General features: G+C 53.0%; 40 protein-coding genes (2 of these 40 only partly in view). 18 read left to right on the forward strand and 22 right to left on the reverse strand.

The window, feature by feature from the left end:
• From tssH to A3OW_RS0105295, 15 genes are all read left to right on the forward strand, one after another.
• On the forward strand, positions 1 to 2,363 hold the 3' portion of the coding sequence (gene tssH, locus A3OW_RS0105230) for a type VI secretion system ATPase TssH (RefSeq protein ID WP_020562376.1). The gene continues 268 nt to the left of window position 1, outside the view; 2,363 of the gene's 2,631 nt are visible here — the last part of the coding sequence; the start codon falls outside the window, past its left edge; the stop codon is at positions 2,361 to 2,363.
• A 119-nt stretch (positions 2,364 to 2,482) separates the two neighbouring features.
• Positions 2,483 to 2,965 (forward strand): Hcp family type VI secretion system effector, encoded by a 483-nt coding sequence (locus A3OW_RS24120; protein ID WP_020562377.1) that lies wholly within the window; start codon positions 2,483 to 2,485, stop codon positions 2,963 to 2,965.
• Between the two features lie 160 nt (positions 2,966 to 3,125).
• Complete coding sequence (locus A3OW_RS24125) at positions 3,126 to 5,276, forward strand: type VI secretion system Vgr family protein (protein ID WP_020562378.1); 2,151 nt, start codon at positions 3,126 to 3,128, stop codon at positions 5,274 to 5,276.
• A 17-nt stretch (positions 5,277 to 5,293) separates the two neighbouring features.
• Positions 5,294 to 7,243 carry a pentapeptide repeat-containing protein gene (locus A3OW_RS26255; protein ID WP_020562379.1) on the forward strand — a complete coding sequence of 650 codons (1,950 nt, stop codon included), beginning with the start codon at positions 5,294 to 5,296 and terminating at the stop codon, positions 7,241 to 7,243.
• Positions 7,234 to 9,495, forward strand: coding sequence for a DUF2169 family type VI secretion system accessory protein (locus tag A3OW_RS0105250; protein WP_020562380.1), 2,262 nt, complete (start codon positions 7,234 to 7,236; stop codon positions 9,493 to 9,495). The genes A3OW_RS26255 and A3OW_RS0105250 overlap by 10 nt, the downstream gene beginning before the upstream one ends.
• Positions 9,420 to 10,049 (forward strand): DUF3540 domain-containing protein, encoded by a 630-nt coding sequence (locus tag A3OW_RS0105255; RefSeq protein WP_083918147.1) that lies wholly within the window; start codon positions 9,420 to 9,422, stop codon positions 10,047 to 10,049. The genes A3OW_RS0105250 and A3OW_RS0105255 overlap by 76 nt, the downstream gene beginning before the upstream one ends.
• A 6-nt stretch (positions 10,050 to 10,055) precedes the next feature.
• Positions 10,056 to 10,439: a DUF4150 domain-containing protein gene (locus tag A3OW_RS24135; protein ID WP_083918148.1), complete on the forward strand. Its 384-nt coding sequence runs from the start codon at positions 10,056 to 10,058 to the stop codon at positions 10,437 to 10,439.
• A gap of 50 nt (positions 10,440 to 10,489) precedes the next feature.
• On the forward strand, positions 10,490 to 11,071 hold the full coding sequence (locus A3OW_RS27615; RefSeq protein WP_157385794.1) for a hypothetical protein: 582 nt from the start codon (positions 10,490 to 10,492) through the stop codon (positions 11,069 to 11,071).
• Positions 11,072 to 11,258: 187 nt separating this feature from the next.
• The gene (locus A3OW_RS0105265; protein ID WP_020562383.1) at positions 11,259 to 11,933 is read left to right on the forward strand and encodes an SMI1/KNR4 family protein; all 675 of its coding nucleotides are present in this window, start codon (positions 11,259 to 11,261) and stop codon (positions 11,931 to 11,933) included.
• A gap of 46 nt (positions 11,934 to 11,979) precedes the next feature.
• The gene (locus tag A3OW_RS0105270) at positions 11,980 to 12,741 is read left to right on the forward strand and encodes a hypothetical protein (RefSeq protein ID WP_020562384.1); all 762 of its coding nucleotides are present in this window, start codon (positions 11,980 to 11,982) and stop codon (positions 12,739 to 12,741) included.
• A 338-nt stretch (positions 12,742 to 13,079) separates the two neighbouring features.
• Positions 13,080 to 13,802, forward strand: coding sequence for a PP2C family protein-serine/threonine phosphatase (locus A3OW_RS0105275; RefSeq protein WP_020562385.1), 723 nt, complete (start codon positions 13,080 to 13,082; stop codon positions 13,800 to 13,802).
• Positions 13,803 to 13,825: 23 nt separating this feature from the next.
• Complete coding sequence (locus tag A3OW_RS0105280; protein ID WP_020562386.1) at positions 13,826 to 16,228, forward strand: caspase family protein; 2,403 nt, start codon at positions 13,826 to 13,828, stop codon at positions 16,226 to 16,228.
• 17 nt (positions 16,229 to 16,245) lie between these two features.
• Positions 16,246 to 17,844, forward strand: a complete 1,599-nt coding sequence (locus tag A3OW_RS0105285; RefSeq protein WP_026223349.1) for a serine/threonine-protein kinase — start codon at positions 16,246 to 16,248, stop codon at positions 17,842 to 17,844.
• A gap of 103 nt (positions 17,845 to 17,947) precedes the next feature.
• Positions 17,948 to 18,760 carry an alpha/beta fold hydrolase gene (locus A3OW_RS0105290; RefSeq protein ID WP_020562387.1) on the forward strand — a complete coding sequence of 271 codons (813 nt, stop codon included), beginning with the start codon at positions 17,948 to 17,950 and terminating at the stop codon, positions 18,758 to 18,760.
• Between the two features lie 137 nt (positions 18,761 to 18,897).
• On the forward strand, positions 18,898 to 20,178 hold the full coding sequence (locus A3OW_RS0105295; RefSeq protein ID WP_020562388.1) for an autotransporter outer membrane beta-barrel domain-containing protein: 1,281 nt from the start codon (positions 18,898 to 18,900) through the stop codon (positions 20,176 to 20,178).
• A gap of 194 nt (positions 20,179 to 20,372) precedes the next feature.
• Here A3OW_RS0105295 and A3OW_RS26260 read toward each other — a convergent pair whose 3' ends face one another.
• The 4 genes from A3OW_RS26260 to A3OW_RS0105315 all read right to left on the reverse strand — a co-directional run bounded on the left by A3OW_RS26260 (position 20,373) and on the right by A3OW_RS0105315 (position 29,817).
• Positions 20,373 to 22,424: a PKD domain-containing protein gene (locus A3OW_RS26260; protein ID WP_157385795.1), complete on the reverse strand. Its 2,052-nt coding sequence runs from the start codon at positions 22,422 to 22,424 to the stop codon at positions 20,373 to 20,375.
• Positions 22,425 to 22,782: 358 nt separating this feature from the next.
• Positions 22,783 to 27,930, reverse strand: a complete 5,148-nt coding sequence (locus tag A3OW_RS24145) for a protein kinase domain-containing protein (RefSeq protein ID WP_033411570.1) — start codon at positions 27,928 to 27,930, stop codon at positions 22,783 to 22,785.
• Between the two features lie 187 nt (positions 27,931 to 28,117).
• Complete coding sequence (locus A3OW_RS0105310; protein WP_020562390.1) at positions 28,118 to 29,224, reverse strand: helix-turn-helix domain-containing protein; 1,107 nt, start codon at positions 29,222 to 29,224, stop codon at positions 28,118 to 28,120.
• The gene (locus tag A3OW_RS0105315; RefSeq protein WP_033412144.1) at positions 29,221 to 29,817 is read right to left on the reverse strand and encodes a hypothetical protein; all 597 of its coding nucleotides are present in this window, start codon (positions 29,815 to 29,817) and stop codon (positions 29,221 to 29,223) included. Before A3OW_RS0105315 ends, A3OW_RS0105310 begins: the two co-directional genes overlap by 4 nt.
• 637 nt (positions 29,818 to 30,454) lie before the next feature.
• On the opposite strand from A3OW_RS0105315, the gene A3OW_RS24150 reads away from it, so the two are divergent.
• Positions 30,455 to 31,798 carry a TolB family protein gene (locus tag A3OW_RS24150; RefSeq protein ID WP_020562392.1) on the forward strand — a complete coding sequence of 448 codons (1,344 nt, stop codon included), beginning with the start codon at positions 30,455 to 30,457 and terminating at the stop codon, positions 31,796 to 31,798.
• Between the two features lie 316 nt (positions 31,799 to 32,114).
• Positions 32,115 to 32,483, forward strand: coding sequence for a hypothetical protein (locus A3OW_RS0105330; protein WP_020562394.1), 369 nt, complete (start codon positions 32,115 to 32,117; stop codon positions 32,481 to 32,483).
• Positions 32,484 to 32,556: 73 nt separating this feature from the next.
• Here A3OW_RS0105330 and A3OW_RS27620 read toward each other — a convergent pair whose 3' ends face one another.
• The 4 genes from A3OW_RS27620 to A3OW_RS0105355 all read right to left on the reverse strand — a co-directional run bounded on the left by A3OW_RS27620 (position 32,557) and on the right by A3OW_RS0105355 (position 36,605).
• Positions 32,557 to 32,739, reverse strand: a complete 183-nt coding sequence (locus A3OW_RS27620; RefSeq protein WP_157385796.1) for a hypothetical protein — start codon at positions 32,737 to 32,739, stop codon at positions 32,557 to 32,559.
• Between the two features lie 366 nt (positions 32,740 to 33,105).
• Entirely contained in the window at positions 33,106 to 33,279 is a 174-nt protein-coding gene (locus tag A3OW_RS28200; RefSeq protein ID WP_020562396.1) for a hypothetical protein, read from the reverse strand.
• Positions 33,280 to 34,045: 766 nt separating this feature from the next.
• Entirely contained in the window at positions 34,046 to 35,389 is a 1,344-nt protein-coding gene (locus A3OW_RS0105345; RefSeq protein WP_020562397.1) for an InlB B-repeat-containing protein, read from the reverse strand.
• Positions 35,390 to 35,711: 322 nt separating this feature from the next.
• On the reverse strand, positions 35,712 to 36,605 hold the full coding sequence (locus A3OW_RS0105355; RefSeq protein WP_020562399.1) for a LysR substrate-binding domain-containing protein: 894 nt from the start codon (positions 36,603 to 36,605) through the stop codon (positions 35,712 to 35,714).
• 136 nt (positions 36,606 to 36,741) lie between these two features.
• Between A3OW_RS0105355 and A3OW_RS24155 the strand changes: the two genes are divergently transcribed.
• On the forward strand, positions 36,742 to 37,056 hold the full coding sequence (locus A3OW_RS24155) for a hypothetical protein (RefSeq protein ID WP_020562400.1): 315 nt from the start codon (positions 36,742 to 36,744) through the stop codon (positions 37,054 to 37,056).
• 120 nt (positions 37,057 to 37,176) lie between these two features.
• Here A3OW_RS24155 and A3OW_RS0105365 read toward each other — a convergent pair whose 3' ends face one another.
• The 14 genes from A3OW_RS0105365 to A3OW_RS0105440 all read right to left on the reverse strand — a co-directional run.
• Positions 37,177 to 38,385 carry a DUF3322 domain-containing protein gene (locus A3OW_RS0105365; RefSeq protein WP_020562401.1) on the reverse strand — a complete coding sequence of 403 codons (1,209 nt, stop codon included), beginning with the start codon at positions 38,383 to 38,385 and terminating at the stop codon, positions 37,177 to 37,179.
• Positions 38,382 to 41,759, reverse strand: a complete 3,378-nt coding sequence (locus A3OW_RS0105370) for an ATP-binding protein (protein WP_020562402.1) — start codon at positions 41,757 to 41,759, stop codon at positions 38,382 to 38,384. The genes A3OW_RS0105365 and A3OW_RS0105370 overlap by 4 nt, the downstream gene beginning before the upstream one ends.
• Complete coding sequence (locus A3OW_RS0105375; RefSeq protein WP_020562403.1) at positions 41,756 to 42,370, reverse strand: DUF4194 domain-containing protein; 615 nt, start codon at positions 42,368 to 42,370, stop codon at positions 41,756 to 41,758. The genes A3OW_RS0105370 and A3OW_RS0105375 overlap by 4 nt, the downstream gene beginning before the upstream one ends.
• Positions 42,370 to 43,827: a DUF3375 domain-containing protein gene (locus A3OW_RS0105380; RefSeq protein WP_020562404.1), complete on the reverse strand. Its 1,458-nt coding sequence runs from the start codon at positions 43,825 to 43,827 to the stop codon at positions 42,370 to 42,372. The genes A3OW_RS0105375 and A3OW_RS0105380 overlap by 1 nt, the downstream gene beginning before the upstream one ends.
• A gap of 231 nt (positions 43,828 to 44,058) precedes the next feature.
• Entirely contained in the window at positions 44,059 to 44,199 is a 141-nt protein-coding gene (locus A3OW_RS27625; protein ID WP_020562405.1) for a hypothetical protein, read from the reverse strand.
• Between the two features lie 477 nt (positions 44,200 to 44,676).
• Complete coding sequence (locus A3OW_RS0105395) at positions 44,677 to 45,459, reverse strand: HNH endonuclease (RefSeq protein ID WP_020562407.1); 783 nt, start codon at positions 45,457 to 45,459, stop codon at positions 44,677 to 44,679.
• Positions 45,460 to 45,509: 50 nt separating this feature from the next.
• Positions 45,510 to 45,827 carry a hypothetical protein gene (locus A3OW_RS0105400; protein ID WP_020562408.1) on the reverse strand — a complete coding sequence of 106 codons (318 nt, stop codon included), beginning with the start codon at positions 45,825 to 45,827 and terminating at the stop codon, positions 45,510 to 45,512.
• A gap of 76 nt (positions 45,828 to 45,903) precedes the next feature.
• Positions 45,904 to 46,314: a PIN domain-containing protein gene (locus A3OW_RS0105405; protein WP_020562409.1), complete on the reverse strand. Its 411-nt coding sequence runs from the start codon at positions 46,312 to 46,314 to the stop codon at positions 45,904 to 45,906.
• A 2-nt stretch (positions 46,315 to 46,316) separates the two neighbouring features.
• Complete coding sequence (locus A3OW_RS24160; RefSeq protein WP_020562410.1) at positions 46,317 to 46,547, reverse strand: DUF2281 domain-containing protein; 231 nt, start codon at positions 46,545 to 46,547, stop codon at positions 46,317 to 46,319.
• 196 nt (positions 46,548 to 46,743) lie between these two features.
• A complete protein-coding gene (locus tag A3OW_RS0105420; protein ID WP_020562412.1) occupies positions 46,744 to 47,157 on the reverse strand; it encodes a type II toxin-antitoxin system VapC family toxin in 414 nt (137 codons plus the stop codon).
• Positions 47,154 to 47,405 (reverse strand): hypothetical protein, encoded by a 252-nt coding sequence (locus A3OW_RS0105425; RefSeq protein WP_020562413.1) that lies wholly within the window; start codon positions 47,403 to 47,405, stop codon positions 47,154 to 47,156. The genes A3OW_RS0105420 and A3OW_RS0105425 overlap by 4 nt, the downstream gene beginning before the upstream one ends.
• 56 nt (positions 47,406 to 47,461) lie before the next feature.
• Positions 47,462 to 52,300, reverse strand: coding sequence for an Eco57I restriction-modification methylase domain-containing protein (locus A3OW_RS29215; RefSeq protein WP_020562414.1), 4,839 nt, complete (start codon positions 52,298 to 52,300; stop codon positions 47,462 to 47,464).
• 9 nt (positions 52,301 to 52,309) lie between these two features.
• The gene (locus A3OW_RS0105435) at positions 52,310 to 55,069 is read right to left on the reverse strand and encodes a helicase-related protein (protein ID WP_020562415.1); all 2,760 of its coding nucleotides are present in this window, start codon (positions 55,067 to 55,069) and stop codon (positions 52,310 to 52,312) included.
• Positions 55,066 to 57,671, reverse strand: partial view of a DEAD/DEAH box helicase gene (locus tag A3OW_RS0105440; RefSeq protein ID WP_020562416.1) — the end only. The gene runs 2,689 nt beyond the window's last position; only the last 2,606 of its 5,295 coding nucleotides appear in the window; the start codon falls outside the window, past its right edge; it ends in the stop codon at positions 55,066 to 55,068. Before A3OW_RS0105440 ends, A3OW_RS0105435 begins: the two co-directional genes overlap by 4 nt.

A 57,671-nucleotide genomic window follows, 5' to 3' on the forward strand; every position in this document is an offset into this window, starting at 1 on the left:
CCTGGCTGCTGGCTTCCGTGGAATTCGGCGCGCCGCACATTCGCTCGGGGCATTTGCTCTGCGCCCTGCTCGACGACGAGTCGATCGCAGGACAATTGAGCGAAACGTCAAAAGAATTCGCCAAATTGTCGCCTGAAGCTTTGCGTAGGGAATTCATTGCAATCACCCAACACAGCGCCGAGGAAGAATCTTCGATGCCCGCCGTCGGCCGGGGTGCTTCGGAATCCGGTAAGCTCCCGGGCTCTTCCCAAATGCCGGCGCTGAATCAATATACGATCGATCTGACGGCTCGTGCGCTGGCCGGAGAAATCGATCCGGTGTTGGGCCGCGATGCCGAAATTCGCCAGATGATCGATATTCTGATGCGCCGCCGACAAAACAACCCGATTCTTACCGGTGAAGCCGGAGTCGGCAAAACGGCTCTGGCCGAAGGTCTGGCCTTGCGCATCGCCGCCGGAGACGTTCCGCCCGCGTTGCAGAAAGTGGCCGTCCGCACGCTGGATTTAGCCTTGTTGCAGGCTGGCGCCGGCATCCGAGGAGAATTCGAAAACCGCCTGAAATCGGTCATCTCGGAAATCAAGGCCTCTCCGCAGCCGATCATTTTGTTCATCGACGAGGCGCACACGCTGGTCGGCGCGGGCGGCGCCTCGGGTCAGAGCGATGCCGCCAACATCCTCAAACCGGCTTTAGCCCGTGGGGAACTGCGCACCATCGCAGCGACGACTTGGGCCGAATACAAAAAATACTTCGAAGGCGATGCCGCTTTGGCGCGGCGGTTTCAAGTCATCAAGGTGGAAGAACCTTCCGAACCGGTTGCCGTGGCCATGCTGCAAGGCTCCCTCCAGGTACTGGAAACTCATCACGGCGTCCGCATTCTGGATGAAGCGATCGGAGAAGCGGTCCGTCTGTCGCATCGGTACATTTCGGGAAGACAACTTCCCGACAAAGCGGTCAGCCTGCTGGATACCGCCTGCGCCCGCGTCGGATTGAGCGACTCGGCCACGCCGGGGGTTATCGAGAATTGCCGCAGGCAAATCGAACAACTGAGCACGTCGATCAGGATTCTGCAGCGTGAAATGGCGGCAGGCGGCGAGCATGACGAGCGCCTGGCCGGCCTGATGCAGGACAAGGAACGCTGGGAAACCCGGCAGGCCGAGCTGGAGCAGCGCTGGCGACAAGAAGCGGAATTGGTTGCCGTCATCCGTTCGTTAAGGTCCCGACTGGAAACGTCGACGGCAACAATCGAAAGCTCAGGTCTCGACGAGAACAAGCTCCAGTCCCTTCGGAACGAATTGCAGGATCGAACGAAGGCGCTCAAGACCCTGCAAGGAGAAACGCCCTTGATGCAGGTTTGCGTGGACGGCCAGGCAGTCGCCGAGGTGGTTTCCGAATGGACCGGCATACCGGTAGGCCGCATGGTCAAGGACGAAATCCAGGCCGTACTGAATCTGAAGCAGCGGCTCGAAGAGCGGATCATCGGCCAGTCGCATGCACTGGAGGCGATTGCCCAGCAAATCAGCACCGCCCGCGCCAATCTCGCCGATCCCCGCCGCCCCATCGGCGTCTTTTTGCTGGTCGGCTCCAGCGGCGTCGGCAAGACGGAAACGGCGCTCGCCCTGACCGATCTGCTGTACGGCAGCGAGCAAAACATCACCGTCATCAACATGTCGGAATTCAAGGAAGAACACAAGGTCTCCCTGCTGATGGGCTCGCCGCCCGGCTATGTCGGCTATCGCGAAGGCGGCGTTCTGACCGAGGCTGTTAGGCGGCGCCCTTACAGCATCGTGCTGCTGGACGAAATGGAAAAGGCCCATCCGGGCGTCCAGGACATTTTTTATCAAGTGTTCGACAAAGGCATGCTGCGCGACGGCGAAGGCCGGGACATCGATTTCAAGAACAACATCATCATCATGACTTCGAACGCGGGTACGGAAACCATCATGAAATATTACGCCGATCCGGAAACCATGCCGGATGCGGCCGGACTCGCCGAAGCCTTGCGGCCCGAATTGCTGAAAACGTTCAAGCCGGCTTTTCTGGGCCGGGTCACCCTGGTGCCCTACTTTCCGCTCAACGACGACGTTCTGCAAACGATTGTGCGCTTGCAGCTTGGCCGCATCGGCCGACGTATCCAGGATCATTACCGGGCGCAATTCGACTATTCGCCCGATTTGCTCGCCGGCATTGCCGGGCGTTGCAAGGAAGTCGATACCGGCGCCCGCAACATCGACCACATTTTAAACCGGACGTTACTGCCGGAACTGGCAGCGCAATTGCTTTCCCATATGTCCGAGGGGAAAAAGGTGGGTTCCGTTAAAGTGGCACTGGATGAAAATCAGGGTTTCCGCTATGAAATTTTGTAGATCGGGAACCAGTGCCGATTCGTTGCAAAAACCGGACAACACAAGGCCGGGTTAAAAAACAGGACGCGCGTTAAGCGTACATATCATTAACAACTAACTGATCAAGTAAGGAGTTAACCATGATTGCGATGAAAATAGACGGTGTCGATGGCAATTGCAAAGTAACAGGCCATGACAAATGGATTCAATGTTCCGAATTTACCTGGGGCGCCGAACGGCCTATCGCTACCGAAACCGGCAAAACCTCGGACCGTACGGGTACTGTCGTGCAATGCAAGGACGTCACGATAAAAAAGGAAATGGATTCCAGTTCGGCCAAATTATTCGAATTGGTCTGCGGCACTCAAGGCAAAAAGATTGAAATACATTTTATTTCGGGATCGGGTAAGGAAGCCAAAACTTATTCGGAAATAACACTGGAAAATGCGCTCGTCAAAGATTATTCCGTTTTTGGCGGCATCAATGGCCAGGATGGCGCTTACGAGCAAATTACGTTGAATTTCGTGACAATCGAAATCAAATCCATCCCCAGAGGTCCGGATGAAGCGGGCTCCGGCCCTTATCCGGTCAAATTCAGCCGGGAAACGGGGGTCATCGGTTAAATATCGGTTAAATGATGAATCGGGCCGATTCGCAAAGTCGCTTTGGAACTTGCTGGACCGGGGTGATGGCACTCAGTTCATTCATCATGGAAATTTCAAAAATCGGCGCCCTCTGATCCAAGGTTATCGAATAACTAAAATGACTTGGTGAATCTCTCTTATGAACGCAGCATTTACCCAAAAAAATCGCAAGATTGCCATTGAAAATAATCCTTTAGGTAACGATGCTTTATTACTGACAGGATTTACGGGTATAGAAAAACTTTCCGGGCTTTTCAATTTTCAATTGGAAATGCTATCCGAAGAAAACGATATTGCAAGCAAGAATATCATCGGTAAAAAAATCACCTTCAGAATCAGCCAGAGCGAAGATAAAACCCGCTACTTCAACGGGTATGTCAGCCGTTTTGTAAGCAGCAGCATGACGGTCCAGGGCATGCGGCTCTATCGGGCCGAGATCGTGCCCTGGTTATGGTTTTTGACGTGCACCGCAGACTGTCGTATTTTTCAGAATCAAACGGTCCTTCAAATTATCGAGCAAGTGTTCTCGGAACATCCCGATATCAAAGACTACGAAATCAGCGAGGTCAAAGGCCTGCATCCGAAACGGGAATATTGTGTGCAATACCGGGAAACCGATTTTAATTTCGTATCCCGTTTGATGGAGGAAGAAGGGATTTTTTATTGGTTCCGACATGAAGAAAACCGACATGTTCTGGTCCTGGCGGATCACAGAGGAGCTTATAAGGATTTGCCGGACAAGGAAGTGGAATATGTTGGGGGCACTTCGGAAACCCTGGCGCAAGCACAGCTTCATTCATGGGAGCATCGCCATGAGTTCCGTCCCGGCAAATGGGTACAAACCGATTACAATTTCAAAACGCCGAGCACCAAACTACACACCTCGACCCAAACCATCGTTGATTTATCGGATATGAAAAAATACGAGATCTTCGATTATCCCGGCAGATACGGCGTTCGCGAAGACGGGGACCAATTGACTAAATTGCGCATGGAAGAAACCGAGGTCTCTTGTGATCAGGTGAATGCCGCAGGCACCTATTGCAGCTTTACGCCCGGCGGAAAATTCACTCTCAAGCGCCATGAATGTCCATCCGAAGAAGGCAAGTCTTATTTAGTGACTTCCGTTCAACACAGCGCGGAAGACCAGACCTATTTCGGAGGAGGAAACTCCAGCCAACGCTACAGTAATAATTTTACCTGTATTCCCGCGGAGGTGATCTTCCGTCCCTCGTGCGATACTCAAAAAACCTTCGTGCACGGACCTCAAACCGCCATGGTAGTCGGACCCGGCGGCGAGGAAATTCATACCGACGAATTCGGCCGCGTCAAGGTCCAGTTTCATTGGGATCGCTACGGGACAATGGATGAAAACAGTTCTTGTTTTATCCGGGTCTCGCATCCTTCGGCAGGCAAGGGCTGGGGTGCCGTTTCCATTCCACGGATCGGACAGGAAGTCATCGTCGATTTTATCGAAGGAGACCCTGATCAACCCATCATTACCGGTCGGGTTTACAATGCCGAATCCATGGCGCCTTACGCGGGCGGTGTCGTAAGCGGCATCAAGTCAAATACGCACAAAGGCAAAGGATACAACGAAATGTCGATGGACGATACGGCCGGTAAGGAAAAGATTACCATTCACGGCCAATACAACATGGGAACGACGGTTGGAAACGATCAGAGCAATAAAATTGGAAATAACCGTACGACAGAAGTTGCCGTCGACGACACCCAATCAGTTGGTAACAACAGAAAAGTTGATATCGGCAGTAATTTAAATGAGTCGATTACAAGTAATCTTACTTCGTTCGTGGGCAGTAACCAAAGTAAAACGATAGGTGGTAAACAATCCGAACTGATCGCTGCTTCCAGTACTATTTCAGTTGGAGGTAAGCGAATGGAAACCGTAGGAGGTGGCCATACGTTCAACAATCCCAAAATGGCCATGAATGTCGGCGGAAAATATAAGGTTAATGCAGGTGGAAGCATTACCGAAAGTTCTCCCAAAGTCAGTATGCAGGCAGGCAGCAAATTTTCTGCAACATCCGGCGGGCCAGTGAACGTCAAGGCTGGAAGTGTCATCAAGCAGCAATCGGGTGGCAATTTCAACGTCAAGTCGGGCGGAGCTATAAAAGAACAATCAAGCGGAGTATTTAACATAAAAGCAGGAGGCGCATTGAAACAGCAGGGAGCCAATATAAACCTGAAAGGGCCCACCAAGGTTGCCGGAAAAACCAAAATCACAAGTGAAACAAAGATTAAAGGCAATACCTTGGTCGTCTCCTGATACCCAAAAAATGTGCAATGCCGGAGAAACATTTCATAAAAAGCACGCGGGAAGAACTTCTGAAGAGAGTGAAGGAAAACGGCTCACTCTCAGGGATGGTTTTTTTCGGTCTTGATTTAAGAGGACTTGATTTAAGTGGTTCCGATTTAAGCGGGACAATTTGGGAAGAAGTAAATCTCAGCAATTGCAATCTATCGAAAACGACTTTAAAAAATGTAGTTTTTCGAAGTGCGGTAATGGATAACGTTAACTTCTCGGGCTCTACTCTCTCGGACTGCACATTTTTGGAAGTAAGCTGCCGTAAAGGGATTTTTCAAAAAACCGAGTTTGCCACTGGCCTTGTCTATGAAACGGATTTTTCGGGTATTCTGACTGAAGATTTTACAATTCAGGAGGTTATACTGCATGCGGTAAATTTTGAACAGGGAAGGTTTTCATCTTCCTTTTTTAATGCAGTCAACGCGGAATTCCTCAATCTCGATTCAACAGTCTTTCGCTCGGCGAAGCTATCTAATTGCCGTTTTGAGGATTGCTCTATTCAAAAAGCCCGCTTTTCTGAAAGCCGTATCGAACAATGTACTTTTATAGAATGTAATTTATCCGATATCCAAATCGAGCAATCAATACTATACAAAACCGCATTCCCTTTCTCCGATTTTACAGCCAGTCATTTTCTGCAATCTCAAATCGATGAAGTTTCCTTCGAGGGCGCAAATTTATCCGGAATCAAAATCTTGCCCGATGATTTGACGACTGCAAGTTTCGTGGAGGCTAATTTACGCGGACTCGATTTGTCGCAGCGAGATTTAAGCAGCCTCGATTTTACAGAGGCTGATCTTACCGATACAAAGTTGACCAAAGCGAATCTGGTAGAGGTCGATCTATCGAATGCCAGATTATGTGGTGCCGATCTCTCTCATGCAAATCTAAGTCGGGCTGATTTGACGGAGGCTGATCTTACCGAAGCCCTACTAGATTTTACTCAGTTTGAGGGAGCTAATTTGACAGGTTGCAGCATTACTGCTGCCAGCCTCCGCCAAATAAACTTCCGGCATGCGAATCTTGCGGAAATGAATTTGCCCGGAGTCGACCTCAGCGGTCAGGATTTGGATGACACCGATTTTTCCGGAGCAAAATTGATGGGAGCCAAATTTGCCGGAGCCAGGCTCATACATACTGATTTTTCGACTGCTGAACTGGAAAAAGCGGATTTCTCGGATGCTACCTTTATAGAAGCGGATCTGAGCGGTGCGAATCTTGCGTCATCGACATTCAGCAGAGCCGTTTTAAAAAATTGTTTTCTGGATGAAGCGAACGTTCAGGGTGCCGATTTTTCGGATGCTCAATTCATAGAATGCGCTATGGATGATGTCGATTTCAAGAAGACAAAATTGATGCGCACCACGCTCCAATCCTGCGGATTAATGCGGTCAAGCTTTTGCGGAGTGGACCTTTCCACCTGCAATCTCACAGACTCGGATTTATCAGAGGCCGATTTATCGAGAGCCAACATGAACGGTACAGTAGCAAATGGATGCAGTTTTACGAAAGCAATGCTCAATAGCACAAGCCTGGTTGGCATCATTGCATGGCATGCCCGTTTTAAGGAAGCGGTCATGGAAAAAGCGGATTTTTCTTATAGCCAATTACCCTCTACACATTTTGAATTTGCAAATGCTCGTGAAGTGAATTTTACAGGCTCCGATCTTCGAGAAGTAAACTTCTCCAGGACCGATGTTACGGCAGCAGATTTTACTCGTTGTGCCCTTCATTACGCTGATTATTCCTATGGAATCATCGAACAAACCGATTTTTCCGAAGCCGACCTTCTTTGGGCCAACGTACACGGTGTTTCAAGCCGGCCGGCTCGATGGACCAACGCGAATTTAAGCAATGTGCGGCGTACGGATAATGAAATGTATCTGGCCGAAATCTGGAAGCCGGGAGATCCTCCAAAATGGAGTTGATTAACGAAAGCTTATTTCCTGCGGCATGGATTGTAGGAAAACTCCAGCCTGCACAATGGTCCATGACTTGCCTTGTGAAAGGCACGTTTCAATTAAATCCCGATCAAGTAGCGACCCTTTCCGAAGAACAGCCGGATCTTACAGGTGACCGACATAATGAAAACGATATAAACAAACTGCTTCTTTATCCTTCTGATTTTGCTTATTACAAACCAAAAGTCGATGTGATACTGAAAGGAACCGGCTACGTACCGAATTCAGGTATCTCATCCGCATTGTCGGTATGCTTTCGAGTGGGTAATTACGAAAAGGTATTAATGGTGGTCGGCAATCGCACGATGGACGATCGCGGTCAAGTCTCTGAACCGCAACAATTCAAAAATGTGCCTTTAAGCTATCAATACGCCTACGGCGGAATTGGATATGCCGAGAATCCACTGGGGAAAGGGGTTCAACCAATCTCTCAAATCAATGGTTTAAATTTATATGACCTGCCTAATATCCTCTATCCCCAAAATTCAAAAGACTCTCTGACTCGTTCGGGACCCGCCGGCTACGGTCCTATTTCGCAGACCTGGCCTCAACGAGTTGCAAAGATGGGAACTTATGACGAGGTCTGGTTAAAACAATACTGGCCCTGGTTTCCTCCGGATTGCGATTGGGCCTGTTTTAATTCGGCGCCTGAAGATCAGCAATTGCCCGGTTATCTTAGAGGTGACGAAGGTCTTTATTTTGAAAACATGCACCCAAGTCATTCTAAATACCGGTCAAAATTACCGGGATGGCGAGTCCGCTGTTTTATTGAAGAGAGGGTAAGAGCAAGTATTCATTTTCGGGAAGTGCCAATGCATCTGGATACTCTTTTCGTCGACATGGATGAAGAACAAATGAATCTGATATGGCGCGGCGTAGCGCCGGTGCAAACCGAGAAATTAGAAGAAATTCTGTATTTGTTTGTCATGGTTGAACCGGCAGACGAACCGGATAAACCACTCGAGTATTACAATGATGCGCTAGTGGCTGCACTTATTAAACGCGAAGAAGAGGATGAAGAACTCGACGAAGAGGAAGAACTAGAAGATGAAGATACTGAAGAGGCTGAACTTGAAGAACCAGAAGAAGAGTTGGGGGCTGCACCTGAAGACCAAGCATTACCGCCAGCCCTTGTTGCAACAGCCAACCTAAACCCCATTCAGACTTCTTCTCAAACTTCAGAAGATACTCAACCGGCACAACCACCAGAGTCTGGCAAAAATAAAGGGCCGCAAGAAGAAACAGAAGACGAGTTGGGGGAAGAGCCCGAAGAACCTGAAGAAGAGGATGAAGACGAAGATCTCACCATCGATCAATTGAAGAAGCTTATCCGGCAAAAAGCCAGCCTGGAAGAGGCGGAATTAAGCAACTTGGACTTAAGCGAAGTTGATCTGAGCGGTATCAATCTACGCAATGCAATCTTTGATCAGGTTATTTTATACAAGGCCAATTTGTCCGATGCCGATTTGTCAGGCGCCATGCTGGCAGGCTTAAATCTTTCCGAAACCAATTGCCGGAATGCCAATTTTTCCGGAGCGGACTTATCCGAAGCGCGGCTTATCATGGCTGATTTAACGAATGCTATTGCGCAAGGCACAGACTTCATGAAGGCCGATATGCGTCATGCCAAACTGGCAATGATGGATGCCGAAGGCGCTGATTTTTCCGAAGCCGATCTCTCCGATGCGAATTTGACCGAAGCCAACCTTACCGGGGCTGATCTGACTGACTGCAAACTGCATCGCACCGATTTATCCCGCGCCAACCTGACTGAGGCGGCGCTGGAACGGGCTTGGGGACGAAATGCCCAGTTCGAGGATGCCACCGTCGATATCCTGAAAGCGGCCGGAGCGAATTTTTGTGAGGGCAATTTCAAACGAATTAAAGGCAAAGAAACCGTATGGGAGGAAGGTGAATATTATGGAGCGGATTTTTCCGGCGCGAATATACCGGGTGCAGAATTTTCAATGGCTTATTTGGGCTGGGCGAAGTTCAATGCCACCGACTTGACCGATGCAGTATTTGATGAAGCTTGTTTGGTGTCCGCAGAAATGGTGCGGACCAAGCTACTAAATGCTTCCATCCAGAAAGCCGACCTATCACAAGTAAACTTATTTGAATCCAACTTATACGAGGCTAATTTATGTTTCTCGAATTTGAGCCAAACCAATCTGGAGGGGGCGAATCTAAGGATGCTGAAACATACCATGGACCGATAAATAAAAACGAAGCCCCGGCGCCCTATCTTGGGCCGGCAACGGTTTGCAGTTTATTGCATCAGGACAAGGCAATCGACATCCGCCTGCCAGACGGGTTGTTTATGAAAGCCATCGTCGCGGTGGCGGGTTTCTACCGTCCGCAAATGGGCGATACTGTACTGGTTATCTGCCAGGAAAACACACGGGTGTATGTGATCGGCGTGTTAAGCGGGTCCGGCTTAAACACCTGGACTGTTCCGGGTGATTTGGTCATACATGCACCGGAAGGAAATATCCAAATAGAATGTGCAGGCGCGATGAAGCTTAAAAGTAAACAAAAGCTGGACATTATTTCCCCGCGCTTGGCCTTGCGGGCAACCCGGCTGGAACTGTCAGCAAGACGGATGGTGCAAAAACTGGATGATGCCTATTTGTGGGTTAAGGATTTATTCCAGCTTAAAAGCCGCAGTTGCCGTACCGTGACAGAGGAAAATTTTTTGGTAAAAGCAAAACGGGCACGGTTGAAGTCGGATGGGGATTTTAATATCAATGGTAAAAATATACATTTAGGATGATAAATTATGCCTTCTTCTTCGAGAAATAATGGTCAAGGTCAATGTATGACCACAGGCCCGATAGATTTCTGTAAAACCCCAACGCCGGGCGGACCACAACCCTTGCCCTATCCAAATATTGGCATGACAAGCGATGGGAGCGGTTCTTCAAAGGTTAAGGTTAAGGGCAAGGAAGTATTGCGTAAAAACGATGAATTGAGCAAATCCACAGGAGACGAACCTGGAAATGCGGGAGGCGGAGCGAAATCAAATCGCTTTAAAGGAATAGTCAAATTTAAACAGGGGTCGTCCAAAGTCAAGGTTCAAGGGAAATGCTGGGCTTACCATGGTGTGATGATGGAGCATAATAACGGTAATACTGTTGGGCTTCATAGCACTCCATGTGGGTAATGAAAAATGTAAATTACAAAAACTTAAATTAATTACCGTTAAAGATATTTATGGCTGGAGGAGATGTTACAGTTGCTGCTGGGAATGAAAATGGAAAAGGTGCTGACGACGCAAATAAAGCAGCTGCTGAACGCGATAAAGCTAAAAAAGAAAGACTTAAACAAAAAGCAAAAAATAACAAAGGTTGCCAGCAAAAAAAAGGAACCTCAAAGGCTAATCGACAAAAAGTAAATGAAAAAAAAGGAAATAATCTTCCAACGTGTGCAATATGTAATAAAACCGCGAGAGTGTCAGCAGGAGAACGTATAAGTGAATTGCAATCGCAACTTCCAGGCACAACTGGTAAGGCAAGAACAGAATTGAAAGACCGAATTAAAAGGTGGGAAAGGCGCAAATTGCGTAATAGATTGGAAGCTGACCATAAATACCCTTCATCGAAGATTAAAGAAGAACCAGGATTCAAAGAGTTAGAGGTTGCTAACCCTTCTGCAGCAAGAGCAATTATGCATGACCAAAGTAATATGCGTGGGCTTTGCCGTTCTTGTAATGGAAGCTTGGGTGCTCAGTCTAATTTTCAAGGTAACAAAATAAGGGAAAAAATTGCGCAAGCCCTTGAAGAAGCATATAAATGATCATTGATTATTAATAATTTGAAATCTTTTATTTTTACGGATTGAATGAATATATAAAGATAATAAAGAAATATATTTTTAACTTTTCATTATTTATAAATTAAATATTTTTTTAACAAAACAATATTTAATCAAGTAATAATTTTACTATTGTACATATGTTATAAAATATTTATAGGCATTAATTATGAACAAAAAAAAAATTAGAGATTATTTGATAGACTATCTCGAAAATGAAGAAGTTATTAAATTTGAATTAGCTCCGACAGACAAATATTCTAATGGTTTACCTGAGCTGTGGAAAGATATTATGACTTCGAAAAATCCAGTCGAAGAAACTTTTTCTAAGTTATGGTTGCCTTTTATTGATTTATTGCCGGAAACAATCAAGGGGTTAAGACATAAATTACGCGAAATAGGGTTGTTAGAAACAAAAGAATATCCTTTTTCGCTTATTTATGTGTATGAAGAAAATGGCGAACCGGTATTTTCACGCGGATATCCAGTTTGTTCTATCGATAGGGATGATGCGAAATTATTACCTTCAGATTTTCTTAAACTTTATAAAATTCACAACGGATGGACTGACTTAAATGGCTTCATGGGTTTTTTACCAGTTGAAGACTGGTTTGATTTAAATGATTATTACGATGGTGAATATTCGGATATTTTGCCGGGTATTCGCCTAAAAGATTTTTTGATTATATGCGAATCGGGCAGCAATGAATACCTGGGCTTTGACCTTTCCAAGAAACCACCCGTGGGACTATTTTGTGCAGTTGGTGATCCGGTAGAAGTTGTCCCAGATGTTGTGAGAGCACTCGACAAGTGGATGGCGATAGAATTCGATGATTTAAGTTAAATCCGCTTTTCAAGGGTAAGACTATGGCCTCTTGGGTTAGTATTCAATGAATAAATTCAAACTTGCATCGATTGAAAATGAAATTGTGAGAACTAATAAATTTATACGAGATTGTGAATTGGTCAGGAAAGAGGCTTTCATTTTTAAAGACAGTAAGTTTTATGCTACTTTGGCTTATGAAAAAGCACTTTTATGTCAAGCATGGTATTTACAGGGTACATCAAAAACGGAGGTTATTGCCTTGCTTAGGCAATCGGTATGTGATTTTATAATTGGACTCGAATTTGGTTATACAACAGAATCGGTTGAAATAAACAATTGGTTCTATCGTTCGTTGGTGGTAAATGATTTGTCTTTGGCGCATTTTTTGGCAGCCCTTCCTGCTGAAGTTTGGCCCTATGGTGAAATATTCCCACGTTTTCAGGCCTATTGGGGATTTGCTCAGTTTCGGAGGAAGTATGATGAAGCTTTAAAATGGATAGATTTTTTATTAGATTGGTGTTTTGAATCTGATTCTGACAAGGAACAATCGGAAATTGAAAAACAACTCAGTTTACTCGAACAAAATCAATATCATATCATGAATGCGATAACTATAAAAGACGAATATTTGCTAATCCAATATTTACATGAGCGTGCCCAGTTACGGACTATCATACCACCAGAAGGCACTCGTTATGAACGGTATCAACTTCTCGACTTTCTTACCCTTGGCTTATGCAGGATAGCATTATTAAATGGCTTGGATATCAAAATTAATGAGCCATCGCTACCATTAGAGTTGCTCTTTATTAATTCTAAAGCTTGAATTAATTAAATTTCATCGAATACGGAAATTGAATAAAATGTCTCTTATTTAAAATAAACATATTTTTTCCAAAGAATGAAATATTCAGAATTATGTTGAAAAATATTTATAACGACAATCATAAAATTATTATATTAGATCGAACTAATAAATACCATACTTTAGTAGTATTTTCTCGAATAGGAATTAACTCGCAATTGAATAATAATATAAATATTTCTTTATTTACTTTGTTTCCTTAGATGAATAATTTAGATATTTCTTCATCAGGATTTTTTTACTGATTAAGTGATTTTAATTATTTTTGAGAGGATTTCGGGCAAAGTCAACAGGCACTCATGAACAACATCACTTTCGCCCTCGGCACCCATACCGGTCTGGTTCGGGAGTTGAACGAGGACAGTTATCTTGCCGCGCCCGAGGTTGGCTTATGGGCGATAGCCGACGGCATGGGCGGACATGAAGCCGGAGAGGTAGCCAGCCGGATTGCCGTGCAGGAAATTTTGCATGGCGTTAAAAGCGGCATGTCCTTGAGCAAGGCGGTCGACTCGGCGCATTACGCGATCCAGCAAGCGGCGGCGCAAGGCGAAGGCGGCAGGAACATGGGCTCCACCATTGTCGCGGTACAGTTTCATGATTGCGATTACGAAATTGTCTGGGTGGGCGACAGCCGGGCTTATTTATGGAACGGCAATCTCACCCAGCTCACCAAGGATCATTCCTACGTGCAATCGCTGCTGGATGCGGGATTGATCGATAAGGATCAGATTCCGGGACATCCCTACCGAAACGTCATCTCCCAGGCTTTGGGCACCGGCGGCCCCGATGATGAAGACATCGAGCCCGAACTCGTGAGCGGCCGATTAGGCCCATCCGAGACCCTGCTGCTGTGTTCGGACGGGCTGACCGGCGCCGTCGCGGATCGGGAAATCGCCGCCATCCTGGCCGAAAGCGAAGACAATCAAATCAAAGTGAACCGTCTTATTCAGGCAGCTCTGACGGCCGGAGGCAGAGACAATATCACCGTCGTGGTCATCAGTCTTGATGCTCCAGCGGGTTAGCCAATCCAAAGGGGATAGAATCCATGAATCCATTCGACAAGCCAGGGACTTTCGGCAATCGGGCTGTTAAGCCTGGAAAAATCCGTCATTTTTGCCTGACGGCATCGCTCACGGTCGTGATCGGTTGCGCCGCCACGTCCGTTTCCGAACTCAACGATCCACACGCGATCGCCGGCTTCAACCCCAAAGAAACCGACAAATTGTTCGTGGTCGACTGCCTGTTGCCGGGACAGATCCGCAAACTGGGCGCGAAGGCGATGTATTTGACCGCGCGGAGGCCGATTCAGACCACCGCCGGCGACTGCGAAACGCGCGGCGGCGAATACGTGGCCTACGATCGGGCGAACGCGGCATCGTCCTTGCGCGTCTGGCTGGAGGAGGCACAGAAGGGCGACCCGGAAGCTCAGGTCAAAGTCGGCGAAATTTATCAAAAAGGACTCGGCGGTCTGGCCGATCCCAAACTGGCCGCGGAATGGTATTTGAAAGCCGCAGAGAAAGGCAATTCCGAGGCCCAAATCAATCTGGGCTATCTTTACGAAAAGGGCCTCGGCGTCAAACAGGACAAGGCGGCGGCCCTGAACTGGTACCGCAAGGCATCGGGTCTGGCCGGTTCCGATTTGCAATTCTCGACCGTGATCGAGGCCGGTTACCAACAGCAGTTGACTCAATTGCGCGAAGAATCGAAAACCTACCGGCAAGAAGCCGAAAGCTTGCGCGCGCAACTGGACGCCACCCGGCAACAGTTGGCCGAGCAGAAGTCGCAAACGCGAGTGCTCGAAAGACAGTTGGACGAGACCCGCCGGCGCCTGCAACACGAACAAGGCAAAACCGTTCGCAATACCGAGCGGATCGAATCTCTACGGCAGGAAGTCGAGACTAAACAATCGCATTTGAAGCAGCAACAACAGCAGGTCTCCCGGCTCGAAAAAAAACTGAAGGACGAAGAGAAACAAATCGCGAGCCGACCGGAACCTGAAGTCACTTTGAGGCAGAAACCGAAGGAAACGCCTATTGCAGAAGAATCTGAGCAGGAAGAACAAACGCAGATTATTCCTTCCGAAGACAGACTGGCCGAAATGGAAACGCGCCTGAAAAGGCTCGAAAGCGAATATCAGGCCGATTCCGCGCAAATCAACATGGACGTCAATACGATCGAGGAAAAAGCCGGACGAGCGAAGAGCACGCAGGAAAAACTGGCCGTCGAGACGTTGCGCAGTCAATTGGCCCGGTCCAAGGACGATCTCTTCGCTCAAGGCCGGCAAATCAAGGAACTCAAGCAGGCGATTACCATTGAAAAACGCAAACTGGCCGAGTCGACGGCGCTCGCTGCCGCGGGGCCGGTTATCGAAATTCTCGACCCACGGCTGAAATTGACCCGGGGCACCGAGCCGAGCTACCGCTTGCGCTCAGAGAGCAAAAGCAAGGCCATCGTCGGCAAAGTGTTGACCCCCGGCAATCTGGAAAGCCTGAAGATCAATGAGTTGCCGGTTCAACCCGACCAGGAAGGCATTTTCAAGTTCGAAATCGCTCTGGAGGAGGATTCGACTCCGGTTCATATCGTGGCGGTCGACAAGCAAAACCGCCTCCGGCGGATTTCCTTCAATCTGCTGGCGCCGGCGCAAGGAAAACAAATCTTTGCCGAAACGGCCGAAAATCACGGCACGAATACCTACCCCTCAATCCATTTCGGCAAATTTTACGCGCTGATCATCGGCAATAACCAGTACGCCCACCTGCCGACTTTGAAAACGTCGGCCAATGACGCCAGAGCGGTGGACGAGGTCTTGCGCTCGCGCTACGGTTTCAGGACGACACTGCTGATCGATGCGGACCGGCATCAAATCATGTCCGCCTTCAACGACTTGCGCCAGTCCCTGACCGACCGGGATAATTTGTTGATTTATTATGCCGGTCACGGCGAAATCGATATGAGCGACGAAAACGCCTATTGGCTGCCGACCGACGCCGAGCCGAACAATAACGCCAACTGGCTGTCCAGCTTCAACGTGACGAAATACCTGAACGTCATTCAGGCCAAACATATCCTGGTCATCGCCGACTCGTGCTATGCCGGCGCGATGACCCAGGGTTCGATCGTACGCCTGCCGGGGGACATGCCCGAGGACAAGCGTGAAAAATGGCTCAACTTCATGATGAAGCGCAAGGCGCGCACGGTCATGACCTCCGGCGGCGAAGAACCGGTGCTCGATTCCGGCGGCGGCAATCATTCGGTGTTTGCGAAAGCCCTGCTGAAAGCGCTGAATTCGAACCGGGGCCTGATGGTCGATTACGAGCTGTTCCGAATCGTGGCCACGCAGGTCAAAAAATCCGCGTCGACGATCGGTTTTCAGCAGACGCCCGAATATTCGGCGTTGCAGCATGCCGGGCACGAAGGCAGCCCGTTCTTTTTCGTCGTCAAAGGCTGAGCGGCCTATGCAAGTTTATGACCGGTAAAAACGACAATGATCATGCCGAGGACGCGACCCGAATCAGGCCTGCCGAAACCGAAGCCGACCTGAGCGACTCGTTCAGTGCGGACGGCAAGCAGGATACGGAAACGATCGCCAATATCCGGCCCCTTTCGCAGCAACCGATCGTACCGAACAGCGACGCGACCGTCGTCATTCCCCCTGAAACGGCTGCTTCATCCCGGGAATTTCCCGATGCATTCGTGCAAAGCCTGGAAACGATCGCCGATCAGAGCGCCCGTCTTGCCTCCGCAGCCGAAACATCCGGCGATCACTCAAGCTTGCCCTCCCCTATTCCGGCCGTCGGCTCGCTGATCAAGGATCGTTACCGGCTCAAGGAAGTGATCGGTCGCGGCGGCATGGGCACCGTGTTTCGGGCGACCGATCTGCTCCGGGAAGAAGCCGGGGATAAAGCCCCCGACGTGGCCATCAAGGTTTTGAATAAAGAGTTCCGCGACGATCCGGAACTTTTCGTCGCCTTACAAAGAGAAACCGTAAAAACCCAGCAACTGGCGCATCCGAATATCGTTACCGTCTACAATTTCGACCGGGACGGCAAAACGATATTCATGGTCATGGAAATTCTCGAAGGCCAATCCCTCGGCCAGTACATCCGTAACCAGGCCCCGCAGGGCCTGCCTTTCAGGAAAGCCTGGCCGATCATCAAGGGCCTTTCGCTGGCCTTGGCTTATGCTCACAAACGCAACATCGTGCATTCCGATTTCAAACCGGGGAATGTTTTCATTACCCGTACCGGCGAGGTCAAGGTACTCGATTTCGGCATCGCCTGCGTCGCCGCGCATTCGGACGCCGCCTCCGGCAAGACGCTTTTCAATGCGCGGGATCTGGGCGCTTTGACGCCCGAATACGCCAGCCTCGAAATGTTCGAAAATCAGCCGGCCGATCCACGCGACGATGTTTATGCACTGGGCTGCGTGGCTTACGAACTGTTGACCGGCAAGCATCCGTTCGGCCACATTGCCGCTCCGAAAGCGTGCGAAGTCGATTTACAGCCTCGGGCGATTCCCGGTTTGAAGCGGCGTCAGTGGCACGCGTTGCTGCATGCGCTCGCGTTCAAAAAAGAGCAGCGCACGGCTTCGGTCCGGCAATTCATTAACGAAATGGAGCCACGCTCGTTGGCGCCGAAAATCATGGCCGGCGTCACGGCGCTGGCGCTGCTCGGAGCGGCCGGCGCTTACCTTTATCTCTACCATTATGGCGATCCCTGGGACAACGACATCATCGAGCTAACACCCGCGCAACAGCTCAAGATCAAGGATCTTCTGGAACTGGCGCAGATCCATTACGACGTCGGCTTCATCACTGCGCCTTCCGGCAGCAATGCGTTATGGGCGTATCGGCAGGTACTGGCCATCGACCCCTACAATAAACCGGCCAAGGCCGGGCTCGAAAAAATCGCCGATCTGTGCGAGCAACAGGCGCAGGAATTATTCGAACAGAACAATACGGCCGAAAGTCTGCTCAAGATTGAAGAAGGGCTGGAAGCGATACCGAAGCACGAAGGTCTCCTGGCGCTGAAAAAACGGATCCTGGAGCTGGAAGAACGGCAATAAGAATATGGCTAAAAATAACTTTCCTGACATGCCGCTTGATCGTTGCCAGGCTCTGCGGTTCGGGACGCAGAGCGTGGGAACCATGAGGGAATAACAGCCCTCCATGCTTTCCCGTCTTTCAGTCCTTTATTGCGTGGCGTTTCTACTCACAGGCTGCGCCGCTCCCGAAACGCTTCTGAATCGGGAAGCCGAACGCCTGCATTTGACCCGTTCCGTCGTCCAGGGGACCGACTTTCAACATCTCGTTTACTTCCACAAGACGCACGATCAGGACGGCGAGCTGCACGTCTATCTGGACGGCGACGGTTCGCCGTGGCTTCGCCACCGGTTCGTATCCGGCAACCCCACCCCGCGCAATCCGCTCGTGCTCAGATTAATGGCGCAGGATCCGGCGCTTTCGGTTTATTTGGGACGTCCCTGTTATTTCGGTTTCGGCGCCAGGCCGCCCTGCTCCGCGATGCTTTGGACCGATCAACGCTATTCGAATACCGTCATCGATTCCATGATTGCGGCGCTCCGGAACATCCGTCATTTGTTGCGCTCCCAAAAAGCCGTATTGATCGGCTTCAGCGGCGGCGGCACCCTGGCGATGCTGATGGCCGAACGTCTGGAAGATGTCGACGGTATCGTCACGATCGCGGGTAATCTGGATCCCGACGCCTGGACCGATCGCCACCATTATGCTCCGTTGACCGGCTCGGAAAATCCGGCCAGGCATCCTCCCTTACCCGGCAGTATTTTTCAACTGCATCTTGCCGGTGAAAAAGACACGAACGTTTCCCCGGATTTAATCCGTTCCGCGTTGCAGCGTCAGCCGTCGCCGCAGTTAATCGTCCTGCCCGAGGCCGATCATGACTGCTGCTGGGAGCAACCGTGGCCTTTTATCCTGAAGAAAATCGACGCCGCGAGCCCCTGAATCCATACCGAATATCACTTATTAACAAGGACCGGTATAACTTTGATTTATAGTAATTTTAAGCTTGACAACCACTGAGCTTAGGGATTAAATCGGCGTTAATGCATGTTCATCCATTTCAATCAAGGTAGGCCACTATGCCAAAATCAATTCGAACGATCGGCTACGGGATTTTCGCTACGGGGGTCTATTTTTTCAATTCCGGCGTCTTTGCAGCCCAGGATCCTTGCGGCGCGGTTTTCAGCGATCTGGTTTCGAGCGAGTTTTCCGGATCGGCTGCGCAAAGAGATCTTGTCTCGACGTGCAGTCAGTTCGAAAATGCCGATGATCAATTGACGCCCTACCAGGCTCTCGCGCAATCGACCCTGACCCTTGCCATTGCCAATCAACAATTCCGTAATGTAAAAAATCGGCTCATGCTGTTGCGCCGCGGCCTGACCGGCGGGGTCGACCTCAGCGGATTAACCGATTCGTCCTTCCCGATCCTGCCTGCTTCATTTTCTCAATCAGGCATGCCCATTCTCGGCGGCGGCGCCGGCGACAAAGAAAGCCCGTTCGACCGATTGGGTCTGTTCGTCAACGGCAATTTCGGCGTCGGCGACAAGGACGGTACCGACAGGGAACTCGGCTTTGAATACGACAGCCAGGGCGTCACGGCCGGTCTCGATTACCGCTTTACCGATAATTTCGTATTGGGCACGACCTTCGGATATAACTCGATAAGTTCCGATTTTGATGCTTCGAGAGGCAATCTGAATCTGAACGGGTACAGCTTTTCGATCTACAGCACCTATTACAACGACGATTTTTATCTGGACAGCATCTTTTCAGGAGGCTGGAACGATTACGACACGCGCCGGCCCCTCCAGTTACCCGGTTTCAGTCAAACGGCAAACGGCAATACCGAAGGCAACGATTATTCCTTCAATATTACCGGCGGCTACGACTTCCATCATGAAGGCTTGAATTATGGGCCTTACGGGCGGGTCAGCTACCAAAACATCCGGATAGACGGCTATCGAGAAACGCCGTCTAATCCCGGCGCCCCCGGTTTCGGCAGCCTTGCGGCAATCGATAAACAAAATGCCGATTCGCTGCAAACCGCGTTAGGAGGACAGTTGTCCTATGCCGTCAGCACGTCGTTCGGCGTGTTGATGCCCACGGCCAGAGCGGAATGGATACACGAATTCCACGACGGCGGCCGGCCGTTGAGCTGGCGCTTCGGCAGCGTGCCAAGCCAATCGACGCCTTTCAGCAACGCGAGCGACGGCCCCGACCGTAATTTTGCGAACCTGGGTGCCGGTTTATCGGCCACGTTTACTCACGGCGCCTCGGCATTTTTGTTCTACGAAGCGATGGTCGGACGGGAGAATATTTCCGAACATTCGATCAACGCCGGCGTGCGCGCCGAATTTTAACGGACGCTCTTTTCTTCCCGGTAGGCCGGAAAAGCGAAGCGCACTTTTGCCTCATGGGTATCCTGGGCATCGGCGTGATGGATGCGCTTCGCTTATCCATCCTACGCAGCTTACTTGGTGGCGCCGGGATCCCCATGTCGCCACTGCTCAGACCTTCATCGACGAACTCGGCGCCGAAAAAATCAATTCTCAATCTAATCTATACATACTCCGCCTTCAACGGAGGCTTCTTTGGATAGGGAAGAGACGCCCCCGTCTTCATCGGATGCCGTAACAGTCACAGTGAAGCGGCTGACGTCGTCTTCCGAAATATAACCGTAGTCGTGTTCAATCGGTTGGCCGCTGGTCAATACTTCGCCGGGTTCGCCGTCGCCCCAATCGATCGTCGCGCTGAGGGTATCGTTGAGTTGTGCCGGATCGGAAAACACGATCGTCAACGACAATGGATTGGTTTCGGAAAAGCATGCAAGATTAGCCGGAGTAAAATCTTCAATTCGGGGCGCCACGTTATTGACCGTTACCGTGGTGCTTGCCCAGCTCGATCCGGCCGAGCCCGTCACCCGCAACGTCACGGTATGAACGCTCGGACCGTCGGCGCCCGTAAAAGTGGGCGCCGCGCCCGACGTTTCAAAGCTACCGTTATTGTCAAGATCCCACGCAAACGTTAATTGATCCCCGTTCGGATCGGAAGCGGCGGTGCCGTTCAGCGTAATCGAACTGCCTTCATTAACCGTATAAGGCCCGCCGGCATTGGCCACCGGCGGCTCGACCGGCGCCAGATCCTCGTCGATTCGGCCGTCTCCGTCGTCGTCCAGTTCGTTCAATAATTCTTCATCGATCTTGCGGTCGCAGTCGTTATCCAGTCCGTCGCCCTGCACGGTTTCCGTAGGCGTACACGGCTCGGCAATTTTGGCGAGCCGGCTTCCGCCGGGGTAACCGTACGAGTCGGAATTCGCAAAACCGTAGGCATAGACGCCTATAGGAACATTCGAAGAAAGATGGCGAAGGGTATGCGCCCCGATAGCGACCGGAACCTGGGCTCCGGAATACCCTGTGTTCCCTATTGCGGTAAACGGTACAGCAATCGATCGGTCATCCAACCGCAGTCCCGTCAGTTTATCGGTCGGAGCGACAATATTAAGGTAATTGTCAAAGGCAACCGGAGCCTCGAGCGGCGTACTGACGAGATAACTGGAGCCGAATTGCTCGGTCGGCGGGATGACGATCATGAAGGGATCGGAAACGACGTCGTCGACCGAGGTGCCTTTGGCATACTGCACGACCAGCGCCGGACCGCTGGTGGTAATGTGATGAAAGGTGCCGGAAGCCAGATCCACCTGCTCGAATTGTCCTTTTTTCAGCTCTGCGACGGTTTCGCCGTCGATTTCGACCGCAGTTCCGTCATTCGCCGCCAGAATCCTGAAAATATCGCCTCCCGTCCGGCTTGCCGAAGGCGTAGTCAAAAACGAATTGCCCCAGGTATTGACCGGTGGAATCTGTTCGACCAGATGATCGCAAGCCAGCGCCCTGTTGGGAACGATGCCGCATTGATGTCCGCCGAAAACGGAAACGGGTTTCGACGAGATAATCACCGAACCCGTCAGATCGCCGAGCCGCCCGCCTTTGGCTTTGAACTGAATGCTCTCCAGGCGATTCAACGTAAAATGAGCAGACTTCTTCGCCCGGATCGATTTGACGTCGACTCCTTTGACGGTGGCTTTTTTGGGGGTAAACGTAATCTCCGTGCCATCCTGATGAGCAATGATCTGCAATTCGCTCGGCAAGGTTTTCTTGGCATTGGAAAACGAAGGAACGATGTATTCGGTGCCGGCGACATCGGTCGGCAGGCCGAGATAGGCGTCCGTGGTAAATTCTTTTTGATTCAAACCATAGACGACAAACTCGTCGCGGGCGGAGAGCAACAGCCCTTTGTTTTCTATGGTGCCGCTGCCGCTGGCGCGCAGTGAGATGGGCAAAGTGACGGAAGTGATTTCTTCCGGAACCACCGGAAAAGTCTTAGGACCAAATCCTCCTCCCTGCACCGTTACCCTGGTGGCGGTAGGGCCGGTGAGATAAAAGCTGATGGTGCCTCCGCCGTCATAATTTTCCATAAAGCCCAATACAAATTCCTTACCCTGATTATCCGGTGCGGCTAAAACCGATCCGATGAAGGCGCCCGCCAAAACGAGTGTCAAGGTAAATGGATGCAGTATCCCAAGTGACCAGGATTTCAAGTTAAACTTCATGATCAAATCTCCCCAAGCTCTGTTGACGGATTAGCCGACTGCACTTTTTAGGCGACCGGGATACACGATCCTGCTGCTTTATTTCATTTGTCTCATAGACTTTTCCAAACTCTTTGCCAAACACGGCATTGCCGGCCTTAATTTCATAAGGGCCGAGAATTCCGCTTGCTGAGATAAATTGCCTGAAAGAATGACATCCATGTTCTGTGGGCAAAGCTCATTCTGATCCAATTACGCTTGTTGCACAAGCTAAAAAGGATGGATAAACGGGCGGAAATTGTTTAAACAAGCTCGTCATGAAATCGAACCGATGAATGAGTCGTCCCGATACATACCTGGGAATTCGCCAATACTTGCGTTATTTATCCGGCAGGCAGACTTCGCTGCCGTCCTCGACGGTAACACAGGTAGAAGGCGGAGCCGTGACCGTGATGCTCCAGGTTCTTTGCGCCAGTTTTCCGGCTTTGTCGGATACTTTCAGAACCACTTTGTGCCGGCCTTCGGTTTGAGGTTTGTACAGCCAGCTTTTGCCATTCGATTGCGACTGTCCGTCCAAAGTCCAGGCGTAAGTCAGTTGGTCGTCGGGATCGGGATCCGTGGCTTCCACGGAAAAATCGGTTGGCTTGCCCAGAAGCAGCTCCAGCTTCTGTTCGGAAGGCGTCATTTTGACGATGCTGGGGCCCTGGTTTTTACCTGAAGCAGCCTTGGTCCTCTTGTCGGCAGGAGCTTTTTCCGGCTCCTTGGCGGCCTCTTTACCGTCTGCCGACTGGTCCGGATCGCATGTTTCCTGGCTGTTAGCCGATGCCTCGCAGGTTTGGGAAGGCGCCGCCGCGACGACGAGCCAACTGCGTTTGGCCAGAGTTTTCTTTTTATCGGTAACTTTCAAGGATACCTTGTGTTTGCCTTTGACCTTGGGCTGATAAAGCCATGTTCTGTCCGAAGATTGTTTACGGCCGTCGAGAGACCAGAGATAAGCCGGCGGATGATCGGGATCACCGCCGGAGACCGCCACCGAAAAATGAACGTCATCGTCCAGGCTGAGCTCGATCTTGCCTTCCGGAGGATAAATTTCACCGATGGTTAAAGGTTGTTTTTGTTCGGCGGATTTTGTCTCCGTTTTCTGATCCGGTTTTTCCTTCGAGTTTTCTTTGGCGGCGGTTTCGGCAGGCTGGCCCTTTGCATCCTGCTTAGCCGGCGCCGCCGGATCCGGCAGACAAAGTTCGTCGTTTTCGTCCACGGTAACACAGGTGGCCGGAGGCGCGCTGACGGTCACGGTCCAGGATCGTTGTGCCGGCTTTCCGGACTTGCCGGACACTTTCAGGACTATCTTCCGCCGGCCTTCGATCTGGGCCTTGTAGAGCCAGGCATTACCGGAGGCAATTTCCTGTTTATCGAGAAACCATCGGTAGGTCAACGGCTCGGAGGGATCGCTGCCGGCGGCTTCCGCCGAAAAATTGATTTCACTTCCCAAAGAGACCTCAATCTTCTGTTCGGAAGGAGAGCTTTTGACGAGGCGAGGCACTCGGCTTTTCTCCGGCTCGCCGACAACAATATTCCAGATCTGTTTGGCCTGTAGATTTTCCTTGTCGGCCACCGTTACAGCGACGGTATGCTTGCCGGCTTCGTCCGCTTTATAGATCCATCCGACGTTTTTCGATGTTTCCGTTCCGTCCAGAGTCCATGAATAGGTCATCCGGTCGTCAGCATCCGGATCCACGGCTTCGGCGGAAAAAATAACGGTTTCCTTTTTACGAAGCGCAACCGTCCCGCCGGCCGGCTCGAATTTGACGATTTGCGGAGGATGATTGACCGCTTTCACGGGGACGGGGGCGGGAGCGGGTGCCGGAGCGGGGGGGAGAACGGGAGCCGGATTCGGCCGCACGCTTGGAATGACTTTAATCTTCCAGATCTTCTGCAGGCTATGCCCTTGCCGGTCGGTAATCACCGCTTTGACCTCTTTGTCAGCCGTTTCCGATGGATTGAATACAGGTCGATAGGTCCATTGTTCGCTTTTTGCCTGTTCCTGCCCGTCCAGAAACCAGGTGAAGTCGAGTTCGTCCTTGTTCCTGCCCGGCACTTCGACGGCAAAGGACTGGCTATGGCCGTCCAGTAAAAACAAGGCTTCCGCTTCGGGACTGACTTTGCCTATCGCTAATTCGGATTGGGGAGGCGGTTCGGCCTTACGCTCTTCGACGAAAGCCGAATCGAAAAGCCAATACGCGACGATTAACAACCCGGCTACGGCCAGACCGGTCATCAAGCCTCTGCCGCCGCCGAAAAAAGAAAATACAGGCCGTTCATTTTGCTGCGGCTCTTTTGTAGAGACGACGGTTTTTTCTTCTTTCTGTTTATTTAAATCCGGCGCGCGCTGTGCGGCGACGGTGACGCATTCGAATGCCTGATACGCCTGTTCATAAAAATCGGCCGCTTTTTCATGATTCTTGAAGGTGCTCCATTGCTGCGCCTGTTCCATCAAGCCGACGGCCCTGGTGAATTCTTCGCTATTACGGTGCCCGGATTCGAACCGTTCGGCGGCGGAACGCTCTTTTTCCGCTTTCTGTTTAACAGTCAGCATGGTTTGCAGCTTGCGCTCGTTTTCAGCCTCCTGCCATAATTGCCGATAGATCTCGTGCGCTGATTGAAACGCCATCAGAGCCTGTGTGTAAGCTTTCTGATCGACACAGTCTTCCCCGCTCTGGTAGGACAGAAGCGCCTGTTGAAAGACTTCCCGTTCCGTATCCACGCCCGCTTCAGTCGCCAGGCGCCGGAACTCGTCGGCCTGCTCCCGCGCCTGTTTTATCAGATCCAGTCCGCTTTGGCGGGCACGGACGAAACATTCGACGGCGCAATCGTACAGATCCCTGGCTTCCGCATACGCTTCCTTTTTCAAGGCCGCATCGGCCCGTGTCCGGCTTTGCACGGCCTGTTCAAACAGATCGGAGAAACGCTCTTTCGCATCGGCCGCCACCGCTTCCTCGAAGGCTTCTCGCGCCCGCGCCTGAGCAGCCTCCGCTTCCTCTTTTCGTGTCCTGCGGGCGGCTAACTCGCAGGCGTCCTTGAACAAACGCATCGCCTCGCCGTAGGTGTCGTAAGATCGAATATGGCACGACTGTTCCCATAATTCCTCGGCTTCCAATACCGAAATGAGCCCTTTGTGGTAAAGCGTGCCGGCGTAATCGGGCGCCTGAAGTTCCTTGGCCTGCTGCTGAATCGAAGCGATTTCCGATTTGAGCTGTTGATGCCTTTCGAGCACGGACTGGTCAAAATATTCCCTGGCTTTTTTAAAGTGCTCCAGGGCATCCTGAAACTTGCCATTGTCCAGAAACTCCTGTCCTCGAGTTTGCGCATCGTCGGCCTGCTGATAATTCGCCCGGCAATGGCGCCCGGCCTCATAATGCTCGGCCATTTGCCGGCTTTCCTGCAACTTGAGCTGAAACGATTGCACCTGTTCGTTGCATTGCTCGGCGATCGCTTGCTGTTGCGCCTGGGTATAGGCTTCGAGCGCCTTGATGTAGTGCTTGCGGGCTTCAAGGTATTGTCCGGCCTGCCAAGCGGAATCGGCCGCTTCGACAAGCCCGTCCGCCTCGGTCCAGGCGTCCCCGGCCCAGGTTCGAAGCGTCTTGAACTTGGCTTTGGCATTGGCCAGTTGCTGTTGCATCACTTCCACCTGATCCCGTGCCGCCAGGATTTCCGTTTCCCGGTGCAAACGGTCGAAGGCGTCCGCGGCTTTGAGATAATATTCCGAAGCCTGCTCGGGTTGATGTTGCGCTTCCCAGTACGCGCCCTGATCCTTCAGTTCCACCGCCTCGGCAAATTCTTCGCTGAAGCGTTGTTCGGCGCCGTTATGTTGAGCCCGATGCCATAATTCCAAGGCCTGCTTTCGCGTTTTCTCCATGTCTCGTTGCTTCTGCCGGTCCAACACCTGCTGCCGGGCCAGTGAATAATTTTCCAGGGCACTACGGAACAGCTCATGGGCTTGTTGAAGGTCTTCGGAGGAATAGGCGGTCTTCGCCTTCTGCTCGATCGCAAACGCTTTTCTGAACAGCGTCGGCGCCAGCTCTCTGGCTTCCACCTTGACCGCCTCTTCATAAGCCTGCCTGACCTGAGAACACAACGTTTCGGTATCTTCCTTCAGCGATTTGTAATAGGCCAGTTCGCGCGCATCCTGATAAACACGGAATGCTTCGCTGAATTTTTCATAAGCTTCTTTATAGGAGGATTTTTCCAGAAACTCTTCGGCTTGAGATTGAAAATCCAATGCGCGGCCATAAAAAGTACGGGCGTTTTCCTTGGCGTTATAGCCGTCCGCTTCCGTTTTGACCGCATGCACCTGCTCCTTGATCTGTTCCGTTTGTTTCTGCAACCGGATCGCGGCCGCCTGCCGGTAAGCCTCGGCAAATAATTCGGCTCCTTGCCGGAAAGCTTCCCGGGCCCCCGGATAATCTTTTTGATTCAGAAAGTCGGCGCCGGCCGATTCCTGCCGGCAACCCTCCAGAAAGACTTCCCTCGTCAGTTGGTCGGCTTCTTCCCGGAGCGCTTTCTCTCTGGCGTCCCGGCAGTCGGTCTGGCTCGACGAAGCAGCGCGCTTTTGCTTTTCGAGCTCGAGCTTCCGAATGTGTTCGTCCAGATCCGTGATATTGTCCGGATTCAGTTCGGGAAGCTGTGCCGGTTCCTTTGTTTCCACGTTCCGCGACCAGCAGACTTCAAGGTCGTTCAAAAATTCGCTCATGTTTTGATAGCGGCCGGCGAGGGATTTGATTATCGATTTTTTGATCAACGTCCGGAATTCGACCGGCGTGCCGGAGCTAAAGACCGGTTCATTTTCCTGATCGCTCAAGACCGACGAAATGATCTGATTTTCATTGAGGCCCGCGAAAAAATGATCTCCCGTATAGGCTTCGTACATGATCATGCCGAGCGCATAAATATCGGCGCTGCCGGTCAACGGTTCGTAAAGCATTTGTTCCCTGGGGCAATAACGGACCGTTCCCAGCATCATTTCGCTCTTCGTCATGTTGGCTTCATCCAGTTCTTTGGCGATCCCGAAGTCCATCAAAACGACTCTTCGGGAATCGTGCTCGAGCATGATGTTGGATGGCTTGATGTCGCGGTGAATGACCGGCGGGTTGTTGCCGTGAGCGAACTGAAGGGCTTGCGCTATTTGACGCGCAATCGAAAGAATTTCCTTCAGGGTGAGAACTTTTTTTTCTTCGAGATAATCCTGCAGCGTCCGTCCCTGAATGAATTCCATGACGAAGTAATGAAACTTGAGCGCATCGTCGTGATCGATGTCGATGACCCGTACAATGTTCGGATGGATCAGTTTGGCCATAACCCGGGCTTCCCGGTAGAAACGGGCCAGCAGATCGGGATGTTTCATCAGCTTGGACGACAGGACTTTCAAGGCCGAGAAATTGCCCAAAGTAACGTGCCGCACTTTGTACACCTCGCCCATGCCGCCTTTGCCTAACAGGCTCTCAACCTCGTATTTATTGGAAATCAACATCGAATGAGCCCAGGTCAATGATTTTAAATCTGTCAGAAGAGCGCCGAACGAAGCTAATCTTTCGTTCGGCGCTTTCAGCCGTTGATTCTAAAAAACGACAAGCGATTCATTTTAATCCTATTCCCGAGACAAAAGAAAGTAAGCAGAAGGTATCCCGTATTTGCCTATCGATACTAAAAGTGCAAGGTCAAGAACCAAACCACTCAAAAAGATCGATCACGTTGCCGGCGTCCAATTCCGGCTGAGGCTCTCCGAGCAGCTTGTAGAGGAGCTTCGGCTTGACCAGCATCGCCTGGGCGATAGCGGCTTTGGACATGCCGCATTGCTGCGCCAGGATTTCCAACCCGTCCCGAAGCAGCTCCGGTTCTTCCGGAGTGAACTCATGATCTTCCCGTTCCTGCAGGGCTTCGCCGTGCCTGCGCAAGGTAATCACTCCGGAACGGTACTGGTCTTCCGAAAATACGCCCAACTGGCGCCCGCGGTATAAAATCGCCGCTTTGGAGACCCGCCAGTTTCGTTTGATGTCGACGATGGCCGCCCAGTTAAGGCGGCTGCCTCTTAACGCTCGCTGGCATTCCTTGATGAAGTAGGCCCTTGGCATCAGAAAAGCGCTGGCGAAACGGTTGGCTTGATTTTCGGTCAGGCGGTCGCCGGTTTGAACACCGATATGGATGGTCAGATGGCCGATTTCATGAGCGACCGCAAACCGGGTGCGGCAAGCCGATTTGCCGTGCGCATTCAGCATAATCACCGGATGACGGGTGGCGAACGAGATCGCGTCGATTTCGTCCGACAGCCCGTCCGTCCTCATCAACACGGCGCCGGCGTGTTCGGCGACGCGGCTCATGTTGGAAATCGGTCCGAGTCCCAGTCCCCAGGCGGAACGGCTCGATTCGGCCGCCTGTTCGATGTCTTCCGGCGTCGCCACTTCTTCATGCAAAAAGCCGTAGCTCGGAAAATGAAGATTTCGGTCGAGAACGGCCACCAGCCGCTTGAACATCTCTCCTTTCGCCCGGGCCACCTGCTTCAGAGCCGTTTTCGTCGTTAATTGTTTGCGAAAATGGCATTGCTCTTCGTAGATTGGCATGGGATCCACCTGCCGGAAAAATTCCGGCAACACGGCGACGGCGTCGGCCAGAGCGTGTTCCAGGGGTTCGGTCGGCGGTTCCAGTCCGGACTCCAGCCGGCTTAGATACTGCTTGGACTTGCCGACCTTTTCCGCTAGATCCTGCAGGGTAAGTCCATGAAATAAACGCGCTAAACGCAAATTTTGGCCAAGAAAGTCCGTTTTCATTGTTCCCCGGATTGCTGTTGAATTTCGGAAGAGGGTTTTTTCGAGGTCACGGCGGGCTTTCCGATTTCCACGACCGGGGGAGTCACCGTCGAACCGGCGCTGTGCAGGGTTCTGACGGCGCCCGATTGCCATTGGCATTTGACGTTGCCGTTGGCATCGAAGCCCACGAAGACGACGTTGGGCTCCAGCTCCGCGAGCAGTCGGCTGTCGATGATAAAGCAGTATCGGCACGGCTGTTCGTGGTCCACTTCATCGAAAAACGACATCTGATAGCGGTTGATGCTCAGAACGGCATCTTTCCTGGGATTTTCGGGGTCGTCGCAACTGAAGCGGCAAGGCACGCCGCCGATTTTGAATACCAGATCGTTGGTGGTATTCATGATCTGCAGCCACGGATAAGTGCCGGACAACGCCAGTTGCTTGATTCGGTTCTTTTGCCGGCCGAACGACGCGCAACCTCGCGTATAATTGTCGTCCGTCTCCGAAGACAGATCGTCAACCGTTCTATAAAATTCTTCCAGCAGGATTTCCGCAACGATCACCAGGCGGTCGTGCGTCAAATCCGGATGGTAATGGACAGGTGGAGGCAGCATGGGAGTATTCCTTTCGTGCAAAAACTGAAATTTGTCAACTTCATATTTGTGCAAATTCTCGATTTTGTCAACCTGAAACCGGTAAAGATTTTTGCATCTTTTTGCCGGACGTCGGTTTGTCTGAACCGCCGAACACAGGGTTGTTAAAAAGAGGCTGGTTGGTTCGCGCGTCTTGCCGACTGCATAGGAGAAAATGGGTTGCCCCGTCCTTTCGGCAGCCGGAAGATAACGGCCACGATCGAGGCCCTGTGAGAGTCTTACACCGCCTTTGCGCTCACCGGTTTCACTTTTCCAGCATTTGCCGGCGGCAAATCAGGATGACTTTCCATGTTCCGGTCCATTTTCTCTTTATCTGTGAATCAACAGAAAAGAACGTTTCGGAACGCCATCGAGGCCCGTGCGAATGAGTTGATGAAGAAAGCAAGCCCCCGTTCGTCATTTGTCTTTTTTATGACTTACATGCTGTGTGTGCCGTCTTTTTTGAATTTCCCCTGCCGATAGAATTACTTCCATAATTGACAGCTCACTATAGACTGCTACTATATTCCCATACTGTTAATAACTGATTTCTTTCGGCTCCATGGCTGGCAAACTCAGTCACCGTATGAATCGTTCACCATCAAGGAAAAATAATTAAATGAAATCTCCCCTACAAAATAACGTCAGTATTCTCCGTTCCAATGCCGATCGTTCGACAGCCGCCATCCACCGCATCGCCGCCTTGTCGCTGTCTCTGGGATTGACATTATTCAGTGTCAACAGCAACGCTACCAGCCTGACGCAGGTTACTAAAAGCCCCGCCGGCGTCCCTGGCAACGACATCAGCAGCAACCCTGCCATCAGCAACAACGGACGCTATGTCGTTTATCATTCCAGCGCCAGCAATTTGGTGGACGGCGACTCTTCCGACCTCATTACCGATGTGTTTCTGTACGACCGGAAAAAAGGAGTCAATTATAAAATCTCGCATGGAAACGACCACAGCCTCGACGCCCGCATCAGCAACAATCTCAAGTATGTGGTGTTCAGTTCCTTCGCCGACAATCTGGTGGAAGGCGATACCAATGGTTTCTCCGACATTTTCCTTTATGAAATCCAGACCGGGATTACCCGCCGCGTCTCGGTGGACCCTCTGGGCAAGTTGCAGGCGAACGGCGGCAGTTTCACACCGTCCATCAGTTCCAGCGGGCGCTTTATCGTTTACGAATCCAATGCCAACAGGCTCGTCGTCGGCGGCGACAATAATTTAAGTCGGGATATTTTTCTTTACGACAAAAAAACCCATTTCACCACCCTGGTTTCCAAGAGCAGCTCCGGCACACAGGGAGACGCGGGAAGCTATTTTGCACGCATCAGCGGCAACGGCCGCTATGTGGTTTATCAATCCGATGCGACCAATCTGGTGGACGGCGATGCCAACGACGCGTCCGATATCTTTTTATTCGATAAAAAGAAAAGCCTGACTTATCTGATTTCGGTAACGGCAAAGGGTCAGGGCAACGACAACAGCATCACGCCGTTCATCAGCAATAACGGCCGCTACATCGTTTACGGCTCCTACGCCAGTAATCTGGTAGACAACGACAACAACGGAACCTCCGATATTTTTCTTTACGATACCAACACGGGCGTTACCCGACTCGTATCGGCCGACAGCAGCGGACAATCGGGCAACGGAGAAAGTCTGAGCCCGCGCATCAGCGGCAACGGACGCTACATCGTATACTCTTCCGCCGCCAAGAATCTGGTCGAAGGGGATACCAACAATCTGCCCGACATCTTTCGCTACGACATCAAAACCGGCGTGACTACCCGGGTGTCGGTCAAAGGCGACGGCAGCACGCAAGGCACCGGCGGCGGCAACTTCAGTCCCGGCATCAGCAACAACGGCCGTTACGTCACCTACGAATCTTTTGCCGACACTCTGGTGGACGGCGACAGCAACGGAACTTCCGACATCCTACTTTACGACAGTAAATAACCGGTCGCACTTTGCCCGCAACTCCAGGGCGCCGGCACCTGTAACGAACCCGAGTTTTTAATCGATTCGAAAAAGACTCGGGTTGTTTTCTTGCCATTCGTACGCTCGGCTGGACGGTCCATGGCAGACGGTCAAGCCGGGTTTACCTTCCTGCCGAACCGTCGCCGTCGACTCAGCGAAAGGCGGCAACGATTTTTCCGCCGGTAAGCCGGCCGCCGCGCCTCCGCGATAATGGAGCAAGCAATTAAAATCTGTTGTTTTCCAACCATCCGAGGATTTATAATCCGAATCAAACAGATTCCATCGTTTTACACCCATGAACCTATCTCGTTTATCGGACCGTTCCGGCTTTTACCATCCCGTCTGCAAACCGCGGCTACGGAAAGAGAGCGCGGCGGTTGTCGGTGCGGAAAAGGCCGGTGCGCTCCAGGATCATCCGTGTGTCCCCGCAATTGCGAAAGATCTGTCTCACTCTGCGCCGGGCCGTCAGCCGGTTTCCCCTCTTCCCGGCGTGCTCCGATACAGACCATACGAATACGGGGCAACCGCCGATGCCGACCGTCTGATCCGCGACCCCGGCATCAGCCGTTACAATCTTGACGCCGTCAGTGCCTATCAACGCACTGAAAACCAGGAAGAACGCGATCGGATAGAACAGATGCTGGGCTTTGATCTTTACGTCTAACCCGACGTGAAATAATACCGTTTAGCGGCGCATCGGGCATTTGCCGGATATCTGTAAAACCGGCACAAAATCATTATTTCAGAATATCTCTGGCCCTATTTTCCGACAGGATGTCTTTCGACCTTAAGTAATCCACGTCTTTCTTAATCAGGTCGCTGTCCAGATCCACGATATTCGCATTCGCTAATTTCGCTACGGCGGCACGGATGTAGTCGTCCTCCGTGTATGCGGCGGAAATGGCAACAAGTTCGCTCATGGTAAATCTGTCCTTGAACGTCTGTACCGGTATAATCCGGTGTTTGCCCTCATAATCTGCAAACGAAGCACCGGATAAAACAAACAAAAATAAAAACAAGGAGAATAACTTGAACATTTTGACTCTCCAGTAAGAAATAAGGAAAATTCGCGGCATTTTTTAACCCCGCACAGGACTAAAAAGCGCTCAAACCGACGAGTCCCTTCTTTCAATCCTTGCTGAAAGCATAGGCCATTTATTGGCCGGCCTGTCCTTGAGATTATTGGCTGGCTGTAAAAAACGCTTTCATCTGGCAAAAAACGGCCATTTCTGCCGTATTCCGTGCCTGAAAAGTCAAACAATTCCGCCTCGCCTTGATTCTTTCCGTCAATTCAGAAAGACGTAGATGGCCCGCCGAGCTTTTTTTCTGGCGTCCTCGTCGTTTTCAGCCTTAAGTTTAATAACCGATTTTATTTGATCACCCAATAAAACCCTTAAAAAATAGCCGTCCTGTTCATACACCAGTTCGGCATCCATCCATTTTTCAATAATTCGTAACATACAGGTTCTTGTTCGGTAAATTATTCAGATTACGCAACATGAAAGTTAAGCAATAAATATGCCTATATCGATTTAACTGTCGGACATTACGGGTTTTTTGTTATTTCCGGGCCATTGCATCGGCGTTTCGGCAGTTCCCGGGCTATTTTTCGGCCGAAATGACCGACTTTTTGATTCCGCGCAATGGCCCCGTCATGCTTCCACCGAAGCTTGAAGGTTGAAATCAACTGGATCACAATGGGGCATTTGCACAATGGTCATGAAGCCATTCTTCGAACGTACCCGAAGCTCTGATTCAAGGTTTCATTAGAACGAGGACGCGAGCGCGCTTTCACCATGGGCACACGAAGCCACCGACTAAAATCACTCCTTAAAAATTTCATCGTTTTCGCTGGCCTATTGTTTATCGCAGACGTCATTTGGGGTCTGGTATCGCTTCATGGATGGATTTATTTTTTTACCGGAACTGCTCTGTTTTATACCCTCGCCTATTGGATAAAACCTGGAAAGTAGTCCGTCAATTCGATGTCCGGAATCGCTTGTACTCAATTGAGAATAGAATTCTTGTCAAAAAAATACCGCATGCCGCGCTTCTTAATCTGTCGTCGGATTTTTCGGGGGAATTAACCGGCCTTTGAATGCCTGACCTGGCCGGAATCGATAAAAACGCCCGAGTTCCGGGCGCTTCAGTAAGGATGAAGGGGGGCATTGATGTCTGTTCATTGACGGCATTGTTGACTGCCGTCAATGAAGCCGAAATTCAGGATCAGAATCGCCGGAATTTTGCCGTGACCGTCTTGCTTGCGTCCAGGGTCACCACGCACACCGGGTTGCGCGAGCCGGTGCAAGCGCCGCTCCAACCGATGAATCTGCTTCTTAGTTGAGGTCGCGCGGTTAAGGTCACTCGAGTATTCGGTTCAAAATCGGCGGTGCAGATTGTGCCGCATCTTATGCCCGCCGGATCACTGTTAACCGTCCCTTTGCCGTCGCCCGATTTGATAATCGTCAACGAAACAGTTGAGACGCCGCCGGTTTCCGGCGCCCAAGCGGGATCTCCGGCGTTGCCCAGGTTGGTCAAGGGTTGGGCTGTGGCGGCCGCTCCGACAGAGAGCGCAGCCGCCACAGCAGACGTTGCCAGGGGCGCAGGCATCACGTAAATATCCGAACCGCCGAAACCGTCGGCGCGGCTGAACAGAATCTGGGTGCCGTCCGGCGACCAGGACGGAAACATGTCGTTGACACTGGCATCGTTGCTCAAGTTGGCATCGTTGCTGCCATCCTTATTCACTTTCCAGATTTGCCATGGGCCGCAGCAGGAGGGATCCTGGCTCTGGCTCATAAATAAAATTTGCGTCCCGTCGGGAGACCATGCCGGCGCACGGTCCTCCTCCAAAAATTGCGTTCTCGACGTGGTGCCCGTCCCGGCCGAAACAATCTGCTCGCCGCTGCCGTCGGGATTAACGGTAACGATTTCGTATTGAGCGCCTTGAATCAATTGCCCCGTTCCCGGATCCGTATATTGTTCGAAGCGCACTCCGGCAAATGCTATCTTGCTGCCGTCCGGCGACCAGGCCGGTTCGATTTCGTCGAAAGGAACGCTGTCCGGCTCGATGTTGGTAATGGGCATTTCCCCGGAACCGTCCGTATTGATGACGAATATGTCGGTTTGGTCACCCATGTAAGAAAAAGGGCGGTGGCGCATGAACGCGATCTTTTGTCCATCCGGCGACATGCTGGGGCTGCCCTGCCAGGCATAGGTATCGGGCTGATCCTTGAAAGTCACCTGTTGCGGATTGGATCCATCGGCATCCATCACCCAAATGTTGGCATTGAAGTTGCCGATATCCTGAGTGAACGCCATCTTGAGCCCGTCTCCGGACCAGGACGGACTTGACTCCGATAGGTCCGGCGTATTGGTTAAATTGACCGGGTTACTGCCGTCGGCTTCCATGACCCAGATATCGCATACCGAACCGCCTATATTGGAATTGTAATCGCATACCGTATAGGCAATCTTGCCGTTGGCGGCGACCGCTGCCTGTGCGGTTTGCTGGCCAATCAAAGGAGTGGATGCAAGTAAAAGGGAAAAAATGAGTTTATTGGTTTTCATGATTAATGCCGCCTACTTTGTTTATTATGGATTCAACCGAATTTCGAAGCCGAGCCTGTTGCAAAACAGCAAAAGCTAACTGCTGTATTCCTGAATCCTGGGGCAAGGTTCAATAGAAAACGTGTTTGTAGGAAATGTTCCGGAATCTATTCAGGATCGGTAAAGACGAACAGCAGTGCCGGCCGTCCGATCTCTCACCGACGCGGCGTCAATCTGCGGGCCGACAGACGTGCCGATGGAGAATGCACCACAAGCAATCCAATCCGGGCGGCGATGGGTGGAAATAGTGAAAGAGTCAAGAAAGACTCGCGCCCTTCTCGATTCAGGCAGGCGCTCTTCCCTGCCCCGCCGCTTGCCGGATCAGCTCGCTCAATTTCGAAATCACCTGCTTTCTCGCACTGGTACTGCGCCAGACCAAGCCTATTTTCCGTTTCGGGGCGGGCCGGGCGAAAGGCAGATAAAGGATGCCCGTTTCTTCGCGCACGGCAAGGTGCGGCATGAAAGTGATGCCGGTGCCGGCACGAACCATTTGCCGCAAGGTTTCGAGGCTGGTGGCCCGGACGTCCTGCTCTTCGCCGACACCGGCGGCCTGACAGATTTGCAGCGCCTGTCCGCGCAGGCAGTGGCCTTCCTCCAGCAGCAACAACGTTTCTCCTTGCAATTCTTCCTGATCGATCTCCGCTTTATCCGCCAGCGGATGACCTTCCGGCACTGCGAGCAGAAATTCATCCTCGAACAAGGCTTCGCAGTCCAGAAAATCGTCGTGAATCGGCAGGGCCATCAAGGCGCAATCCATTTGCCCGTTTCTTAATTGATTCAGCAACGGCTCGGTTTTTTCCTCGACCAGGATCAGCCGAACAAGCGGCAACGCCTGCCGTATCAAGGGAATCAGCGAAGGGAACAGATAGGGCGCCAACGTCGGAAAAGCGCCGAGGCGCAGGTTGCCGGCCAACGGATTTCGGGCGGTGGCGGCCAGTTCCTTGAGCGCATTCTGCTCTTTCAAAATTCGCCGCGCCGACGCAATGACTTGCTCGCCCAGCTCGGTAGGCAGCACTTTCTTGTTGGTGCGTTCGAAAATCTGAATGCCCAGTTCGTCTTCCAGTTTTTTGATTTGGGTACTCAAGGTCGGCTGGCTGATGAAGCAGCGTTCGGCGGCTTGGCCGAAACTTCTCAAATCGGCAACGGCGATCAAGTAATGCAGGTCTCTCAGATTCATAGGCTTTTATGATAGCTTTTATCAATCGATACGATTAAAACAATCGATTATACATTAACACCTCCTCTGGCTATTCTATCGCCAAGCCAAACAAAAAGACTTGGCTTGCTAACTCAAACAACCACAGGAGAACACCATGAACGCTTCATCCACCAAAAACATTGGCCTCGGCGCCTTGCTCGGTCTGATCGCAGTGACCGCTCATGCCGATACGAATGCAGAACTGATTTATCAGCCGCACACCGCTCACCATGGCATTTACGGTTATCCCTCGAGCGTTCCGGCTGAGATATCGCGATCTCCCGAACTGATCTACGTCGATCAGGCTTACGGTCCGGCCATTTACAGTTACCGGCATACAGGCAAGGAAACGGCCGCCGTTTTCAACGCAGAATACGTAGACACCGCTACCGGTCCGGCAATCTACAGTTACGGGAAAAATTCAGAATAACGGAGACGTAAAAGCGCGGCCGACAACGAACGAATGACCCAACCTCAAGGCCGGACGTCCTCCGGCCTTTTTTTTGCGCGTCCATCCTGCCCAAAAACGCTGTCTTGTATGAATTGCCGCCTATCCCGGAAGCTTCAGAATTGCATTCTGAAGCCAGCCGAATCCGATAAATTCCTGCTCGAGGCGAAGGTTTTTGCGGATCCTGTTGTCGCGCAGATCGTCGAATAAAGCCTTTTCTTCCGGGGTTAACAGCGGCAAGTCCTGGCGTGCCTGGTCTTTTTCGTTTCCCCAGACGGACCGATGCATCATCAAGGTTTCGCGATCCATCAGAAACGATTCGACGTGGCCGAATTTGTTCCGTAGTTGATTCAAGATGGCGAAGCCGTGCGTATCGATGTCTCCCCAGTAATAAATCCGGCAATCCGCGAGCCAAGGGATGCCCGACACGCTGTCCCAGCCGTAACCCGAACCGAAGATGAGCAGACTGTTCGCCACCTCCGGAAAAGCCAAAAAATTCGTCTCGTTTTCGGTAATGAATACCCGCCCGACCGAAATCGGCCATTCGGCAAAGCTCCGGCTGTCCAGCGCGACGTCGGGCAGGCCCAAGCCCGGCAACGGCGACGTGGACGGATCCAGCACGCGAAACCGTATGCGCACCGGCTTGTCCCGAAAACCGTAACGCGCGGTAAAACCGCTGATGCCGTTCGCGTCTGGATTGACGGCTTCCTGCGGCAAACAGAGATCGAGCAATTCGGAAAGCACCGCACGATGCGTTTCAATGAATTTGCTGTGCACGCCCGGAATGTCGACTTGCCGCAAATAAATCCCCGGCCGCGGATGGGCTTGCAGCCACGCAACGACGTCCATCAGCAACGACCACTGCCCGGCCAAGTCCAGCGCCTTCAGCGGCCGTTTGGCCAGCCAGTTCAACAACAAGGGCTGACGCCGGCGGGTTTCCTCCGCCATCCTTTCGAAACGGCCGGCTTCGGTGCGCTTGCCCAGCATCGCCAATGCATCGTCCGGACTGTCGATCCAAACTTCGCCGGGCAGAGCATTCGTTCCGAAAATCCGGTGTGAAAAAGTCTTCAGCTCGATCCGGCAATACGGAGCGGCCATCAGCTCTTTTGCCCACGACCTAACCGACTCGAACCGTTCGGCGATTTCGGCCGACGTCGGCCCCTTCAAAATCAGCCGTCTGGGAAAACGGTTTTCCCGATCGATCATCTGCGCCAACAGTTCCCCTTTGTCCCATAGTTTTTGCACCTGCGCACGTAAATCGGCCGGGCGGGTCCATGTTGTTTTTTCGGCCACGGCTTTGCCGGTGCTCATGCAAGCTCACCGGAGGAGCGCCTTCGGGCATTTTCCTCCCGGTATTCCTCGATGGACAGATTGCGTAATTGGGAAGCGCTGCCTTGTTCATTGAAAACGAAGCCGACGTTCGAGACGAAAGGTTCGATGATATGGATTTTTTGCAGCGGTGTAACAATCAACAATTGCAAATTGAGCTGCTCGAATAGCCTCAGGCCGTATTGGGCCGACTCGTCGGAACCGCGGCCGAAGGCTTCGTCGATGACGACGAAACGGAACGAACGCGAGCGCAGCGCGCCCCATTCCAGGCCGAACTGGTAGGCCAGGCTGGCGGCCAGGATCGTGTACGCCAGTTTTTCCTTCTGCCCGCCCGATTTGCCGCCGGAATCGGAGTAATGCTCGTGCTCGCTGTCGTCGGCCCGCCAGCGCTCGCTGGCGGCGAATACGAACCAGTTGCGCACGTCGGTGACTTTGCCCGTCCAGCGCCTGTCCTGGTCGGTCAGCCCTTCGCGGCCGCGGAAGCGGTCGATGATGGCCTTGACCTGCAGAAACTTGGCTTCGGAATATTGCGCGTCTTCCGAACCGGTCAACGCGCCTTCGGTGCAGGCCCGAAGATCGCTCTGGAAATCGCGGACGTCGGCGTCGGGGCTCGGCTGCGACACCAACACGATGTAACGGCCCTGATTGTAGTCGATCTGGGTCAAGGATTCGTTGATGCGGGCGATGCGTTCCTTGATGGTTTCGCGCTCGCGCGACAGTTGGGCGTTGAAATTAGCGATTTCGTTGATCGTGTTGACGTTCAGCAATTCCTTGAAGCGGGCCTCGAAGCGCGGCAGGTCGTCGCCGGCCAGTTTGTCGAGCAGGTTCCGGTATTCGAAAGCCGCCTCGATGCCGGCGTCGAATTCGGCGGTTTCCAGTTTGAATTCGTCCTTGAAAGCCATCATCTGTTGGATGATTTTGTCGCGCAGATTCTTCAACCGGCGGTCTTCGGCATCGATGCGCTCCTGCAGCCACTTGCGTACCTCCTGCTCGCGGTGGTCGCAGGATTCGACCGTCAATGAGTGATCGCCCAAGGCTTCGCCGCGCAGCGCTTCCAGTTTTTCCAGCAGAGGCGCGGCGTCGACCGTCATCAGCGACCGCGTTTGCTCTTTAAGCTCCGCCGCGTTTTGCTGTTTTTGTTCGGTTTTCGAGCGTTTGTCCCTGGCCTCCTCCCAGGCGGCTTCGGTGATTTTCAGTTGCTCTTCGGCCTGTTGCAATTGTCCGGTCAGTTGCCGCAACACGTCGGACGACGACTCCAGTTTGCGCAAGTCGTCCTGCAGGCGGGCGATTTCGGCCGCCGGTGCCGGCCAGTCCAACTCTTCGAACTGGCCGAATTCTTTCAGTCGGGCCAACACTTCCAATCCGTCCTGCAGGGCTTTACGCTGGGCCTGCAAGGCGCCGATCTGGCCGCCGATTTCGGCGATGCGGCTTTCCAGCCGGCGGGCTTGCATCTCCAGCGCGGCAATCTTGGCGGCATTGCTCCAGCCCAGCACGTAGCGGCTGCGGTCGTCGATACGGTGACGGTCGTCTTTTTCGTGCCGGCCGCTCGGATCCTTGATTTGGCCTGCCTGAGTGATGGCCCGCTGTTCGCGGCGGAACTGTTCCTGCGTCGTGCAACAGGCGACGTCGAAGCGGTGGGCCAATTCCCGTTCCAGCCAGTCGTAGAACGGCGAATCGGGTTTGACGGCGAGCTTGCGCACCAGGGAATCGCGGTGCAGATCGGGCATGTCGGCGCGCCGGGAAGGCCGCACGTGAAAATACACCAGGCGCCCCTTCAAATGGTTGCGGTCCACCCAGGCAGCCACGTCCGCATAATGCCTGTCCGGCACCAGCAGCGACAGGCCGAAACCGCGCAGCAGGCGTTCGGCCGCGCCTTCCCAATCCGCTTCTTCTTCGCGCACCTGCAATAATTCGCCGGCGAAGGGCATGTCGCCTTCGGCCAGATTCAAGGCTCGGCACAACGCGGCGCGGATTTCGATCTGCGTTTTTTCGATGTTGCTGCGGCGGGATTTCAGGTCGGCGATTTCTTCCTGCAGAGCCTTGTGTTGCTCGCAGACCGTTCGGAACTCAAAATCGCGCTCGCTTTTGCGGTTTTCCAGCTCCGCATCTTCTTGTCTGAGGCCCTCGGCCCGCTCCGCCCATTGTCGGCGCTGCTGCAAAAATCCCGCTTCGTCGGCGGCTGGCTGCTCGCCGACTTGCCGCAAGAGTTCCGCATAACGGTCCGCCCGCTGTTTGCGCCGGTCCCGCTCCTTTTCCATGATCTGGATTTCGGCCTTCAGACGTTCCAGCCGGTCGCCGCCGTTTTCGGCCACGGCCTGTTTCAATTCGCCGATCCGGCGGTTTTCCGCGCTGCGCTGTTCCTGCAATCGCTCGACCTGCGCATTCTGCCGCTCCCAGTCCTCCTGCAGCGAAACCAGCCGTTTATCCAGCAATGCCAGCTTCAAACCGGAAAAATAGCTTCTCAGCGCATCGCGGGCCGCGCGCAATTCTGCAATGTCCTTGCCCAGTTCTTCGTGGCGGCGGCAATCGGCGGTCAGGGGCGTCAAGAGTTCCACCTGGCGTTTGGCTTTCAATACCGCTTCGTGAGCGCGGTTCAGGTCGTCGAAATGGGCGATCAAGGCCTGGATGCGGGAAGCCGTGTCGAAAGGTTCCAGCATGTGGCTGCGCACGAAGTCGGTCAGATTGCCGACCGATTTCATCGACACGGTCTGATGGAACAGTTCCAGGGCTTGTTCGTTGCCTATACCCATCTGGCGGCGGAACCACGCCCCGTACTTGACAAAGCTGTCCTCGATTTCGGCGCCCACGTCGCGCAGTTTTTTGCGCAACTGGCCGATGTCCGAACCGAAACGGCTGAAGTCCTCGGCAATGCCCAGTTCGCGCTCGGCGCCGACATAAAAGCGCGCCGGCTGGCCCTGGGCGTCTTTCAGCCAGAACACCTGCGCCAAGGTGACGGTCTTGTCGTAGCCGGCGTTGTGGAACACGCCCAGTATCACCGAATAACTGTTGGCGTCGCGCAAGGCCACCGGTTTGGCGGTGCCGGTGACGTCGTTGCGCTCGGACTTGTAATGGCCCAACACATAGGAGCGCAAACTGCGCTCCTTGCCGTCCGCGCCGGCGGCTTTGTTGTAGGCGATGCGGTTGGCCGGCACCAGCAGGGTGGTCACCGCGTCCACCAGAGTGGATTTGCCCGAACCGATGTCGCCGGTCAACAGGCCGTTTTTACCGTCCAGTTGCAGCGTCCAGACCCGGCCGTTGAAGGTGCCCCAGTTCAGCACCTCCAGACGCATCAGGCGGAAGCCGGACAAGGCATCGTCGGCGACGAAGTCCAGTTCCAGGGTATAGGGTTGGTTCATGAGTTTTCTTCCGCTCCGGTCAACTGCGCCAGGTAGACCGCCAGTCTGGCGTCGAAATCCGCCAGCCATTGCGCATCGACGAAGGCTTTCAAAATGCGCCGGACTTCAAAACCGGCTGCATTGCCGTCGCCCTTCAGCCGGCGCAAAAAACCCAGTTCGACGACTTTGTTGATATGGGTTTCGATCTGGTCGAGCAAACGGGCTTCGTTGCTGCTGTCCGGTAAAAACACCCGGATCAGTTCGGCGATTTCGTCGCGCGTCAGCACCAGCAGCGTATCGCCGCCGACCGCATCGAATTCGGCCAGCTTCTTGCGCAGCAGCACCAACAGCAGGCTCACCGGAAACGACAGCGGCCGGCGCGCGATCAGGCGCGGCATTTTCCCGGCCTCCGGATCGTCGTCGGCTCTGGCACGCAGAAAGGCGTAGCCTTCGGCCTCGTCCAGTATCAACTCCAGGCCGATCACCGACATATAGTCTCGGACCCGGGTTTGCAGATTGAGCAGCGCGGACCATAAGCCTTCGTTGCCGTCGCGGTAAATCACGCCTTTCAGCAGGTGAATCGCCAATGCCGATAAATCGGCAGGGTGTTCCGTTGCAATGTCGGGTTCCATCAGTCTCTCACAAAAATCACGCGCGGCAGCCTGGCGTGTTTGACAACCCGCCCGCCGCCGGCATCGCGGCCTTGCCAACTGATCGTCTCTTCACGAGCCTCGTCCACGACGGTCGCGAACTGCTCGCTGCCCAGTTGCAAATAGGCGACCAGTTCGGCGAGCCCCTGCCGGAGTGGCTGTGTCTCGGTCAGGTCGCGCAGGGTCACTTGCGCCGTAGCCTGCAATGCTCGCTGAATATGACGGGCCAGTTGCGCCTTGTCGATAACGACCTGCGAATACAGCGCATCGACAGCCACCTCGGCCTCGCCGGCTTCGAGTTCGACATCCGCGAACACCGGTTTGACCGACGGCGTAAATAAGGGCCGCTCCAATGCCAGTTCCACTTTGGCACCCGTGTCGGCAATCATCGTCACTTCGCCGGCCGGCGGTGCATCGCGCAGCTTCAACGCCTTCGTTTCGATGCTGTGCAGCAAATCCATGATCCGGCGGTTTTCCAGCCAGGCCTTATCGTCCAGAAAACGTCTGAGCTGCTGCGAAAGGCGGGCGACCGTTCGCTGGGTATGCTCGCCGGCTTCCAGCCAGTCGTAATGCACTCGGCGGGTACGGGCATCGGGTTTCAGTTCATCGATCGGCGACAGGGAAAGCACGTGCTCGAGCAAGGCCGACAATTCTTCCTGACGGCGGCTGGACATCAGAAAATCCCAGAACGCCTGAAAGCTCCGCCCCTGATCGGAATCGGCAATGGCATCGCTCTCGCCCATGATTTCTTCCAGCAGTTCGCCTTTGGCGCCTTCCCACAAAGCGATCCGTTCGCGCACCCGCCTGTCCAGCATCCGGAAATTATGCTCCACCTCACGAAAGTCGGTCAGCAGTTCGCGCGCCAGTTGCATGAATTGCTGAAAACGCTCCTTCAACGCGGTATCGTCCAGCATCGGCACATCGCCCGCCGCAATCCGTGCGATCTCGCTGTCGATCTCGTCGCGCCGCTTGTGCAGTTCGGCGATGCGCTTGGCCGGATCGGCTTCGCTGCCTTCGCTGATCTGTTTCAACAGCGCGAACAACGTCAGCAAACGCGATTCGGTGCCGACAAAACTGCGCTCGGTCAACGTGCCGAGCCAGGCAATGGCCTTTTCCGTGGCCGGCGTCAAATCGAACTGCGGCTCATCCGAGCCCTGCCGGTAGAATTTGCGCAGCCATCCTTTTTCCGGACTTGCCCAATCATTCAGATAGTTGAGCGCCGGTTTCGGAAAAGCGTCTCCTCCCAGGCTCTCGCGCAGACCATACAGCTCGTCTTCCAACGCCTCCGCCAGATCTGCCGCGGCAATGACGCGCCGATTGGGCACGACAAACGCCCGGTGCAGGAAAGACGCCATCAACGGCGCGTGATCGGAACGCAAAAGACGCCACGCGGGGTGATGGGCACGCAAGGTATCCAGGGTAAAGTAATCGAAGGCCATTAAATGATGCTTATCTCATAAAACGGATGGACTTGATGTTGCACTCAGGTGGGTAAATGGTAATACGCATTGAGGTTTTAATTTCATTGATGACGACAACCTTGAAATCGAAGATTATTTGTATCAATCCTGGCGTGATTTGACAAATTAAAGATCGTGATCGGCTTATACGCTAATTCGATGTGCTGTAGAAAATCTTTATATTCATCATGCAAAACGCGCTGAGTGAAGCTATTCTACCCTCAACGCCTTAAACACCGCATCCGCCGGATCGGAATAAAAAATGGTTTGAAATTTGGCGAATAATTCGCCCAGGACCGTGGGAATGTCGCTGACGCTGGCCATCGGCAAGATAAATTTGGCTTTGTTCATTCAGTGTAATTCCGCAAGCTTGAAAGCATCTTTAACATCATCCGGGACGCTATAATTGCCGGTAGCCATAGCATTCTCCTCGTCTGTTGAAAATTTCAACAAATTATCCGCTGCTGCTGGACGAATAGCAATGATCAATTGGAATCGGTTTTAATCATTGAATCTGCACTTTTTTACTTAACGCCAAGACCTGGACGATACCGGACGAGCATAGCAAGAACGGCAAGCCTCACACGATTTACTCGTCAGACTTCGCTCTAAAACAACTCGAACGCTTGGCGGTATTCCGGGAGTCCGACATTTATCTGTTTACGGATCGAAACGGCACTACTCACGGCTGCGATAAATCCATATCCAAACAGGTCAACGACCGCCAGACCGACCGCGACCTGAGCAATCGAAGCGCCCATAAGGATGCCTTGCGGCTATCCGGCGGCAAATGGACGCCGCACGATTTACGGCGAACCGGCGCCACGATCATGGGTAATCTGGGCATCCTCGGATATGACAGCCCTCAAAAAACAAGCGCCTGTGATACTGAAGATAAGGCAAATGTTCTGCCGCGAGCCAGCGCAAGCCAAGTTTTTGATGAAGCCCCAGCGATAAACGGTGTTCTTCAGTTAGACGCATCGAGATCAGTATTTCCCCGCTATCATCAAAACTTATCAGAAAACGGTCAAACAACGCATCAAGGTTTGCAGCGAGCAGAAAACCGTTATAGACATCCAGTCGCTCGGCGTCATTGCCGCACTCGGCCCAAGGCTTCGCATGGCTGGCTCTCAGCACTTCGGGAACATCGATGCCGGTAACAGAGCAAGCCTGTCCCCAATAATCCATCATCGCCTTGCGAAAGGTGCTTTGCCCGATCCGCTGCCGCACCATGCATTCGATCTCGGTACCATTAGGCGGAAGCTTGGCCAGTGTTTTTTGAACTTCAGACTCGTAATCGATTTCGGCTTGATTGGGCAACGACTGGGCCAATGCCGCAGCGCGACTCAGCAATTGCGTCAGCAAATCGATGCTCGGAGCGATAAATTGGCCTTGATTGCATTCAATCCGAGGAAAGCTTCTTTCAAGCTCATGCGTTAACAATCCTACCGGCAGTTTCAGAAGCCAGACGCTGTTATCGGCGATAATTTTGACTTGGACGCGATGCCGTGCAGAGCCAAGTAAGACGGCATCGTCCTGGTCAGGCAGGACATTCTCGAAACCGTGTTCTCGACCGGCTTTCTCAATCAGTATTCGTTCGAGCGGGTTCATTCTGGCTTTCGTTCGAGTTCACGGCGATTGTGGGTTAGTTGCATAAGTCGCTATTTCGTTCCCCTACCCTTCGCATAGCCGTCGTCATCGTCTGCCGGAATCGTCGGGGTCGGCATGGCCCTGACTTGGACAGCCAATACTTCCGACGTTACCTCATCGTCGCCATAAAGACTGTCTCGCGAAAGATTAAGCTCAGGCCATTGGCCTATCGACATGGGTTCCGGCAAACCGGCTAAATTTTCCGGAGAATGACTTGTTGCCCAATCGATCAATATGGCCAAAACTTCGGGCAATGGCTTTTGCCAGCGTTGTTGCAACAATGTGAGCCTTTGTGTGTGAATCTCGTCTAATTCAGCTTCGATGTGCATTTATAATTCTCGTCTGAAATAACGTTAGTCCAAATCTTTACTCGGCGCGTCTGCGCCTAAATCGCTTCGGCTAGATTCACAAGACAGTATCTTCTTTAAATGGATCGATGATCGTCAGACGTCCGTCGATGACTTGTCTGTGTTGCAGGTCTTCACTGTACAACGTGGCACAGTGCGTGGCCAATGCGGTGGCGATAATCAAGCTGTCAAAATGACTGTAACCATAGCGTTCGGCAAGCGCCCAAGCCGCACGAATTTCCGACATACCGACATCTCTGAGATGAGTCACCTTAATCAAGGCGCTCAATTGTGTGCGTACATCGGCCGGAGCTAAACGTAATTTCCGGCGTAATACATGGCTGCATTCATTAATGACCTGAGTCGAGAGCGTCGGCCATGCCGATAACAGGACTCGCGCAATCCGGCGTTTGTCTTCATCTGCACCTAACGCGTATAAAACAATATTGCTGTCAAGAAATACCGACATGCCTAGCCTCTCGCGTCATCATACAAGGCGTCGCGATCGGAAATGGGTTTACCATGCCATTCAATTCGGATGCTATCCAGATAGGCCAAGGCTTGTTGGTGTTCGGTTTCGCTGGCGGCTTCAGGTTGTCGTGTTTGACGTTGCTGCAAAAATTCTATGAAATCCAGCACTTCCTGAGCCTTCTCTACTGGCAAGGTCAAGCTACGTTGGTAAATGATTTCGGCTAGGGTCATGGTTGTTTCTCCGGTGGCTATCTCATTCTTAAAGTCTGTCAGGTTAAAAAAGTTTCCCGCGTTCCAGTTTATCCCAGGCTTCCAGTACCAAACGGCGGGTGCGGTATTCGCCGAATTCCTTGGGTTCGTTGTTTTTGAGGACGCGGAAGGTTTCGGATGGGTAGTCGCAGTGATCAGGAGACCGTTTCGTCAATCATTACCGGAGTAAATTGTCAAAAGGATAGTGATTCTTCCAGCGATAAGCACCGAAATCGCGTTGATCGGTCGATACAATGCGCCCATGCCCCAAATGCTCGGCCAAAATGACCAACGAAGCATCGGCGAAGTCCATGGGCAGATTGGCGTATTGCTGCATCAATTCGGCAGACCGCGCCAAATCCTGTTCGTTGATGACGAATAACGTAAACAGCCCGTCCTGTTGCGCTCTCAAAAACTCAACAGATTTCTGAGAATTCAGCCGTTTTTGCAGCAAGTAACAGACTTCGGTAATAACCGGTGTGGTCGTTATCAGCGGTTCGGTCAGTCCGCCGAGAAAGCTCCTGGCAATTGAATGAAAGTTATCGCGCCTGTCCAGCAGTGCCAGCCAAAATCCACTGTCAGCGATAATCATCGGTCATTCCACAAGTGGTTTTTGTAATCGACGGAAAGGTTGCCGTCGCCTTCCATGCACCCCAGTAACTGGTGTTGCTCAAGAATCCGCAATGCTTTCTCCCCTTCGGATTCCGCTGGAGGTTTGGCGTTTTCGACGGCTTGGGTCAAAATGTCAGTAATGACATCCGCCAAGCTGCGATGGGTGTTTTGCTGCTGATGCAACAGACTTTGCGCCAATTGATCATCCAATTCTAATTCAATGTGCATGGCAATACCTCTTAACCGATGGTTTGAAAACTATTGTATCCCGTAGTGCCATTGACCTATACCAATTTCTCGCGTTCCAGTTTATCCCAGGCTTCTAAAACCAAACGGCGGGTGCGGTATTCGCCGAATTCCTTGAGCTCGTTGTTTTTGAGGACGCGGAAGGTTTCGGACGGGTAGTCGTCGCCCATCACGTCGGCCGGATCGAGGACGTAGCGCAGTTCGTCGCGGGTCAGGCCGTAGGCTTTGGCGTACCAGGCGTCGAGTTCGGCGCGGATGATTGCCCGGCGGTCTGGATTGAAAGGAAAAGGTGAATAGCGAGTAGAGAATGGCGAAAGGTCTTCTTTTGGCGAGTGGTGAGTAGTGAATGGCGAATGGTTGTTGGCTTCGTTACCATTCCCCATTGACCATTCGCCATTCGCCGCCAGCAAGTCGTCCGCCCAGGGTTTCATGTCGTGTGAAGTGTAGGTCAGTTCCAGCACACGGGGGACGATGAAGTTTAGGTCGGTAGGGGTGTAGAAATCGGGGGGTAATACCGGGAGTTGTTTGGACAAGAAGTAATTAAGATGTGTTCCGCCGACTTTATGGCGAGCAACAAAGTCAAGTGCTAAGGAAGAAAGGTTGCCTATCAATGCTGCATAAATTTTACTGTCCGCTTGTTCAGCCGGAAAAATCAAAGGCAACTGATTTCCAACTCCCGACTTTGGAAACACACTCGCAATCACCGTTCGCTCGTTGGTCGCATTGGTAATATCTCGCCACCCCAACAACCAGCCCCGCTCCCAGCCCTTATCCCGCAAGCGCTGCTCGACTTCCGATTTATCCACCCAATAACGCGGCGTCACCACAAAATCCGGGTTCTGCTTTTCCGCTAAAGTAACATCTCGGCTGCTTTCACCATTCGCCATTCGCAATTCGCCACTCGCCCCATAACTCGCCCAACGATGATCAAACTGGTGAATCATCTTGGCTTCGTAAAGCGGTAAATAGCGAGTAGTGAATGGCGAATGACCGCCCTTCTTACCATTCGCCATTCGCGATTCACCACTCACTTCACTTACAAACAAATGACTGTCGCCTGACATATGAAACATCGCCATAAATCGAATGCCCCAAGGATTTTGCTCTGGCTCATTGCCGCGCGCTTCGCGGATCAACACCGGCACGCGCTGGTAAATCTTGCGGGTCAATTCCGCATCCATCCGCGAGCGAAATACCGGACAGGTCAGTGTATTTGGGTTGATGCGGCTGAAATCCTCGGCACTCAACGCGAAGCGGCGGCGGCTGTCGGCCAGTTGCTCGGTCTGGGTCAGGAAAAAGGCGAATTCGGATGGAGGCGAATGGTGAGTGGTGAGTGGCGAATGGTTGTCGGCGTCCTCTCTATTCGCCATTCGCCAATCGCCATTCACTCCCCTGATAGTCAGCAGGCAGAACTTCATGCGGCTATCGACCGCTGGAAATATTTTTTCGCGGTTTTCGAAATCAAACAGGCTTGCCAGCCGCCCGCTTTGCGCGATATGACCGAAATAGGCTTTCGTTGAATCGTCGGTGGCAATCCCGGTCGGCACGATGAAGCCGGCTCGGCCCTTTTCTGACGTAATCTGGGAGATGGATTCCGCAAACAGCGCATAGGTGTTGACGTCGCCGACGCCGGTCAGCGGATAACGCCCGCCATCTTCGCCTTTGACGTGCGCGAACACGCTGGCGGCCTCGGCGGTGCGGCGGGCGCTGATGAAGTCCTGATACAGACGCTGTTCAGCGGGTGAATGGCGAATAGAGAATGGCGAATGGTCGCCGCTTTGACCATTCGCCATTGACCACTCACCATTCGCTAATTTATCCGCCAATATTCCTTGCCGCAGCCATTCAATACGTTGCGCACGCTCGGCCTTGTTTTTGGCTTCCGCGACGTGGCGGTTGCGGGTGGCGAAAAACTCTTCTTCTTGCAGTTTGATGCGTTCCCACGGCGGATTGCCCAGAACGCAATCGAAACCGCCTTTGGCGAACACTTGCGGAAACGCCAGCGGCCAGTGCAGGACGCGGGCCGCTGCACACAATTGGCGCGCCGCTTCCAGCCGAGCTTTTTGATGCACTTCCGCCAACTCGTCGGCGGCTTGATCGGTAAACAGCTCCAAATACAGGTTCTGGCTGGTCGGGGTCGTGATTTTGGCATCGACATCCGCCTTCGGCGCCAGCAAGGCGCCGATTAACAGATCGGCCGCATGTCCAAGGCGGTGTTCCTTGGCGTGATGCAGGAAATCGCGGTAAGCGGCTTCCTTGGCGGCGATTTCGGCGGTCGTGGCTCCCGGCAGATTTTCAATCGCTTCGAGTTCCGACAAGCCGGAAGCATCGTCTATCGCGATGTCCAGATTGCGGTTGTTTTTGAGTTTGCCAAATGCTTTGAGTCCTTCTTTATTGGCATTCGCAATCGCCTTGCATATGACCTTATCGTCGCCGGACAAGGGTTTAAAGGCGGCATCCGGGATGCCGGATTGCAGTTGCTTGAGATCGGTCAGGCCGATCAGCGCATCGCCGCACAGCAAATGGTGGTCCAGAAACGACAAAGCCAAGCCTTCCTCAAATCCTTCCAGCCACAGTGCGGTACGGGCCAGCTCGATCGCCATCGGGTTGCGGTCGACGCCGAAGATGCATTTGCCGATCACTTCGCGCAGCGCGTGGCGATAGTCCTGTGGCCTGACCGCACCTTCCGGGGCGCGCAGTGCCGCCAAACGTTCGGCCAGACGACGCGCCGCCGCCAACAGGAAATGGCCGCTGCCGCAAGCCGGATCGATGACTTTGATGCTAAGCAGCGCGTGAGTGGTGAGTAGCGAATGGCGAATGGGTAACGGTGTGGATGGCCAATAGCGAGCGGCGAATAGCGAGTGGTCGTTTGTGGTGTCGATCCCATTACTACTCGCCATTCGCCATTCACCATTCGCCTCTTTACCATTCACCGTTTGAGACTTCGCTCCAATGCCAGCATCTGTTTGCCCAAAATCGTCGATTGCTCGATCAGTGGTTGAATTTGTGTCTCGTCGATTAAGCCTATTTGAACGGCCAGAATCAAATGTGTTTCCAACTCCGTCCTGCTGCCATTCGCCGTTCGTAGAAACTGAATGAACTCTGCTTGATAATGCCTTCCCCAGCCCTCGGCGATATTCGCCGGAACCGATACCGCCGCCCGGCGTATCTGCGAAGTCAGCCCGTACAATTCTTCCCTCGGAAATTGACCGGTGAGTTTGTAAGCTTGTTTGGCTAACTGCATCCCTCGTTGCCATACTTCCAGATCCTGGTAACTCTGAATGGACATACTTTATAAACTCCTGCTGGTATGCGGGCGAAACCATTTTCCACTCGCCATTCGCCATTCGCCCGGCTTCGCTGAGCCGGTCTTCAATGACCGGATCGAGCGCGGACTTGATCAACTCCTGCACCAGACTGTCCGGCGTGTAGTAGCTGCCGGTGGTCTTGCGGGCGTTGCCTTTGGCGGGCGAATGGGCGTCGGCATCATGACCATTCGCCACTCGCCATTCACTATTCACTACACCGACAAAACCGAAGCGGCGGGCGGGAATATCGATTTCCGGCACTAGTTCCAGCAGACTTTCATAAACCGAGCCGAGTTCTTCCGGCCCCATGTTGCGGTAGTCCACCGGTGCAAGGTTGCCGCTGATATTGGACCAGCGCATTTGTTTGATCGTATCCAGCAAATGGATGTTGCTAAGGCTGGCGGTATCCAAATCCGGGCATTGATTGACCGCAAACAGGCCGCCCAACGCCGGCAAGGCCAAACGCGGCTGGCCCTGCGCGAGGCTGAGAAAGACGATGCGCAACGCTTGCCAATGATCGTCGAACGGAGTGCGGGCGCGGCGGCGTAGACACCGATCCCGTAACCGGGAGAGCGCATAGCCTTCGGCATAAGCTTTGCGGGCGACGATGGCTTGCGGGTTTTCGTCGTCGGTATGCAGCACGCCGCGCTCCTCGACCGTGAACAGGAAAATCAGCCGATACACCAGGCGTAACAGTTGTTGGAAAAAATCTTCTTTGCTCAAACGGCCTTCCAGCAAATCCAGGCGCAGGCTGTCGTTGGTCGGGTGCTGGATGAAGCCGTTGCCGAGATGGATCAATGCGTCGGTAACGCCCTGGCGCAGGCCATCGCGAACGCGAGTGCCTTCACGTTGGCCTTCGGTGCGCCAAGCTTCCCAGATACAGTCTCCGTTGATACCGGCGCGGCTGGCATGCAGAATACGCCAGGCCATTTCAAACTCGGCAAAGCGTCCACCGCCGAGCATGTCCTGCAGGTCAAATTCCAAAAAGCTGGGACGAGTCAGCGTGGCGGCGTCGCGAAGCAGGCGTATCTGCTTGCCGTTGCTGACCAAAGCCCAGAGATGTTGGCCGCTGGCATTCAGAAATGCTTGAGCCGCTTGAAACGGGCTAAGCTTGCGCGTGCCGCTGCCGGCAACGACAAAACGCGGATCGGGTTCGTCCAGGTCGAGATCATGTGGAGCGATGACGACAGGCACGCCGCCGCCGGCCAAGGCGCTGATCGGGTATTGGCGGTCGCCGACAGCCAAACCATCGATCCGTTCCACCGGTTGATAAGCCAATGCATCGCGCAACAGCTCCTGGGCAAACTTGACGGTAACGGCCTGGGCGTCGACATCCAGGCGTTCCAGATTAGGAGAGAAATGCTTCCATTGCGCGGAGGCAATCTGGAAAGCCCGGCTGTATTCGTCCTTGAGTTTAAGACCCGCCGGAATGCGATAATCGGCTTCGGTTTGTAGCGCCGCTTTACCGAGGGCGGCTTTTTCGAGTTGATCGGGTAAAAACAGGCTGCCTTCCAGGTGCAGGGTCGGCAAATTGAGCAAAGCGGTAGGATTTTTTCGAACGCGTTTCATTCGGTTTCCTTACAGTGCGTCGGGGAGTAATACATAAACACCGATGACATCGACCGGCAGGCAAGGTGCGATGCTGTAGTGGCCCACATCGCGGGCCGCTTCCCGTACCCGGCGGTGATCGACGAGCAAGGCTTCGGCGCGTTGCCGGGCCAACTCTTCAATGCGCTGCGACTGGCATTGAATGAAATCCAGCGCCAGGGTAATTTCCCGTTGCATGACGGCGGGCGGCAGATTGCCGCTGGGCTGGCATTTAAGCAATTCATCGGCATTTTCGTCGATCAGCCATTCGGGCCGGGTGCGACCGCGCACCGCCAAAGTGACGGTTTCTTCGGCCATCAGTTGATAAGGTTGTCGACGCCGCACATAGCCGAGTTGGTGACGCAAGCGCAGCAAATACAGCGTGGTGACGACATCGACGGCTTCGGTGACGGTCGCGGCACAGCGGGCTGCCAGAGGCTGATCGCCCAGCAAGGCTTCTTCCAGCAGATGTTCGGCCAGCAAGGTGACTACTGGATGACTGCGGTGCAGTTCTGTAAAGTTCAGGGATAGCGGTTTATCGATCCCCTCATCGGTGAGACGCTGCTTCAATGCGTCCGGGAAATGTTGCGGCAGCAATCTGTAAGTGTTGCGTTTGCCGGATTCCAGCGGCGCGTTGAGCCGGGCGCACGCGGTTTGCACGAAGCGCTTGACGTCTTCCTCGGTGCCCAAAGCGGTTTGCTGCTTTTGCCATTCAGGCATGACCTCCTCCGGGCGTATCCGGCGCTGAGCAAAGACAGTATTACTTTTTTTTGCTTTATCGAGCGAGTCATGCCATTGAGTCACAAGTGGCGCTAGAATTTCGTCAGCATCGAAATAGTCAAATAAACTTAAATTTGGATCATCTCGCTTCATCAAAGCTGCTTTTACTAACGCTTGATTAATACGAACATGGTCTTCGGGCATAGGCACCAAGACGCCGAGTTCTCTTCGAATTGCCTGGGCTTTGCGCAGGATGACATTCAACACAAAGCCATCGACCGGATTGTCCTGGCCATACAGCATGGAGCAGCGTACTTCCGGCGCTTGCTGACCGAAGCGATCGACGCGTCCTTCGCGCTGTTCATGCCGGGTGGGATTCCAGGCCAGATCGTAATGGACAACAGCAGTAAAAAGATGCTGCAGGTTGATGCCTTCGGACAGGCAGTCGGTCGCGACCAGCAAGCGTTGGTCGGACTCATCCAAGGTTTGCACGCGCTGTTCGCGTTCTTCCGGGGTGTATTCGCCGGTGACGGCTTCGATGGTGACCTCCGGGAACTGTTTACGCAAATGGTCGGCGACGTAATGGGCCGTGGCGATATAGCGGCAGAAGATCACCGGATGGTAGCCTTCCGCGAGCAAATGTTTGATATGCTCGATCAAGACTGCCAGTTTGGGATCGCCGGCTTTGCCGCGCAGGCTTTCAGCCTGAGCAATGAGGTTTTGCAAACGACCGGCATCTTGCCATTGCGCGGGCGGCTCCAGATCGCTCCCGGCCAGATCGTCGGCCTGACCATCGTAAAGCCGATCGTCGCTCAAACAGTTGTCGTTATCCAAGGCGCCTGCCAGCCGGGTATTGAGAGCTTTGACGGCTGCGGCCGGGGATGATGCGACGCAACGCAGCAAGGCCAGTGTGGCATACCAAATCAGCCGGGCGCTGCCGTTCCCGGATTGCTCGACCGATTCGGCCAACTCACGACAATAGGTTTGCACGTCATCGAAAAAATTTCCCCAGGCGCCGTTGAGCTGATAGGTGATTTCGGTGGTCATCCGTTTCGGAAAACCGCGCGTGTCATGCCATTCGTCGATGTCCTTGCGCCGGCGTTGCACGAAATGGCGGGCGAGTTCCAGGCGGAGCGGGTCGGTAGAGGAGGTGCGATGCTGCAATTCAGCGAATTTGGGATTCAGCAGCGACAGTAAATTGTAAAAGGCCGCTTCGTCGCCGGAATGCGGCGTTGCAGTGAGTAACAATAAATGTCGCTCTTCATCGGCGACCAGTCGTTGCAATAATTCGAAGCGTAACTGCTTGCCTTGACCACTGCTTGCACAGGTATGGGCTTCGTCAACGATGACGCACTCTGGAGCAATGGCCAGAAAGTGCTCGCGATGGCGTTCGCTCTTGATGTAATCCAGACTCACCACGACGAAAGAATGATGATCGAACAAGCTGACGCCGTGCGGCAAATCACGCTCGATACGAGCGGCGCTGGCTGATGTGAGCGCTACGGCATGCAGGTTGAAGCGCTCTTCCAGTTCGCTTTGCCATTGATCTACTAGGTGCGGCGGACATAAGACGGCCAGACGGCTGATTTCGCCGCGGTCCAGCAATTCCCGGGCTATAAGTCCGGCTTCGATCGTTTTGCCGATCCCTACGTCGTCGGCGATCAGCAATCTGACCGTGGTTAAACGCAGCGCCATCAATAACGGCACCAGTTGATAGGCACGAGGTTCGACGGCGATATTGCCGAACGAACGGAACGGCCCGCCGCCGGCGCGCAGTTTGAGGCGCAGGGCATCGCGCAACAACAAAGCTGAAGCATGGTTACCCGGTTTTTCCGGGTTTGGCCAGGGAAAGGTCGCCGCTTCGACGGGCTGTAATTCAAGCTCCGGGATCAGTGCGATGATGTCGTCATCCGCGCCACCTAAAGGACGCAATCGCAGCCAATCGGCTTTGGAATCGGGTTGTACGACCCATTCGCGGCCACGTGCGCGCACCAGGTTGCCGATGCTGAAATTCGGGACTGGCATATTCATGCAATGCTCTCTTGTTTGCCGATGAGGTCGGCGTAGTGTTCAAATAAATTCGGCCATTCAGTGGGAGTGGAAAAGTCCAATACTTGCCAGCCTTTGTCTTGCAATTGATTTTTTAGGTCGGCGGGGACGGCTTCGACAAACACCAGTATACGCTGGCTTTTATACTGCCCGGCCGCTGTCGCCTGTCCCTGATTGACGGGGACTTCAGTTGCGTCGGGCTGCTTCAGGTTGTGCGCCCGCAATGCAGCCAACCATTCAGTGACAAGATCACCTTTGGCGGAAGGAGGTTGTTCGGCATGGCTTTGTCTATCCGTCGGCGCAACCGTTGCATGAACCAAGCCGACCAATAAACTCAAGGCATCGGCGTCGCGGCGATCGATATTGGCGTGATCCGGCTGATTGAAATAGGACAACAAGCATTGGTAACAGCCCGCTTCGCAAATACTGTCTCCGGCAATCGTCTTTTGTTCGCTTTGTAAGAGCCGTTCAACACTCTCTGCCTGATCGATTTTCTCGTAGTGCATCAGGTTAAGTGCCGCTTTTGCAATCCACGACAGGCTGGTTGGTTCGCCGATCAAGCGGGTCAAGACGCCGGCGCCGCCTTCTGCTGCTTCATAGAACAACAACGCTTGGCGATTATCGGTGGTCGGTAAGGGTTCCACCACCAATTCGGACTCTTCGATCTGAAAAGTTTGTTCGACGCCGCGTTTCAGGGCCGATTGCAGCGTGGCCATCGCGGTAACGGACAAGGGCTTCACCGGGGTCAGAATCAGAACATTCCGGTGATCTTCGACAAACGGCACGATGCGTTGATTGGGGACTTTATCCAGCAATGCTTCGTCATTGTCCGTGGATTCGTTTTGACCGGGATCGTCCTGCTTGCTCCAGACGCCGGTGATCGGATTGATGTAAAAACCCAGTTGATTTTTATCTTTACGGCGACGCCAACCCCGGTTGATACGCCAGATGCGTGCAGCCGGCGAATAGGTGATGAAACAGAGCGTTTCATCCTGATGAACGACGTGAGCCTCTTGCTTCTGTATCTCGCCGTTGGCGCCCGGCAAAAAACGATAGGTGGTTTGTAGTTCGAAGCCTTGGCGCTGGCGTTCTTCGTCGTTGATCGAAATGCGCTCGACCGGCAGCGTTTCCACCGTCTCGATTCGATAAAGCTGATTGACCCAATCGTGTTGCGTGAGCAAGGAGCCACAGTTTTCGCAGCAATTTTCCAGCGGCGCCGCCCCGTTTTCTTCGCCTAAATGACCGTAACCGCATTGGCTGCAGACCAGTGCCGATACCGTACCCAGCGTGCTGTTGCCGGAAACGTGATCGGCCGATCCGACATTCAACTTGGCGCGGACAACGCGATACATCTGTCCCTCATGATAGATCAGGCTGCGGGGACCGAATTCGGACAACGCCAGAAAGCGCGGCCGACTGACCATGCTGCCTTCGTCGTCTTTCCCGCTGTTGGCGGCGCTGCCGCGCGCCGGAATCCAGGCCATCAACGGTAAACGCGGGAAGTTATAGCCGGGCAGAAAACCTTGGCTGGCCAGATAACGATAGGTATAAAAATCAGAATTCTGCGTGTTGCTGTTCTTTAACAGCACGGAATATTGCCGTGCGGCATCGCCATAACGGCGACGGGCATTATCCCGCTCGGTATTGGAAGCGGTATGACTTTTGACAATGCTGTCAGCCATATCCATTTGTTTACGGGTGGCTTCAAACAGAGTCCGCCAACGATCGAGAGCCGCGGCGAAAGCTTTCGGTGAGTCGTTGATGACCTGATTCACATAATTGGTATGGTACCAGCCTGAATCGTTGATCTCGTTCTGCAATTGGTCGATTACCCGCTGAGCAGCCTGGCTTGCTGTCGCCAAAACTTCGGGGTTACTGAGTCGATCCAGCAGATTGGGTTTGATCGGCTTGTCGTCTTGCCCTAATTCAACCAAGGGCGCAATGCTGCTATCAAGCTCCACTTCGCAGCATGCCAGCCAGACGGCATGCAGATGGCTTTCGACTAGATCGCGGTTCGCCAGATCCAATGTGGGTGGTTTAACGATGCCATGCACCATCTTATCGGCATGATGAAAAAACCATTGGTCATGCGGGCTTTGTGCGGCGCAGTAGGTCACCACCAAGGCTTGCTGACCGGAGCGACCGGCGCGGCCGCTCCGTTGCGCGTAATTGGCCGGTGTGGGTGGCACATTGCGCAGATAGACGGTATTCAGCGCGGAAATGTCGACGCCCAATTCCATCGTGGGTGAGCAGAACATCACCGGCAGCCGCTCTAGCGGGGCTTCATGGGCAGGATTATCGGCCCAATCCTGCCGATCCTTGTCGGTAAAGCGGAAGCGCTGCTCCAGCAATTGCCGGCGGGCGGCATCGACCTGAGCGGTATGCTCGTGCGCTTCAAAATCAAACAAGGGGTGCGTGGGTAATTTGATCATTTCCGCCATCACCAAGTAGAGCTGGCGGAAAAAGGTATTGGCTTTGGTTGAGTTATCTGTTTCTTTCTTTTGTGGAATTCTCCAATCCATGGCGGCCGCATTCAAGCGCCAACCCAAGATGGAATTATCGATCGTGTGCTTATGGACGTAAC

This window comes from Methylosarcina fibrata AML-C10 (assembly GCF_000372865.1).
GTDB lineage: Bacteria > Pseudomonadota > Gammaproteobacteria > Methylococcales > Methylomonadaceae > Methylosarcina > Methylosarcina fibrata.

Excerpts from the sequence above, each read along its gene's own strand:
- A3OW_RS24120 (WP_020562377.1), top strand. The coding sequence starts at position 2,483 with ATGATTGCGATGAAAATAGACGGTGTCGATGGCAATTGCAAAGTAACA.
- A3OW_RS24125 (WP_020562378.1), top strand. The coding sequence starts at position 3,126 with ATGAACGCAGCATTTACCCAAAAAAATCGCAAGATTGCCATTGAAAAT.
- A3OW_RS26255 (WP_020562379.1), top strand. The coding sequence starts at position 5,294 with ATGCCGGAGAAACATTTCATAAAAAGCACGCGGGAAGAACTTCTGAAG.
- A3OW_RS0105250 (WP_020562380.1), top strand. The coding sequence starts at position 7,234 with ATGGAGTTGATTAACGAAAGCTTATTTCCTGCGGCATGGATTGTAGGA.
- A3OW_RS0105255 (WP_083918147.1), top strand. The coding sequence starts at position 9,420 with ATGTTTCTCGAATTTGAGCCAAACCAATCTGGAGGGGGCGAATCTAAG.
- A3OW_RS24135 (WP_083918148.1), top strand. The coding sequence starts at position 10,056 with ATGCCTTCTTCTTCGAGAAATAATGGTCAAGGTCAATGTATGACCACA.
- A3OW_RS27615 (WP_157385794.1), top strand. The coding sequence starts at position 10,490 with ATGGCTGGAGGAGATGTTACAGTTGCTGCTGGGAATGAAAATGGAAAA.
- A3OW_RS0105265 (WP_020562383.1), top strand. The coding sequence starts at position 11,259 with ATGAACAAAAAAAAAATTAGAGATTATTTGATAGACTATCTCGAAAAT.
- A3OW_RS0105270 (WP_020562384.1), top strand. The coding sequence starts at position 11,980 with ATGAATAAATTCAAACTTGCATCGATTGAAAATGAAATTGTGAGAACT.
- A3OW_RS0105275 (WP_020562385.1), top strand. The coding sequence starts at position 13,080 with ATGAACAACATCACTTTCGCCCTCGGCACCCATACCGGTCTGGTTCGG.
- A3OW_RS0105280 (WP_020562386.1), top strand. The coding sequence starts at position 13,826 with ATGAATCCATTCGACAAGCCAGGGACTTTCGGCAATCGGGCTGTTAAG.
- A3OW_RS0105285 (WP_026223349.1), top strand. The coding sequence starts at position 16,246 with ATGACCGGTAAAAACGACAATGATCATGCCGAGGACGCGACCCGAATC.
- A3OW_RS0105290 (WP_020562387.1), top strand. The coding sequence starts at position 17,948 with ATGCTTTCCCGTCTTTCAGTCCTTTATTGCGTGGCGTTTCTACTCACA.
- A3OW_RS0105295 (WP_020562388.1), top strand. The coding sequence starts at position 18,898 with ATGCCAAAATCAATTCGAACGATCGGCTACGGGATTTTCGCTACGGGG.
- A3OW_RS26260 (WP_157385795.1), bottom strand. The coding sequence starts at position 22,424 with ATGAAGTTTAACTTGAAATCCTGGTCACTTGGGATACTGCATCCATTT.
- A3OW_RS24145 (WP_033411570.1), bottom strand. The coding sequence starts at position 27,930 with ATGTTGATTTCCAATAAATACGAGGTTGAGAGCCTGTTAGGCAAAGGC.
- A3OW_RS0105310 (WP_020562390.1), bottom strand. The coding sequence starts at position 29,224 with ATGAAAACGGACTTTCTTGGCCAAAATTTGCGTTTAGCGCGTTTATTT.
- A3OW_RS0105315 (WP_033412144.1), bottom strand. The coding sequence starts at position 29,817 with ATGCTGCCTCCACCTGTCCATTACCATCCGGATTTGACGCACGACCGC.
- A3OW_RS24150 (WP_020562392.1), top strand. The coding sequence starts at position 30,455 with ATGAAATCTCCCCTACAAAATAACGTCAGTATTCTCCGTTCCAATGCC.
- A3OW_RS0105330 (WP_020562394.1), top strand. The coding sequence starts at position 32,115 with ATGAACCTATCTCGTTTATCGGACCGTTCCGGCTTTTACCATCCCGTC.
- A3OW_RS27620 (WP_157385796.1), bottom strand. The coding sequence starts at position 32,739 with ATGAGCGAACTTGTTGCCATTTCCGCCGCATACACGGAGGACGACTAC.
- A3OW_RS28200 (WP_020562396.1), bottom strand. The coding sequence starts at position 33,279 with ATGTTACGAATTATTGAAAAATGGATGGATGCCGAACTGGTGTATGAA.
- A3OW_RS0105345 (WP_020562397.1), bottom strand. The coding sequence starts at position 35,389 with ATGAAAACCAATAAACTCATTTTTTCCCTTTTACTTGCATCCACTCCT.
- A3OW_RS0105355 (WP_020562399.1), bottom strand. The coding sequence starts at position 36,605 with ATGAATCTGAGAGACCTGCATTACTTGATCGCCGTTGCCGATTTGAGA.
- A3OW_RS24155 (WP_020562400.1), top strand. The coding sequence starts at position 36,742 with ATGAACGCTTCATCCACCAAAAACATTGGCCTCGGCGCCTTGCTCGGT.
- A3OW_RS0105365 (WP_020562401.1), bottom strand. The coding sequence starts at position 38,385 with ATGAGCACCGGCAAAGCCGTGGCCGAAAAAACAACATGGACCCGCCCG.
- A3OW_RS0105370 (WP_020562402.1), bottom strand. The coding sequence starts at position 41,759 with ATGAACCAACCCTATACCCTGGAACTGGACTTCGTCGCCGACGATGCC.
- A3OW_RS0105375 (WP_020562403.1), bottom strand. The coding sequence starts at position 42,370 with ATGGAACCCGACATTGCAACGGAACACCCTGCCGATTTATCGGCATTG.
- A3OW_RS0105380 (WP_020562404.1), bottom strand. The coding sequence starts at position 43,827 with ATGGCCTTCGATTACTTTACCCTGGATACCTTGCGTGCCCATCACCCC.
- A3OW_RS27625 (WP_020562405.1), bottom strand. The coding sequence starts at position 44,199 with ATGAACAAAGCCAAATTTATCTTGCCGATGGCCAGCGTCAGCGACATT.
- A3OW_RS0105395 (WP_020562407.1), bottom strand. The coding sequence starts at position 45,459 with ATGAACCCGCTCGAACGAATACTGATTGAGAAAGCCGGTCGAGAACAC.
- A3OW_RS0105400 (WP_020562408.1), bottom strand. The coding sequence starts at position 45,827 with ATGCACATCGAAGCTGAATTAGACGAGATTCACACACAAAGGCTCACA.
- A3OW_RS0105405 (WP_020562409.1), bottom strand. The coding sequence starts at position 46,314 with ATGTCGGTATTTCTTGACAGCAATATTGTTTTATACGCGTTAGGTGCA.
- A3OW_RS24160 (WP_020562410.1), bottom strand. The coding sequence starts at position 46,547 with ATGACCCTAGCCGAAATCATTTACCAACGTAGCTTGACCTTGCCAGTA.
- A3OW_RS0105420 (WP_020562412.1), bottom strand. The coding sequence starts at position 47,157 with ATGATTATCGCTGACAGTGGATTTTGGCTGGCACTGCTGGACAGGCGC.
- A3OW_RS0105425 (WP_020562413.1), bottom strand. The coding sequence starts at position 47,405 with ATGCACATTGAATTAGAATTGGATGATCAATTGGCGCAAAGTCTGTTG.
- A3OW_RS29215 (WP_020562414.1), bottom strand. The coding sequence starts at position 52,300 with ATGAAACGCGTTCGAAAAAATCCTACCGCTTTGCTCAATTTGCCGACC.
- A3OW_RS0105435 (WP_020562415.1), bottom strand. The coding sequence starts at position 55,069 with ATGAATATGCCAGTCCCGAATTTCAGCATCGGCAACCTGGTGCGCGCA.